Annotated in this window: 50 protein-coding genes and 3 tRNA genes; 17 read left to right on the plus strand and 36 right to left on the minus strand. The window is 38.9% G+C overall.

Annotated features, from left to right (window positions below):
• Window positions 1–51: 51 nt before the first annotated feature.
• The 3 genes from BCU84_RS05250 to BCU84_RS05260 all read left to right on the plus strand — a co-directional run bounded on the left by BCU84_RS05250 (window position 52) and on the right by BCU84_RS05260 (window position 398).
• Window positions 52–128 (plus strand) — tRNA-Met (locus BCU84_RS05250).
• A 28-nt stretch (window positions 129–156) separates the two neighbouring features.
• Window positions 157–233: transfer RNA gene (locus tag BCU84_RS05255), tRNA-Met, on the plus strand.
• 88 nt (window positions 234–321) lie between these two features.
• Window positions 322–398 (plus strand) — tRNA-Met (locus BCU84_RS05260).
• Window positions 399–830: 432 nt separating this feature from the next.
• Here the strand turns inward: BCU84_RS05260 and galU are convergent.
• From galU to BCU84_RS05345, 17 genes are all read right to left on the minus strand, one after another.
• On the minus strand, window positions 831–1,712 hold the full coding sequence (gene galU, locus BCU84_RS05265) for a UTP--glucose-1-phosphate uridylyltransferase GalU (RefSeq protein WP_102527052.1): 882 nt from the start codon (window positions 1,710–1,712) through the stop codon (window positions 831–833).
• A 91-nt stretch (window positions 1,713–1,803) separates the two neighbouring features.
• Window positions 1,804–3,153, minus strand: a complete 1,350-nt coding sequence (locus BCU84_RS05270) for an O-antigen ligase family protein (protein ID WP_102527053.1) — start codon at window positions 3,151–3,153, stop codon at window positions 1,804–1,806.
• A gap of 7 nt (window positions 3,154–3,160) precedes the next feature.
• Window positions 3,161–3,883 (minus strand): hypothetical protein, encoded by a 723-nt coding sequence (locus BCU84_RS05275; RefSeq protein ID WP_133146620.1) that lies wholly within the window; start codon window positions 3,881–3,883, stop codon window positions 3,161–3,163.
• Window positions 3,884–3,890: 7 nt separating this feature from the next.
• A complete protein-coding gene (locus BCU84_RS05280) occupies window positions 3,891–4,616 on the minus strand; it encodes a CpsB/CapC family capsule biosynthesis tyrosine phosphatase (protein ID WP_102527055.1) in 726 nt (241 codons plus the stop codon).
• Window positions 4,613–6,823 (minus strand): polysaccharide biosynthesis tyrosine autokinase, encoded by a 2,211-nt coding sequence (locus BCU84_RS05285; protein WP_102527056.1) that lies wholly within the window; start codon window positions 6,821–6,823, stop codon window positions 4,613–4,615. Before BCU84_RS05285 ends, BCU84_RS05280 begins: the two co-directional genes overlap by 4 nt.
• The gene (locus BCU84_RS05290; protein ID WP_102527057.1) at window positions 6,823–7,347 is read right to left on the minus strand and encodes a polysaccharide biosynthesis/export family protein; all 525 of its coding nucleotides are present in this window, start codon (window positions 7,345–7,347) and stop codon (window positions 6,823–6,825) included. Before BCU84_RS05290 ends, BCU84_RS05285 begins: the two co-directional genes overlap by 1 nt.
• Window positions 7,348–7,356: 9 nt before the next feature.
• Window positions 7,357–8,571, minus strand: coding sequence for an outer membrane beta-barrel protein (locus BCU84_RS05295; RefSeq protein ID WP_157936193.1), 1,215 nt, complete (start codon window positions 8,569–8,571; stop codon window positions 7,357–7,359).
• Window positions 8,572–8,584: 13 nt separating this feature from the next.
• Window positions 8,585–9,985, minus strand: a complete 1,401-nt coding sequence (locus BCU84_RS05300) for an undecaprenyl-phosphate glucose phosphotransferase (protein WP_229369894.1) — start codon at window positions 9,983–9,985, stop codon at window positions 8,585–8,587.
• A gap of 149 nt (window positions 9,986–10,134) precedes the next feature.
• The gene (locus tag BCU84_RS05305) at window positions 10,135–10,857 is read right to left on the minus strand and encodes a WecB/TagA/CpsF family glycosyltransferase (protein ID WP_157936194.1); all 723 of its coding nucleotides are present in this window, start codon (window positions 10,855–10,857) and stop codon (window positions 10,135–10,137) included.
• Window positions 10,847–12,040 (minus strand): glycosyltransferase family 2 protein, encoded by a 1,194-nt coding sequence (locus BCU84_RS05310; protein ID WP_102527060.1) that lies wholly within the window; start codon window positions 12,038–12,040, stop codon window positions 10,847–10,849. The genes BCU84_RS05305 and BCU84_RS05310 overlap by 11 nt, the downstream gene beginning before the upstream one ends.
• 3 nt (window positions 12,041–12,043) lie before the next feature.
• Window positions 12,044–13,249, minus strand: coding sequence for a glycosyltransferase family 4 protein (locus BCU84_RS05315; RefSeq protein ID WP_102527061.1), 1,206 nt, complete (start codon window positions 13,247–13,249; stop codon window positions 12,044–12,046).
• Window positions 13,246–14,211, minus strand: coding sequence for a hypothetical protein (locus BCU84_RS05320; RefSeq protein ID WP_102527062.1), 966 nt, complete (start codon window positions 14,209–14,211; stop codon window positions 13,246–13,248). Before BCU84_RS05320 ends, BCU84_RS05315 begins: the two co-directional genes overlap by 4 nt.
• Complete coding sequence (locus BCU84_RS05325) at window positions 14,195–15,433, minus strand: O-antigen ligase family protein (protein WP_102527063.1); 1,239 nt, start codon at window positions 15,431–15,433, stop codon at window positions 14,195–14,197. The genes BCU84_RS05320 and BCU84_RS05325 overlap by 17 nt, the downstream gene beginning before the upstream one ends.
• Window positions 15,426–16,268: a glycosyltransferase gene (locus BCU84_RS05330; protein ID WP_102527064.1), complete on the minus strand. Its 843-nt coding sequence runs from the start codon at window positions 16,266–16,268 to the stop codon at window positions 15,426–15,428. The genes BCU84_RS05325 and BCU84_RS05330 overlap by 8 nt, the downstream gene beginning before the upstream one ends.
• Before the next feature lie 26 nt (window positions 16,269–16,294).
• Window positions 16,295–17,371: a polysaccharide pyruvyl transferase family protein gene (locus BCU84_RS05335; RefSeq protein ID WP_102527065.1), complete on the minus strand. Its 1,077-nt coding sequence runs from the start codon at window positions 17,369–17,371 to the stop codon at window positions 16,295–16,297.
• A complete protein-coding gene (locus tag BCU84_RS05340; protein WP_102527066.1) occupies window positions 17,364–18,695 on the minus strand; it encodes a flippase in 1,332 nt (443 codons plus the stop codon). The genes BCU84_RS05335 and BCU84_RS05340 overlap by 8 nt, the downstream gene beginning before the upstream one ends.
• A gap of 60 nt (window positions 18,696–18,755) precedes the next feature.
• On the minus strand, window positions 18,756–20,138 hold the full coding sequence (locus BCU84_RS05345) for a UDP-glucose/GDP-mannose dehydrogenase family protein (RefSeq protein ID WP_102527067.1): 1,383 nt from the start codon (window positions 20,136–20,138) through the stop codon (window positions 18,756–18,758).
• A 751-nt stretch (window positions 20,139–20,889) separates the two neighbouring features.
• Here BCU84_RS05345 and BCU84_RS05350 point away from each other — a divergent pair.
• The 3 genes from BCU84_RS05350 to BCU84_RS05360 are packed head-to-tail and all read left to right on the plus strand — an operon-like array spanning window position 20,890 to window position 24,099.
• Entirely contained in the window at window positions 20,890–21,567 is a 678-nt protein-coding gene (locus BCU84_RS05350) for a transglutaminase-like cysteine peptidase (RefSeq protein WP_241906362.1), read from the plus strand.
• A gap of 13 nt (window positions 21,568–21,580) precedes the next feature.
• Window positions 21,581–23,656 carry an EAL domain-containing protein gene (locus tag BCU84_RS05355; protein ID WP_102527068.1) on the plus strand — a complete coding sequence of 692 codons (2,076 nt, stop codon included), beginning with the start codon at window positions 21,581–21,583 and terminating at the stop codon, window positions 23,654–23,656.
• Between the two features lie 2 nt (window positions 23,657–23,658).
• Window positions 23,659–24,099 (plus strand): hypothetical protein, encoded by a 441-nt coding sequence (locus BCU84_RS05360; protein WP_102527069.1) that lies wholly within the window; start codon window positions 23,659–23,661, stop codon window positions 24,097–24,099.
• Window positions 24,100–24,197: 98 nt separating this feature from the next.
• On the opposite strand, the gene megL is transcribed toward BCU84_RS05360, so the two are convergent.
• Both megL and BCU84_RS05370 read right to left on the minus strand, forming a co-directional pair.
• The gene (gene megL / locus BCU84_RS05365) at window positions 24,198–25,379 is read right to left on the minus strand and encodes a methionine gamma-lyase (protein WP_102527070.1); all 1,182 of its coding nucleotides are present in this window, start codon (window positions 25,377–25,379) and stop codon (window positions 24,198–24,200) included.
• A 156-nt stretch (window positions 25,380–25,535) separates the two neighbouring features.
• Window positions 25,536–26,021, minus strand: a complete 486-nt coding sequence (locus BCU84_RS05370; protein WP_102527071.1) for a hypothetical protein — start codon at window positions 26,019–26,021, stop codon at window positions 25,536–25,538.
• A gap of 278 nt (window positions 26,022–26,299) precedes the next feature.
• On the opposite strand from BCU84_RS05370, the gene BCU84_RS05375 reads away from it, so the two are divergent.
• Window positions 26,300–26,848, plus strand: coding sequence for a sugar O-acetyltransferase (locus BCU84_RS05375; protein WP_102527072.1), 549 nt, complete (start codon window positions 26,300–26,302; stop codon window positions 26,846–26,848).
• Between the two features lie 55 nt (window positions 26,849–26,903).
• On the opposite strand, the gene oleD is transcribed toward BCU84_RS05375, so the two are convergent.
• The 6 genes from oleD to BCU84_RS05405 all read right to left on the minus strand — a co-directional run bounded on the left by oleD (window position 26,904) and on the right by BCU84_RS05405 (window position 34,545).
• Window positions 26,904–27,944 (minus strand): 2-alkyl-3-oxoalkanoate reductase, encoded by a 1,041-nt coding sequence (gene oleD, locus BCU84_RS05380; protein WP_102527177.1) that lies wholly within the window; start codon window positions 27,942–27,944, stop codon window positions 26,904–26,906.
• A 57-nt stretch (window positions 27,945–28,001) separates the two neighbouring features.
• Window positions 28,002–29,660 (minus strand): olefin beta-lactone synthetase, encoded by a 1,659-nt coding sequence (gene oleC / locus BCU84_RS05385; protein ID WP_102527073.1) that lies wholly within the window; start codon window positions 29,658–29,660, stop codon window positions 28,002–28,004.
• Between the two features lie 171 nt (window positions 29,661–29,831).
• Window positions 29,832–30,716, minus strand: a complete 885-nt coding sequence (locus BCU84_RS05390) for an alpha/beta fold hydrolase (protein WP_102527074.1) — start codon at window positions 30,714–30,716, stop codon at window positions 29,832–29,834.
• A 49-nt stretch (window positions 30,717–30,765) separates the two neighbouring features.
• Window positions 30,766–31,815 carry a 3-oxoacyl-ACP synthase III gene (locus tag BCU84_RS05395; protein ID WP_102527075.1) on the minus strand — a complete coding sequence of 350 codons (1,050 nt, stop codon included), beginning with the start codon at window positions 31,813–31,815 and terminating at the stop codon, window positions 30,766–30,768.
• A gap of 255 nt (window positions 31,816–32,070) precedes the next feature.
• Window positions 32,071–33,357 carry a methyltransferase gene (locus BCU84_RS05400; protein WP_102527076.1) on the minus strand — a complete coding sequence of 429 codons (1,287 nt, stop codon included), beginning with the start codon at window positions 33,355–33,357 and terminating at the stop codon, window positions 32,071–32,073.
• Window positions 33,358–33,369: 12 nt separating this feature from the next.
• Entirely contained in the window at window positions 33,370–34,545 is a 1,176-nt protein-coding gene (locus BCU84_RS05405) for a chemotaxis protein (RefSeq protein ID WP_102527077.1), read from the minus strand.
• Window positions 34,546–34,777: 232 nt separating this feature from the next.
• On the opposite strand from BCU84_RS05405, the gene BCU84_RS05410 reads away from it, so the two are divergent.
• Complete coding sequence (locus BCU84_RS05410; protein ID WP_102527078.1) at window positions 34,778–35,008, plus strand: DUF1289 domain-containing protein; 231 nt, start codon at window positions 34,778–34,780, stop codon at window positions 35,006–35,008.
• Between the two features lie 152 nt (window positions 35,009–35,160).
• On the opposite strand, the gene BCU84_RS05415 is transcribed toward BCU84_RS05410, so the two are convergent.
• The 8 genes from BCU84_RS05415 to BCU84_RS05450 form a co-directional block, all read right to left on the minus strand.
• Window positions 35,161–36,696: a M20 family peptidase gene (locus tag BCU84_RS05415; protein WP_102527079.1), complete on the minus strand. Its 1,536-nt coding sequence runs from the start codon at window positions 36,694–36,696 to the stop codon at window positions 35,161–35,163.
• Window positions 36,697–37,076: 380 nt separating this feature from the next.
• Window positions 37,077–37,433, minus strand: coding sequence for a YajD family HNH nuclease (locus BCU84_RS05420; protein ID WP_102527080.1), 357 nt, complete (start codon window positions 37,431–37,433; stop codon window positions 37,077–37,079).
• Window positions 37,434–37,861: 428 nt separating this feature from the next.
• Complete coding sequence (locus BCU84_RS05425; RefSeq protein ID WP_102527081.1) at window positions 37,862–38,512, minus strand: DUF502 domain-containing protein; 651 nt, start codon at window positions 38,510–38,512, stop codon at window positions 37,862–37,864.
• A 160-nt stretch (window positions 38,513–38,672) separates the two neighbouring features.
• Window positions 38,673–39,821 (minus strand): putative sulfate/molybdate transporter, encoded by a 1,149-nt coding sequence (locus BCU84_RS05430; protein WP_102527082.1) that lies wholly within the window; start codon window positions 39,819–39,821, stop codon window positions 38,673–38,675.
• 363 nt (window positions 39,822–40,184) lie between these two features.
• Window positions 40,185–40,895, minus strand: coding sequence for a phosphate signaling complex protein PhoU (gene phoU, locus BCU84_RS05435; RefSeq protein WP_102527083.1), 711 nt, complete (start codon window positions 40,893–40,895; stop codon window positions 40,185–40,187).
• A gap of 64 nt (window positions 40,896–40,959) precedes the next feature.
• Entirely contained in the window at window positions 40,960–41,778 is an 819-nt protein-coding gene (pstB, locus tag BCU84_RS05440; protein WP_102527084.1) for a phosphate ABC transporter ATP-binding protein PstB, read from the minus strand.
• Between the two features lie 28 nt (window positions 41,779–41,806).
• Window positions 41,807–43,465, minus strand: coding sequence for a phosphate ABC transporter permease PstA (gene pstA / locus BCU84_RS05445; RefSeq protein WP_102527085.1), 1,659 nt, complete (start codon window positions 43,463–43,465; stop codon window positions 41,807–41,809).
• Window positions 43,466–43,523: 58 nt separating this feature from the next.
• On the minus strand, window positions 43,524–45,779 hold the full coding sequence (locus BCU84_RS05450) for an ABC transporter permease subunit (RefSeq protein WP_102527086.1): 2,256 nt from the start codon (window positions 45,777–45,779) through the stop codon (window positions 43,524–43,526).
• A 258-nt stretch (window positions 45,780–46,037) separates the two neighbouring features.
• Here BCU84_RS05450 and BCU84_RS05455 point away from each other — a divergent pair, with 258 nt between their 5' ends.
• Both BCU84_RS05455 and BCU84_RS05460 read left to right on the plus strand, forming a co-directional pair.
• Window positions 46,038–46,544: an ACT domain-containing protein gene (locus BCU84_RS05455; protein ID WP_102527087.1), complete on the plus strand. Its 507-nt coding sequence runs from the start codon at window positions 46,038–46,040 to the stop codon at window positions 46,542–46,544.
• Window positions 46,545–46,836: 292 nt separating this feature from the next.
• Window positions 46,837–47,655 carry a DUF2797 domain-containing protein gene (locus BCU84_RS05460; protein ID WP_102527088.1) on the plus strand — a complete coding sequence of 273 codons (819 nt, stop codon included), beginning with the start codon at window positions 46,837–46,839 and terminating at the stop codon, window positions 47,653–47,655.
• A 90-nt stretch (window positions 47,656–47,745) separates the two neighbouring features.
• On the opposite strand, the gene BCU84_RS05465 is transcribed toward BCU84_RS05460, so the two are convergent.
• Window positions 47,746–48,324 (minus strand): DUF4136 domain-containing protein, encoded by a 579-nt coding sequence (locus tag BCU84_RS05465; protein WP_102527089.1) that lies wholly within the window; start codon window positions 48,322–48,324, stop codon window positions 47,746–47,748.
• A 319-nt stretch (window positions 48,325–48,643) separates the two neighbouring features.
• Here BCU84_RS05465 and BCU84_RS05470 point away from each other — a divergent pair, with 319 nt between their 5' ends.
• The 3 genes from BCU84_RS05470 to BCU84_RS05480 all read left to right on the plus strand — a co-directional run bounded on the left by BCU84_RS05470 (window position 48,644) and on the right by BCU84_RS05480 (window position 51,180).
• The gene (locus BCU84_RS05470; RefSeq protein WP_102527090.1) at window positions 48,644–49,240 is read left to right on the plus strand and encodes a LysE family translocator; all 597 of its coding nucleotides are present in this window, start codon (window positions 48,644–48,646) and stop codon (window positions 49,238–49,240) included.
• A 51-nt stretch (window positions 49,241–49,291) separates the two neighbouring features.
• Window positions 49,292–49,843 (plus strand): DUF1415 domain-containing protein, encoded by a 552-nt coding sequence (locus tag BCU84_RS05475; protein ID WP_102527091.1) that lies wholly within the window; start codon window positions 49,292–49,294, stop codon window positions 49,841–49,843.
• A 131-nt stretch (window positions 49,844–49,974) separates the two neighbouring features.
• Window positions 49,975–51,180: a multidrug effflux MFS transporter gene (locus tag BCU84_RS05480; RefSeq protein ID WP_198589530.1), complete on the plus strand. Its 1,206-nt coding sequence runs from the start codon at window positions 49,975–49,977 to the stop codon at window positions 51,178–51,180.
• 143 nt (window positions 51,181–51,323) lie between these two features.
• Here BCU84_RS05480 and BCU84_RS05485 read toward each other — a convergent pair whose 3' ends face one another.
• On the minus strand, window positions 51,324–51,755 hold the full coding sequence (locus BCU84_RS05485) for a MarR family transcriptional regulator (RefSeq protein ID WP_102527092.1): 432 nt from the start codon (window positions 51,753–51,755) through the stop codon (window positions 51,324–51,326).
• Between the two features lie 98 nt (window positions 51,756–51,853).
• On the opposite strand from BCU84_RS05485, the gene BCU84_RS05490 reads away from it, so the two are divergent.
• The 3 genes from BCU84_RS05490 to BCU84_RS05500 are packed head-to-tail and all read left to right on the plus strand — an operon-like array spanning window position 51,854 to window position 53,605.
• Window positions 51,854–52,345, plus strand: coding sequence for a DUF2798 domain-containing protein (locus BCU84_RS05490; protein ID WP_102527093.1), 492 nt, complete (start codon window positions 51,854–51,856; stop codon window positions 52,343–52,345).
• Between the two features lie 42 nt (window positions 52,346–52,387).
• Window positions 52,388–52,699 carry a DUF3861 domain-containing protein gene (locus BCU84_RS05495; protein ID WP_102527094.1) on the plus strand — a complete coding sequence of 104 codons (312 nt, stop codon included), beginning with the start codon at window positions 52,388–52,390 and terminating at the stop codon, window positions 52,697–52,699.
• Window positions 52,700–52,750: 51 nt separating this feature from the next.
• Window positions 52,751–53,605: an SDR family oxidoreductase gene (locus BCU84_RS05500; protein WP_102527095.1), complete on the plus strand. Its 855-nt coding sequence runs from the start codon at window positions 52,751–52,753 to the stop codon at window positions 53,603–53,605.
• Between the two features lie 112 nt (window positions 53,606–53,717).
• Here BCU84_RS05500 and focA read toward each other — a convergent pair whose 3' ends face one another.
• Window positions 53,718–54,665 (minus strand): formate transporter FocA, encoded by a 948-nt coding sequence (gene focA, locus BCU84_RS05505; protein ID WP_102527096.1) that lies wholly within the window; start codon window positions 54,663–54,665, stop codon window positions 53,718–53,720.
• Window positions 54,666–55,302: 637 nt separating this feature from the next.
• Here focA and pflB point away from each other — a divergent pair.
• Entirely contained in the window at window positions 55,303–57,585 is a 2,283-nt protein-coding gene (pflB, locus tag BCU84_RS05510) for a formate C-acetyltransferase (protein WP_102527097.1), read from the plus strand.
• Window positions 57,586–57,671 lie beyond the last annotated feature (86 nt).

Raw genomic sequence — 57,671 nt, forward strand, 5'->3', positions numbered from 1 at the left:
ATCCAGCTCCCGCAACCAATAAAATAAACTAATTGAATTAATAAGTACGGACGCGGGATGGAGCAGTTTGGTAGCTCGTCGGGCTCATAACCCGAAGGTCGTTGGTTCAAATCCAGCTCCCGCAACCACTTACTTATTGAAAATTGAAAAATCGGACGCGGGATGGAGCAGTTTGGTAGCTCGTCGGGCTCATAACCCGAAGGTCGTTGGTTCAAATCCAGCTCCCGCAACCAATTTCTTATAAATGCCAATTTATAAGTTTGTAACACTCTGAAATCAGAGTTAATACATTTCAATTTGTCTCAAGATAGTTAAATCGGACGCGGGATGGAGCAGTTTGGTAGCTCGTCGGGCTCATAACCCGAAGGTCGTTGGTTCAAATCCAGCTCCCGCAACCAATTTAATATTCAAATAGTTTTCCTCTAGTATCTCAATGTAATGCTTCTCTTCTAAACATCTTCTTTGATTGATTTTTCATAAATTAAACCTTTTTCATTAATCCGTGAATAACGTTTGCACACATTTGAGTCACTGCCTTCAAGCCAAAACTTATCACTCGCGCTTACCCTCGATACTTGTATAAGTTGTGGTTTATGCCTTTTAGTGATTATTAAGCGAATACACAGGTCAGAATATCCCCTTCTTAGTAAACAGGTCTTAATCTTAGTAAACAGGTCTTAATAAACATTCTGAACACAAACATCAACTCATATACTTTTTAAATTTAAAAGCCTGCGGGTACAAAAAAGCCCTGAAAGCATATTCCAGGGCTTTTGTTGCTGTTCATGGCTACAAATAACTGCAGCGCATTCAATTAATGCTAGGTAAGTTTATTTAACCAGCTTTTTGATAATCTCTTTAAAATCTTTTCCAAGCTTCTTATTATTCAAGCCGTACTCGACAAAGGCAGCCATATAACTTAACTTGTCGCCGCAATCGTGAGATTTGCCCGTCATGTTAAACGCTTCTACAGCGTCAGATTCTATTAACATATCAATGGCATCGGTTAATTGAATCTCATCACCTGCACCAGCAGGCGTTTTGGCTAATAAATCCCAAATTTTTTCAGAGAGAACATAACGACCAACAACAGCAAGATTTGAGGGAGCTTCCTCAATTGATGGCTTCTCAACCATTTTAACAATCTTAGTTGAATCACCCGCTAAGACTTCAACACCATCACAATCAGCAATACCGTACTTATGCACTTCTTCTGTAGCGACAGGTGCGACCATGATTTGGCTTGCAAAGGTAGATTCATAACGGCTGATCATCGCGGCTAAATTTTCTGAGCTTTGATTAGCAGTATACTCATCTAGAATCACATCGGGCAGCACAACTGCAAATGGGTTATTACCGATACAAGGTTTAGCACACAACACGGCGTGACCTAAACCTTTAGCTTCTCCCTGGCGAACGTGCATAATCGTGACATCTTTAGGGCATATGCCCTGCACTTCTTTTAATAATTGACGTTTAACACGCTTCTCGAGTGTTGATTCCAACTCATAAGATTTATCAAAATGGTTTTCAATAGCATTTTTACTCGCATGTGTGACTAAAACAATCTCTTTCACACCGGCTTTAACACATTCGTCCACAATATATTGAATCAATGGCTTATCAACAAGTGGCAACATTTCTTTTGGAATTGCTTTGGTTGCTGGCAGCATTCGGGTACCTAGTCCCGCAACAGGAATAACAACTTTCATATGAGTCCTTTTATAGTCAAAGTTAAAATTAATTGTAAAAAATTTGAAAATATTATTTCAAGAAAAACTTAAATTTCTTATTACCTTTCGCTTAATCTCCGCGATGCCTTCGTGGCCGTTTTTTCAAGTCAGAAGGAAGGTTATAAGATAACCAGCACAAGGTTAAAATAGTTAAAAAAAGCAGAGTATTAGCGGGGGATTGCAAGTTGAAATCAACCATGTTGTGTATGCACATGTGAACAATAGCCATAGCACTACCAAAGGCCACGCCTTTATAGAATTTATTATTTCGTTTATGCATTGTTTTACACGCTAAATAGAGCCCGTATAAAACCCACAAGCCAAGCATTGCAGAAATAATCACTCCATACTCGATTGAGAATTGTATATATTCATTATGAGCATGATCATAAAAACCGCTGTATGGTCTAGGCTGGTAGCTAGGAAAAGTAGTATAAAAACTCCCACCTCCAGTACCCGTTAACCAGTTATCTTTAATTATTGGCATACTATCAATGACAACCAGATCACGTGTCTCAGAAGCAAAACTGGTATCTTCAATTCTTTGTTTTACCTTCTCAACGCCAAATATAGAACCGACAATAATTAAGTCCAAAATAATAATACTGATCACTAACGGTTTTAATAAAATAGGTGGTCTTCGATAGCAAAATATTGCGAAGACAGAAACCACTATTAATGCAGTAAAAAAGCCAGCATTTCCCATTCTTGAACGACTTAAAATTAAACCAATAATCATTAAAATAATGGCTAGTCGCAAAATCAACTTTCTACTAAACATTGTTGATAAGGCATTCAAGAAAGCTTGCCTGAATTCAAACGCTTGTCGTTGAGTATTCAACTCAGAAATAAGCCAACCCACTGCAATAGCAAGACATAATGCTAAGTAGTTAGCAAAATGATTTTGATAGACAAAAGTTCCTCTTGCTTTATCACCTTCAGAAAAATGAAAAACAGGTGAAACATCTAAATCTAACAAATAAACAAAAGAACCGTAGAATGCTTGAAAACATCCCGACAAAATAATGCTAAAAACAACCCAACGTAACATTCTTTCATCTTTGCAATACTCACTTAGTAACAGGACAAATATTAAATAAGTGAGCGTTTTCAATAATTGATGAGTCGTTTGATAAGCATCTACAGTGTCAATTCCTGGTATGACTCCAATAACTTGAAGTAATAAATACACCAACATAACCACAATCGGAATCAACAGAGTCTTTTGCCAATCAAAACTTAAAATTGGTTTTTCATGCTTCGCACAATAAGCAAGGTGAAAACAAGCCAAACTGAATACAGCTAATTCTAAAATCGACCAAGCCCAAATTCGATTACTCCCCAAAGGGAGCGGAGCGATGATAATTAAACTACAGAGAAAGCAAATAAAATACTTTGAAATTCGTGAAGAAGTTTCCATTTATTTATCAACCAAACCTTTTATAAAAATGGTGACATAAAGATTCTGAAACCCATTGTTGTCCGGCCTCTGAAATCTCTATAGCAGTGTATTTCATATAACTACACACAACCGATGTACGCTGATAATTTCTTGTTAATTGCTGCAGTTCTAATTTCATAGACCATTGTGACTCAACTGCAACCAAACTCGTTTCAAGTACAAGCTTTTTCTGTTCCACAGATAATTGAGGCCAAAAAAAGAATCCTACTGCAAGCACTTGCCTTAAGACCTCAGGAGTATAAGGGCCATAACGTAAGCCTTTTTCTAATAGAGGCCAAGCTGTATCGAGGTCACTATTTAAAAACGCGAGACTAGCCCCATAATCTGCATAAGCATTAGGCCACAATGGCCGTAACTTTATAGCTGTCATATAGAGCTGACTATGTTTTTTGACATCAATGTCATAGAACTGATGATAAGCCCCCCACTCCAATACTTTTGCAAATGATAATATGTAATGAGGGTTTGAGTTATCTAGCGAATAAGCATTCACAGCTGCAACTTTCGCTTGTTGAAATTGAGCTTTTGATGGCTGCTGATTGCCTTCCCACAATTTTAAATAAAATAAGGTTTTAAAATGATAGGCATTCGCTACACCTTTTTGTATAAGTAAAGGTAGAAAAGCTAACAAAACAACAATCAATGCAGCATAAATTAATCTGCGTGTTGAGGGCATTTTATGCATCATATTCCATTTATGAAAAAAGTCGCTTAGAGATTAGATTAGGAAAGTCATGTACTAACTGTTGAGCATATTCTTCATCTATAAGTTCAGCGATCACGTTTCTAGCTTCTAGAAGTTTTGGTGGTCTTCGCTTAATAGAATGACAATCTGAGCCGACAATATTATATAGCTTTTCTTTTAACCACCGTTCACTCGTCAATTGAGGTAACTCTCCAAATTGCCCTAACAATGAAGCTGCCGTTAATTGAAATAAACAGCCCCTTTGTTGAAAGACCTTTATTCTTTCTGGATATTGTTGCAGTTCTCTATTTCTTTCAGGGTGTGCAATCATCGGAATGATGTCAAAATTGAGTAACCAGTCAATCAGTTTGTCAGCACCAGCAGGTATATGGCTACTTGGTAGTTCAAGCAATAGAACCTTTTTTTCTTGATAATCTCCAATAAAAGGTAATAAACCTTGCTGGGCAAATAAAATAATTTCAGGGCAGATGCGCACTTCAGCCGCAACGCTTAATTCAATATTCATGCCTTGAGCTTTAAGCTCATCTCTTACTATATTTGCAGCGTCATTGATAATTTTCAGGTTGTTATCATATATTCCAATGTGAATATGAGGCGTGGCCACTATTCTGGTAATTCCCTGTTCAACGGACAAATTAATGAGTGCAATCGATTCTTGTAAATCTTTTGCACCATCATCAATTCCAGGAAGTACGTGGCAATGAATATCTATCACGAGGCTTTATCAACAGGTAGCTGAACTTCAACCTCGTTACTTTCATAAGGTTGATAATAACCATATTGACCATGATACTGTTGAGCGTCTTTGATATTCAGTTGATTTAGCACGACACCGAAGACTTTGCCTCGAGCCTGGTATAATTTAGCCAAGGTTAATTTAACAGCTTCTGAGCGAGTGGTAGCAGCTTTAACCACGGTGACAACTGCATCACTGTGGGGCGCTATAACAAGCGCATCACTTACTGCTTGAATCGGAGGGGTATCAACAATAATTTTAGTGTATTGCTGCTTCAGTATTGTCATGACTTCAGCAAAGTAAGGAGATGACAATAATTCTTGAGGGTTGAGCGGAATGGCTCCTGCAGCTAACACATCAACATTAGGCTTAACATCTCTCACAATGCAGGAATTAATATCATCAGCACCTGATAGCACATTTGATAACCCAGGTTGATAGTTTGGTAAACCAAACCGGCTGCCAATATTAGGCTTTCTCATATCAGCATCAATTATCAGCACTTTTTCCATACCTGAAAAAGCAAATGCTAAATTCATCGCTACTGTAGTTTTCCCTTCATTGGGAAATGAAGATGAGACTTCAATAATCCGAAGTTCTTGCCCCAACGCCATTAAAGAAAGCGATGTTCTAATCGTTCGTACTGACTCAGCATGCATCTTGGCGTTACTGTCAAAAAATGCAAAATTAACTTCATCATAACTGGCTTTCTTATCCGCTTTAGGGATATAACCTAACGCTCGCTGCGATAGTACTTTTTCAACATCGTCAGTTGTTTTGATTGTATCGTTTAACGCATCAAGCACTAAAACAACCACCATAGCAAAAATAAAACTGGCTAAGAAAGCAGCCACAACAATGAGTTTCTTGTTAGGTTTAATAGGGTTGTAAGGTGTTACAGCCCTATCGGTAAAGCGTGCAACAGGCGAGTCAAAATCACCTGTCACTTCCGTTTCTTTTTGGCGAGAAAGAAAGCTTTCAAATAATTGTTGATTAGTATTAACTTCACGAACCAAACGTTTGTATGTGGTATCAATGGTACTTAGATCCTGAAAGTCACCTTTAGAACTATTAAACTGTTGCTCTAACGCTTTTAGGTTTTGAGTCGCTGTTTGCGCTTCATCTTCGATACCCTGCACCAAACGGCCAATTTGTATGCGCAAGTTTTTTTCAACTGTGGCTAATTCTGCGTTAGCTGCAATTAATTTTGGGTGTTTAGGGCCATATACTTGCTTTAATTCAGACACTTTACGTTCGACAATACTGACTTCACGTTTGACATTTTGAATAGAAAGATGAGAAGTGACTTCTGGTAAACTTTCTAATCTGCCAATGTCATTTGCACCATACTTCTTAACAACGGCCATGAAACTGTCAGCTTGCGCTTTACGAGATCTCGCAACGGTAATCTCATCACTCAAACGCTGCAACTCTTTTGCATCTAGCGCTGTAACCCCTTCAACATCCACAAGGCCGTTTTTAATTCTAAACTGCTCTAAACGATGTTCTGATGCATCAAGATTGACACGTAGGTCTTCTAATCGTCCACCTAGCCAAATATTGGCTTTTTGAGTCATCCCAGCTTTAGCTTCTAATTGACTCAAAATGTACGCATCGCCTACAGCATTGGAGACTAAGGATGCGAGCTCTGGGTCGGGGGTTTCGTAACTAATATTAACTAACTGAGTTTTACGAATTGGTCTAATAAAAATGTTACTTGCAAAACCACTCACTCTTTGTTGATACACTTTATTGTGATCAACTGGGGCACTTTCTTCTTTTGGCAGAAAATCAAAGTTATTTTTAAATTGCTTGAATAACGATGGCTGTGGCTGAAATTGCGGATGATTCTCCAAATCTAATTCGTTAAAAACCCTTTCAGCAATGGAGCGGGATTTAAGGATTTCGAATTGAGTTAAATAATATTCCCGTTGCCCTGAATTAATGCCATACACTTCATCAATTTTAATCGCACTCGCTTGTTCAGACTCTATCAATAGCGTCGATGTGGCTGAATAAATAGGCTTCATACTCATCACCACAAACACTGTCAGTGCGGTAACAAGAATAGAAAAAGCTAGAATGCGCCACTTAAAATACAGTAACGGCTTAAAGAGTTTTTTAAAGTCAATTAACTGCTCAGGAAGAATAGGTGATGTTTTTTCGATAGGTGTTGTTGATATCATTAAAAAAATCTCTGTTCTATGGTTACCGTATCACCAGCATTGATTTTAGTTTTAATCTCCGCACTTTCAGACTGAGTTTTGGTTCCTTCACGAGAGATAAAGATTTTATCTGTTGAAGCTCTCTCTGTTAATCCTCCAGCCAATGCTACAGCTTGGTTTATTGTCATCCCAGGTTGATAAGGATACCCGCCAGGTTTTTTTACTTCGCCATGAATGTAAAATGGACGGTAATGCACAATACCTACATAAACACTAGGCTCGACAAAGTAGTCACCTTTCAATCCGGAATAAATTAAATTCTCAACTTCTTTCACTGTTAAGCCTTTAAGTGCTAACGTACCTAAAAATGGATAATTAACCGTACTACTGTTGGTCAATCTGGTTTCTAACGTCAGCTTTTCTTCACCATAAACTTTTATTACGATCGTATCGCCAGCCGATAACCTATGATTATCTTCATCATTTTCGGCAAAAGCATTAACGCTTGTAAACACAAGCGCTAATAACAACAGAACTAATTTCATAACCTTCCTTTACAAAGTCATTTCAGCATTGATGTAATACACATTTCTATCAAATTCGTATATATCACTCGATGAACGACTTTCATTAATATCAACGCCTGCTCTTAACATTAGCCAACGCGCGACTGAATATCCTATCGCGGCTTGGTACGTTGATGTTTTGTCTTCCCTAATAATGCCAGTAAAGTCGTCCTCTACTCTTTCATAACCTAGTTTAGTTGAAAAAAGCTCTGTCCAATTATGCTCCCATGAAGCCCCGTAACTTGTCTCACGTACATAGTCTCCTAAAAGGTTAGGATCTTTACTGCTCTGCCCTGTTTTTAGCGTCAATGCACTATAAGTTAATGGCCTCCACGTGATATCTACATCCCAGGTTAAACCGCTAAAGTCATCTCGAATACTATTATCAAAACTTTTCTGTTGATAACCTACTCTCACTTTACCTTCTGTAGAGGCCGTAGCTTCCCAGTCTGCTCCGAGTAAATAATTGGTCGTTACACTGTCTCGATTTTGTAATTCGATGTCTTGTGGACTCTTGTTATACTCAGTATCAATGCTTTGAATGCTTGCAACTAAGCTCGCTGTAGGGCTCACATCGTAATAAAACGAACCACCAAAAGTTACATCTGTGTAGTTTTTATATTGAGTTAGCTCTTCATATCGTTTGTATTCTTTTTCTAAGTATTTAGCGTTAATTCTTAATCTTGCTGGCGTACTTCTTGCTCCATACTCGTAATAACCGCCAATGGCATATACATCATAGGTATTGGGCTCTACCTGCAGGTTACCTGCGCCTTCGAAAATACCTGTACCCCTATCTTCATGACCCGCAATGTATGAACCAATGATATTAAACCGATTGGACTGGTTAAGTTCCACATCTGCTTTTAATCGAAATAAACCATCTAAATAGTTATCGTCACTGCTGCTGAAATATTCAGCATATTCAATACCAGCTTCGGCGGTATAAGAGCTATTGCCACTAAGAAGTTCAGCTTTAAGAGCAGGAGTTACCACTAAAATCATACTGTCTTCAGTATCAAGGTTTGCACTTGCGATATTGTCATCATATTTCACACTCGCATTTAACCCTGGGGTGAAATCGATCCCTGAATCAGTTTTAATCACGACGGCATTTTCAGTGTTCTGAGCCTGTGCAACAGGGACAAATAATGCACCAACTAACACTGCTATTATATTTTTATTGCCTATCAAGGTTCTCATTTTACTCTCCATGTTAGTAAGCATTATTTCCAGTAAAGCCTTTAAAAACTGTCTTAAAAATTATTTTAACGTCCCACCAAAGAGACCAATGACGTATGTATGCTAAGTCGTATTCGACACGTTTTTCCATTTTATCAATCGTGTCTGTTTCACCACGCCAACCATTAACCTGTGCCCAACCTGTAATGCCGGGACGAACTTTATGACGCAACATGTAATAAGCAACCAGTTGGCGATATTCTTCATTATGAGCAACCGCATGAGGCCTAGGCCCAACAACTGACATAGTGCCTAATAAAACATTAAAAAACTGAGGCAGTTCATCTAGTGAAGTTCGCCTTAGGAACCCCCCAATAGAAGTCAGACGGCTGTCATTTTTCGTCGCTTGGGTGACCTTGGCAGCATTTTCAGTCACCGTCATTGACCGGAATTTGAATACTTTAATCCTCTCACCACCAAGACCATACCTATCTTGTTTAAAGATCACAGCTCCCGGGGAAGTCAATTTAATCGCTATTGCTATCACCATTAAAACAGGTGAAATAGCAATAATCGCCAACGAACTAAATAAAATATCAAAAGTTCGTTTATAGAAGTTTTTCATCCCATGTACTGGTGATTCAAAAACACTAATCGTATCCAAGTCACCAACATGGCCTATACGCGCATGCATCAAATTTTTAAGTAAAAAGTCCGGTAAAATTAAAACATCGACTGTCGAATCGCCCAATTGATGAATAATATTTGAAATTCTTTTTTCTGCTAACATAGGCAAACAGATATAAAGCTTTTTCACTTCACCTTTTTTAGCCATTGCTACAACTTTATCAATAGAGCCATTTAGCAACTTTAAATATTCGCCATTAATTCTCTCTGGCTCTCTATCATCGTAAAAACCTACGCACTGAAGACCCAACTCAATATTTTCATTAAGTTCTTGGTATAAGTTGGTGCCAGATTGAGTCATACCGATAATGGCAACTTTCTGTAAACTATAACCATTACGTCGCATACTTCGCTTAACAATTCGAACTAATAATCTCCAACCAACAAGAAGTAACATTGATAAGCTAAACCAGCCAAACATCACCACTCTTGAGTAGTAGTCTCCTTGTTTAAATAAAAAAACAGCTGTGATTAGTATAAAAAACGAAACGACTAATACTGTGGACATCAATCCAAGGACGTAAAGAAAACTACTTAATCGCCAAGAACGGTATATTGATATCGATTCTGCTAAATATAAGTAGAAAAAGAGTTCTGCCATCAGTAGCAAAAAATACTCTCTATCAAATGCAACTTCGTGAAAAGAAAGCATGATAAAAAATGCTGCAATGAGAAAGCTAACATCTGCCAGACGAAACGCAAAAGCTAAGCCATTTCGTGCAACATGGAAGTTTGAGGGCTTATCCACAAATTACTCCTTTTAAAAAGTGAATACTGAATTGTAATAATAAATTTGCTTGATGATATTAAAAATACAGAATGGCTTAATTGGAACTTTAGTTGGATAGATATGACGCTGAATAGCCTTTAGTGCTAGACACAAATCACTACATATATTTATTTTCTTAACGCTACATTCGCAAAGAAAATTGGAATGCCTACAACATACCGAGAAAACATCCTTTTTGGCTCTTTACTTAATCGGTAAAGCCACTCTAAACCGTTATTTCGATAAAAATCTGGAGCTCGTGAATGGCGACCTGCTTGAAAATCAATGATTGCACCACCACAAATAATTAAGGTTCTTGCGGAGTTAGCATGCTTAAGGAGCTTCGCGACTCTTTCTTGCTTTGGCATCCCCATCGCTAACACAACAATATTGAACCTTTCATCACGACAGTTTTCTTTGAAATGGTCTAAATAAGCCTCATCGTCTTTGAAACCGTCTAAAGATTGATAGTCGTTGCCAAGAAAAAGCTTGTTTGCGCCTATGCTCAACCATGGCTCTACTGTGCCATAGACTATAAAGTTGATATCAGAGTGGATAAATTGCGCTTGCTTAATAATTGTAGGAATTAAGTCAGTACCATTTAAGTTCTCACCAGCTGAAATACGATTGTATTTACACGCTATTTTGATGCCTATGCCATCACGCAACACATAATCTAATTGCCTAAAAGATTCGTCAATCTCAGTGGACTTAGCGATTAGGTTATAGCCATGTTGATTCAAAAAACCCAAGCTCGTTGGCTGATTAACATTAATTAAATGATTAATGAAATCGTCGACTTTAGATTTTTCTATATACGAAACTTTTTCGAGTATTGAACTACTGTTCATATTTGTCATCTCGCTCTGTTCTTACCCATTCTTTTTGTCTTGCCGTAAAGAATTTTTTATAGATTGAAAACTTACTAAACACATACGCCAAAATGCCAAAAATATCTTTCAACTTAATGATACTTCGACCATTAAATAACCAAGAAATAGCTATGGCTCCAACTAAAACGAATAATAAGGTCAAACTAATGTAACTGGCAGTAGGCAACCCGAGGAGTAACAATATTAAGGTTAGAAAATTAGTTAGCACTACGATAAAAATCCACAGCACTGTTGGTGGGATAGCTGCATCTAATGCCAATAAAAATACATTCACTCTCCCTTTAACCAATGCTGTCAACATCATGTGAGGCAATATAGACATGGCGCTAATATGGCCATGCTCCCAGCGAGTTCGTTGAGATTCGGTGCCAGAAGAAGACTCAGGAAAATAACTATTAACCACAGCATGAGGATAGAATTTAGCTTGTTCATCAATACTAGCAAGCTTTAATCCTAGCTCCAGATCTTCAACAATACTGCCGCTAGCAAAAGACACCTTTGTGAATAATCGCCATGGAAACGCCATACCCGAACCTTGCAGATGACAACCTATTTTCATTTTTGCTAAACCGGTAGGTCTAATCTTGTTTTTAACTAACCAAGCAAATTCGGCAACACGAGTTTTAATCGATGCGCCAGTAGGAGACTTCATTAAATAAAGAGATTGAATAACTGAATTTTGAATTTGGCTTTGATTAACAAGTTTATCAAGACTTCCTTGTTCAAATTCACAATCGGCATCTAAAACCACCAAGGTTTGTGGAATATCCACTGATTTACTTAAATGTTGTACCCCATAATCAAGTGCAAACCCTTTACCTGCTTGATGAAGGTCATGCCGCTCAATCACTTCAACTGAATGAATTTGACAAATACTGACTGTATTATCGGTACAATTATCTGCAATGACGATGAATCGATCTCCCTCAATTAGCTGAGGTAAAAGCGCCAGTATAGTTTGCTCAATCACGAGCTCTTCATTATGGGCTGGCATCAATATTGAGCACGGTTGTCTATTTATGCTTTCTAACTTATTTCGACTGAATCTCTGGCCTATGAGCAGCTCTAGGCTGATCATCAATGTAGGTACACCGATGATAATCAAAACCAAAAACGAAATTATGTTATCTAGAGTAAACATCTTCTATCCTTGTCTAATGTGACAAGCTAATTTTGCCGCTTCGACATTAATATTATGCCTTGTCGCAACACTTGAATAAGCATTATGAATGAGTATAGATAAAGCAGCCTCATCTAGCTCAATGAAGTCTTTCATTGCTTTTGTCGTGGCACTTACATCGCCAGCAGGAAATAGAATCGCATTTTCATTTGTTGTCAAAAGCTCAGGTATGCCCGCTATGTAAGTCGTTAATACGGGGGTACCAATTGCCATAGCTTCCATAATCGCAACGGGCAAACCTTCAGCAAAACTAGGTAGAATCATTGCATCTGAATCAGTTAATAAACGCTTAACTTCGCCCGAACTTATCCATCCAGTTATGTCGACATGTTCATGTAAACCAAATTGACTAATGTATGACTCAACTTGAGGACGCATATCACCGTCACCGGCTAAAATCAGTTTTACATTCGGATCAACCGCCACTAAATCCTTAAATGCTTCTAGTAACAGCAATTGTCCCTTCTGTTCACATAAGCGACCGATGCACAAAAATTGTCTCGTGCTTGAAATACTAGGATCTGTTACCTGGCCCTGTAAAAACGTTTCATCCAGACCACAATGAACAATTTTAATTTTTGACCAATCGTCATAATCTGCCCAGCGAAACAGCTGCGAACGACAATAAGATGTAATTGCTGATACAAACTTTGAATTGGCAATTTTCTCATTTAAATGAAGACTAAGTGGTTTATCAAATTCTTCAGGTCCGTGAACAGTAAAGCTGTAAGGTGTATTGATAAGCAAATTGGCTAACATCACAACTTCTGTAGAATTAGTGCCAAAATGAGCATGCACATGACGACTATCAAACTGCTCCATAAAGCTGGCTAACTTGCAAGCTTCAAGAAGATAAACCAAATGATAAGGTAAACTCCGTTCTGACATTTTTGATAACTTAACGGCACTTACTATTGCACGAATGATAGAGGCAGGCTGTTTCACTAATCGCTTAACAAAAAATGGAACAAGCGATTTCACCCCATCTTTGAGTAAATATTGCGTCTTAGAACGTTCTATTTTATCTGTTTCATCAGCGATATCAGCATCCCAGCCACGAAGAGCAATGCGTTGAATCTCAAAACCTTGTTGCTCTAGCGCTATGATTTCACGTCTTATAAAAGTGTGGCTGACTTGAGGGTACTGATTAATAAAATAAGTAATTTTCACTTAGAATGACCTTTTGAAAACGATTTTTTTGAAAACTGAATAAATTTAGATCTTCTTTTCCAGCACTCAGACATGATAATCCCTGTCAATAACGCAAATAACACCACGGCAAATGCTGGTAAATTGGGGATCAATTTATCAATTAAGGACTTAGCTTGAAAATGAACTAAATAGATAAATAAGGATGACATGGCGATAATATTAATAGGCCAATGCAATACCTTTGGAATTGAAATTCTGTCGACCCAAACCGTTGTAATAGCTCCCAACATTAAAAATAATACTTTGCTATTAAAATCAAACAAAACAAACTCTAGGGCTATCAAGCATAATATAGCTGAAGTAATTACTTTCTTTTTAGTATCAGTACTAAAAGCAACTAAAGCACCTGCAAAAAATATATACATCATTAAGTGAGGAAATCTATCTAAGTAAAAGCTTGTGTCCCATATCATTCGGCACACAATGGAAAGCATGTAAAACATAACAAATCCGAACAAAAATGATTGGTAAGGCTTTTTACTAATCCAAAAATAGAAATAATTTGAAATCATAACTAAGCCAAACAAAACATATATTTGAACCAAAACCTCAATAAACCAAAATGTTAAACCATCAGCATAGTTAGGGCCAATAAAATTAGATACAAGAAAAACGCCACCAAGGTAAAATCGGCCTAAAAATGCGTAGATAAAAAATGTATAGAGTAAAACAGGAACAATTATCTTGATGATGAACCCAAAGTATATTTTTACAAAGGAAACAATATCAAAGTAAGCCTTACCAGCATTTGCCCGTTTAACTTTAGGGTAATTAAATCTAACGAAATTATAACCTGACAGAAAAATTAAATAGAAAGAACCACCAGCTAAATGAATAAACCCCAAATGACCAGAAACAATTGCAAAAATTGAAAATGCTCTTAAAACAATCGTCAAATCTATTTTAGACATTAACTGCATGTAAACTCCTATGGAGTGAACTCGCTTCCAATCTTGAAAGGTAATAAAAAGAACCCATAACTAACCAAAAGTACCAATTGTAAGATAAGTAAAAAAACATGTTATCCGAATAGCAAACGAGCATATAAGATAAAATAACACCCAACAGGATAGCCGTACCGGGCTTATCAAACTTATAGTAAGACAACATCTCTTTGATGATAGATAAGAAAATGGTTAAGAAACCTATAACACCTACAAAACCCATATCGAAAGCTATTTGAACATATGCATTATGGGCATCAAATTTGCTGGAGCCCTCTAATGGAAAAAATTCGAGGAAATAGTAAGAAAAAGTATCATAACCATGGCCGAAAAACGGCTTAGCAATAATATAGTCCCATGAAGCAATCCATACAATTTGACGCCACGCATAAGAGTTTAAAACCTCCCCATAAGCTAAGTCATCAGCAGTAACACCGCTAAAAATATCTACTACTCGTTCTTGTATCGAAGGGATGAACATAGCAACTGCACCAAGTACAAACAGGTACAGTAAATATCGCCTTTCAGAAAGGAGACCATAAAAGATAAAAACAAATAAAAGCGCTGCCCAAGCACTTCTTGTTTTTGTTATTAACAAACAGATAATACCGAAGAATAAAATGAGTTTCGCATGCTTTATAAATGACGCTTCAAACATAATAACTTTAGACTTCATCGCATAAAAGCATATTGAAATAACTAAAACTAAATAAAATGCAAAGATATTAGGATGCGAAAATGATGCAAACAATCTAAAACCATCTTTTGTATAACTTGCTGCAGGCAGCGCGAACTCTTTAAATACAAAACAAAATGGAATTACAGCTGAATAAACCACTAACTTTATTATACTTGCGAAGTCCTCTCTACTTTTTATAAAGTAAAATGATAAAGAGAAAATTGAATAATAAGTTAATACCGCAAAAAAAGATCTAGCCGAACCAAGTTTGTCAGGAGATATAACCAAAGAGATCAACCCTGTAACAATAAAGAGTGACCATACCTTGAAAAAACTGCGTGGCAATTCAAACTTTTTAATAAAACATACAATTACAAAAAAACAAACGACAAGTAAATTAAGAACGGCCCCCATTCCAATACCTGCAACTTTAGTTAACTCAAGAACAGGATCTAAAGAAGAACGTAAGAAAACGATATAAAATAGCAATGGAGAAAAAATATAAAATGAATTAACCATTCAACATTTTCCATTTTAATACTTGTGCGATTTTTCTAAACTTAAAACCTAATAGCAGAACAAAGATCTCATTAATATTAATGTCTATCTGCTTATAACGATAAAGAGCATCTGTCACACTGACCTTTTCCGAGAAGCTCATTGGATGTAATTTCTCTTGCAGCAGGGAGAAAGCACCTCTAATACGCGCACTTTTCTTTTCAGAAATTCTCACTTCTCCATGGATTTGATCGATAATATAAGAAAACTTCTGAATATTTATCAGTTCCCCATATTTTTCAGTTAGTCTAATCCATGTATCCCAGTCTTGTAATGCTGGCATTTTTTCATCAAACCCAGCAATCGCTTTAAGATATTCTGTCTTGGTAAAAACTTGATTACCTACAGCATTACTGTGTCTTAACTGATCATATGAAACGAAACTAGTTTCATTGTATTTATGCTTGCCATCACTTCTTAACTCAATAACACTATCAAATAGGCCTGCAATATTTTTATTGTCTACTTTTTCTTTATTCCAGTAGTCTAAGAAAGCTTCAATTCGCCAGTTTTCAAAGTAGTCATCATCATCGAGACCGGTGATGAACTCACCTTTCGCTAATTCAATGGCTCGGTTCCTACCGTAACAAGCACCTTTTGATTCACCCGCGTTTATTATCGCCGTTAGTTTTCCCTCGGCTTGCATGTTGCGGAGATAATCATGAGAACCATCGGTTGAACCATCATCTGCGACAATAATCTCAACATGAGCATAGGTCTGAGAAATGACTGATTCTACAGCTCTTTTTAGTAGCTCAAGACGATCTTTGGTGGTGATATAGACACTGACTAACATCAATACTCTTCCGTAAACAATGACAATTAATCAGTTTTAAAAACTGATTCTGATAAGATTTTAGTAATTTTTTGCTTCTTATCTTTAAAAATACTCTCGACACAGAGCCCACTAAAGATGCTTTCAACTAACTGTAAGTGTTCAATAATGTCAGTTGGATTTGCGATATCATATATCACATCACCCAACCCAATATCTTCAAACACACCTGTCACTTTCGTATGTCGACTCCTATCGATATACGGAATCACCATCGCACCTCTAGATAAAGCGAAAATTAACACATGTAGCCTATTTGAAATGACGAATTTAACATTCTCATATGCACTGAATATTTTGTCTGCGTCATGGTCAAAAAAAGTAATACTCGCTGTGTCTAGCTCTATTTCATTAGCAAGCAAAGACATGTAATCATCATCGAGGTTAACTTGAACTATCGGTGTTAGCTGATAAGACTGCTTGATGGTGTTTAATGCATCACAAATTGCTAGCGTGTTTTCAGCATTATTAGCATTTGATGAAACAACTCCTGAACGAAAAGAAAACCCAACGCCACACTTTTCTGTCTTGTCACCTGATGAATAATCTAAACATAGACCAAAATCTGGAAAGTACTCAAACTTATTAATCCCGACACTCTTTAAATATTGGTGACTATATTTTTCACGCACGCCAGTATAAAAATAGGCTCTACTCTTTTGCACCTCAAGTGCTAATGCAGAGTCACCATAGGGCCCTAATGAGACACCGAGACGAACATAACGGATCCCCAATAAGCTAAATAAGCGCATTTTAATGAACCTAAACCAACCACTTCTATCCGCAGCTTCATAAAAAACATGCCCAGGAACATCTAAAAAGTAAGTTTGTTTATGACTGAATATTGATTTAATCACTCTTTTATAAAAAGGTTTTTTTTCAGTTAGAACCTGTTCAATCTTGATATCTTTAATCAAGGCTTCAACGAACCATGTTGGTACACCTTTGGCTTCTATCACTACAGAAGAATTTACCGGCAATGCTTTCAATAATTCTTGGTTGATCACTAAATCACCCAAGTTCTCATATTGAGTAATCGGTCTAAAAAAAACAGTGCTATCCATGAATCCCTCTGTGAAAATTCCATCTAAATGGGTTAAGTAAATTTGATGCTATTCTAAAAAATGGTCGAGTTTTTCTCATCAGTAATACGCCAATGTATCCAGAACAAACTTGAGCAGCAAAACTTGCCCATGCAGCGCCTGTAATTCCATACTTAGGTATTAATATAAGGTTCAATAAAATATTGATACTCATTCCAATAACGACATAAACAATGGTGTACTTCTGAAGTTTTTTCATCGTGACCCAACGAGAGCGAATCATCCCTAGAACAGTAAAAATTGCCCCCCAAATCAAAATATTAAGTACAGAGCTCGATGCTTGATATTGCTCACCAAATAATAATGGGATAAACCAAAATGAAGTCAAAGTAACAAATATTGCAATCGATATAGCTAATATTATGGGTATTTGGAAATAACGATTAAATGCTGTCGCAATATCAGTTTCTTTCATCGCATTAACCACTCTTGGAAAAAAGCTCACTATAATTGCTGTGGGTAAAACAATTGCTGCATCATAGAGTTTCACTGCTACTGAGTAGTGTCCCACAGCCTCTTTACCAATCATTTGCATTAGCATGAGTTGATCTATTCTGGAATAAACCATCACAGCTAACATTGAAAATATTAAAGGCCAAGACTCCAAAAAAACACGTTTTGCAAAGCTATAATCAAAGGTGTATTTAACGGCCATTTGTGGTTTGAAGCGAAGAAACACGATTAATAATGCAATTGCGATATAAATTGAATCAAGTAATAAAGCAAAAGCAAACCAACTCAAAGGAGCATTAATTAAAATAAACGTCACTTTAGTTAAAGCAGAGAAAGTAAAAGCAAATGAATTTGCGATTGCTGAGAACTTAATTTTCTCAATAGATTGAAAGAATAAATTCACTACAATAGAGCTATTGAACATCATAGAAACTGAAATAATTGCAACTAATACAGCCATGTCAGGACTGGGGGCAATTATCCAAGCTGTCACAGTCGAAAGGCAGGCAGACAAAGCGCCACCACTCAACTTCATTATGATAGCCGAAGGTATGATTCGGTGAACATTATCTCTATCTTGGGTTAACTCTCTTACGATAACATTATCGATCCCCAAAGCTGCTATTGCAGAAAACATCATCACTAAGCTTTGGCTATAACTCAGCACCCCATAATCCTCAGGGCCAAGATAACGCGCAACATAAATAGCGACGCCTAAACCAAGAAACAACTGCAACACTTTCTCGATAAGTAACCAACCAGTATTGGCAAAATTATATTTCGATTTCTTATGTTGGTTCGACATACTTGTAGCGCTCTTCAAACTTATCATCCATGGTAAAAGTCTTAGTTAATTCTACGGTCAACATTTACTTACGCAGTTTATATTCTTCTAATTCATCTGCTTTGGTGTACGGCCAATACTGTAATACTTAATGCCTTTTTGTTGCATGCGCTGCACATTAAATAAGTTTCGACCATCGACAATGACAGCTTCATTTAAAAGTGACTTCATGTTATCGAAATCGGGTGCTTTGAAGCTTTGCCACTCAGTGCATATCACCAATAAATCAGCGCCATTCAATGCAGCTTCTTTTGTCCCCATAAGGCCTAAATCGTTGCGATTACCATATATCCGCTGCGCTTCTTCCATTGATTCTGGGTCAAACGCTTGAACCTTAGCCCCCGCTTGCCATAAAGAATCCATAAGCACTCGGCTGGGAGCTTCACGCATATCATCAGTATTAGGCTTAAATGCTAAACCCCATACCGCCACAGTTTTACCTGTTAAGCTTTTATTTTCTATAACAGCTTGATGATTCAATTCAGGAAAATAATGCTGACAAATATATTCAAAAAGTTTATTTTTTTGCGAGTAATTGACTGCTTCAACAGCTTTAAGTATTTGAGATTCATACCCTATCGCATCTGAAGTTTTCACTAATGCTTGTACGTCTTTAGGAAAACATGAACCACCATAACCACAACCAGGATAAATAAATTGAAATCCAATTCTTGAGTCAGATCCAATACCTTGTCTTACTTGCTCGATATCAGCGCCAACTTTTTCAGCAATATTAGCCATCTCATTCATGAAACTAATTTTAGTCGCTAACATACAATTTGCGGCATATTTGGTTAATTCAGCGCTTTTGACATCCATCACAATTATTTTTTCGTGATTTCTATTAAAAGGCTCGTAAAGTTCACGCATTAAATCTTCTGCATATTTAGAATGGGTTCCGATGACAATGCGATCGGGACGTTTGCAATCTGATACAGCTGAGCCTTCTTTTAAAAACTCTGGATTAGATACTACTGAGAATTTAGGTTGAGACTCACGGCTTAAAAAACGTTCATTAAGGACATTTGTTATCATCGCTTGTACTTTATCAGCCGTCCCAACTGGAACCGTTGATTTATCAATCACAATTTTACTAGAATTCATATGGGTAGCGATTGTTTCTGCCACTTTCAAAACATACTTAAGGTCAGCAGATCCGTCTTCATCAGGAGGAGTACCAACGGCAATAAACTGCAACTCTCCAAAGTTAACACCAAACTCCGCCTCCGTTGAAAACGTTAAACGCCCTTCGGCATAGTTCTTTTCTACTATAGAGCTCAAGCCAGGTTCATAGATTGGGATAATGCCCTTTTGCAAGTTATCAATTTTATTCTGGTCAACATCAATACAGCATACGTCGTGACCCGCATCCGCTAAAATTGCACCCTGCACTAACCCAACATAACCAATACCAAAAACAGTGACTTTCATCTAAAACCTCTTACACATATTCCATTAATAGCAAGAAAAGACACGCTACCGCCCCTGAATTTCAGCTTCCAGATTGCTGCACATCTCTTCCATAAATCCTAATTTCTATATACTCAATAAACTTGAAATAAACTTAACGTAAGCCGCCCGGTGCACCACAACAAAGCAATAAACACACAACATCTCTAAAACAAACACCAACTTTAGCTTGGTTTAGGTTAAAATTTAATGACAATGGCTATTTAATATTTCACTTTTAAGCCACCACTCGATATTAAACCCATGTTTTAAATAACTAAAATTTATTATGAAAATTTATTACATGTTAAAAGCAAACGATAAAACACATCAATACAAGCAATAATCAAACCAAGTTGAAATTATCTTAAACCAAACAAGTGTCAATATTATGACACTCGAACGACACACTTACAACCATTGATATAACAGGTTTTTTATTTTAAAATGTGCAAAACGTCAATAAGTAAGTCACATATTACCTATACCTCATACACTTACACGCTAAAGCGATAGATACTTGAAGGACGAGGTAAAAAAACAAAATTATTACGTTTTCATTACAAGGGTCAATTATTTTGAAATTAAATTACAGTTAGAGTAAAAATGACTTCCGATAAAGCGGCTGGTAAAGTAAACGTGATATCAACTCAAAGTCTACGCCCTAAGTTAGTTCGTTTTTTAATCATAATTGCGATCATTAATGATACCTAATCAATATCTAGCATTATTTATGAGTGTTTATATTGTTTCTAATAAGCGGAACATGATAAGCCGACTTCCAATAGCATTATTGCTGTTTAGCTTTTGCTGCTTTTCTTTTATTTCAGAAAAAACATTTAATATAGAATTTTATGAACAGCTCAAGAATCGTTACACCACTGAAAGATTGGATATTTTTTATAAATGGGAAGCGTTAATTAAGGCAGAACAACAATCCGAGATACTGTCAAAATTAAATCTTGTAAATCAGTTTTCTAATCGAAACATTAGTTTCAAATCAGATATCAAGCATTGGAAAAAACAAGATTATTGGGCAACGCCTATAGAGTCTTTAGGTACAGGAGCCGGTGATTGTGAAGATTTCGCGATTTTTAAGTACATGACTTTATTAGCACTGGGTATAGATGAATCAAAGTTAAGGTTAATGTATGTCCGTGCACTAACGATTAATGAACCTCACATGGTTCTTATTTATTCAGATACCCCCAGTTCAATGCCACTGGTATTAGACAACTTGAACACTAGAATTCTCCCAGCAAACAAACGTCGTGACTTGAAGCCAATTTATTCGTTTAACGGTCAAGGGTTATGGTTAGCGAAAGCTCAAGGGTTAGGCAATAAAGTAAAAAGCGGAGCAGGTTCCAAAGATTGGACTGCACTGATGGAAAGAATTGAGCAAGGCCAATAATAGGAGCAAAGTAGTGAGCATTAAGAAAGGGTTATCTTTAAAAACACAGCTTTATTTATTAATTGCTTGTTTAACTATTTTTACCTTTAGTGCATCTCTTTATAACAATATAACGAGTATGCAGACCTATCTCGAAGACCAACTTTCCTCACATGCACAAGACGCTGCACATAGTTTAGGCCTCTCTATTTCGCCTTATATGGATGAAGAGGAGTTAGTTATCGCAAAAACGATGACAAACGCACTATTTGATTCAGGTTATTATCAATCGATAGCATTTTATGATCTTAATGAAAAAATAATTTTTTCAAGAACTAACCCACACGGCACGCAACATATACCCAACTGGTTTATCAAGCTATTTTTATTATCACCACCAGTAATGACAAGCGAAGTCTCTAATGGCTGGGTTATAGCTGGAAAAATCAAGGTTCAATCTCACTCAGGTTCGGCCTACAACACCTTATGGAATCATAGTAAAAATATTTTATGGATAACCTGCATGCAATTATGTATCGCATTAATTGCAGGTTTCTTCATATTAAAAGCGGTTTTATATCCTTTAAAAGGAATTGAAAGACAAGCAAATGCTGTTGCAACAAAACAATTCGAAATTAATTCTGAAATTCCTTACACCACGGAATTAAGAGCTGTAGTCAATGCGCTTAATAAAATGGTCGAAAATATTCGCCAAACTTTTCAAGAACAAACACAATTGGCAGAATCGTTATCAAAACAAGTCTACTTAGATAGTCAGACTGATTTACCCAATCGCAGAGCATTGTTAAAAAGGTTTGACTCTTACATTGTCGAAGCGAATGAAACCGGTTCGGCTTTATACATGAACCTCATTTCAATGACATCATTGAAGCAAATCAATGATTCTGAAGGTTACAGCGCTGGAGACAATTATATTACAGAAGCGGCAAACCTATTTAAAAAACAAATAACGCCTTTCAATCAAATTACGATGTTCAGGGTGTCAGGCTCAGAATTTATTATTTTATCGCTAATGTCATCCAATGAAGCAGAACAACTAAACAGTTCATTAAATGAGTCAATCAGCCTTGCAAGTAATACACAATATCCTCAAGGGTTCGCTAAACATGTGTCTACGAAAGTAGACTTATCAGAGTCATTTACTTGTGCTGTTCAACGATGCGATACAGAGATTGCCACCCAGCAATATTATTTAAATACTCAAAACAATCAAATTACAGCATCTGATAGTCAAGGTCACTCAAGAATCAAATGGTTAGAAATTTTAAAGCAATTTATCGCTTATTCATCATCTAACAATACTCAACGAAATCTTGAGAATATGCACGAACTGGACAGTATTTTCGAACTAATGCTGCAACCGATTATTAATAACCAAAAAGATCTGATGTATGTTGAATCGTTTCTGCGATTTAAACTAGAAGATGAAGTTTTCTCCACTCCTGAAGTTTTCGCCATGGCAGAGCGATTACACTTATCTAGCGAGTTAGAGCAGGCTGTTGTGAGCTTTATTTTTCATAAATTATTAAAAGTTAAACAGGCTAAAATTGCCATTAACATTGGTAATAGCGCTATTCACGATGAATCATTCACCAATTGGTTATTTCAAATATACCAACAACATAAAGCACAGCTTCCTCAGTTAATTTTTGAAATTAATGAATCAGCAGCAATGGCATCTGTTGAGTCTACCAAGCAGTTTATCAGTCGAGCTAAACAAATGGGCATTGAAATAACCCTTGAACGATTTGGTGCCAACTTAAGCTCTTTTTCTTATATCAAAAACATGGATATTGACTATATCAAACTGGATGGCGGTTATATTAGAGATCTGGAAGAAGCTGACTCTCGTTTTTTTGTCCAAACCGTAACACAAATATGTCACGGTATTGGAATAAAAATAATTGCTCCCCACGTTGAAAATATAACCATTTCAACTCACTGTTTACAAATGAATATTGATGGTTTGCAAGGGAATGGGCTGTACCCTGTGAGTCATTATAATACTATCGTCTCTTCCAAAGAGGGCGAAATAGAGACTATACTTTTACTTAATAGATTTAATACTTCGACACAAATTAAGGAATAATGATGCGTAACTTAAAGCTAAGTTTATTACTTTTATCAGCAATGGTTTCCAGTAATGGAATAGCTGCAGTAACCGAAACCGAATTCGTAGCCGGTGTCACTCAAGCAAATGAACAAGGAGTATCACTTGCGGAGTATGCATTAGCACAATTTAACGCAACCCCTGAAGATGCTGGTGAAATTCTTGCTTTAGCGATACAAGCAACCGATGGCAATGAAGAAATGATAATTCAGGTTCTTGCCTCTGCGGCGGCTTCAGGTATGGACCCAGATGAAATACTGGCTATTGCGCTTGCGAATGGTGTCGACCCTTCTATCGTTGCCAAAGCGGTAGAAGAAACATTAACTGCCGGTGGTGGTTCATTTGGTTCAGCTCCAGCACCTGGTGCCATTGGTTCTGGTGGTGGTTCTGGCGGTGGTGCAGAAACCGTTTCTACCAACTAATTAACCTGAGCCTTAGTTAATATAAGCCGTGTTCAACCTAGGCCGCAGTTAACTTAAGCCAAATACACATAAGCCCGCTAATAGCGGGCTTATTTATTTCAATTACCTTTAATAAATGCTTGCTCGATATCAGCGATCAAATCTTCCACATTTTCTAGCCCCACAGAAATGCGTAATAAGTTATCAGTGATCCCAGCTTCTTCTTTGGCTTCAGGAGAGTATGCACTATGAGTCATTGATGCAGGGTGTTGCACTAATGATTCTGCATCCCCTAAGCTGACAGCTATTGTGAATAGAGATAAAGCGTTAACAAAATTAATCGCTGTCTTCATGTCACCGTTTAACTCGAATGCGATCACCCCGCCTGCACGTTTCATTTGTTTGCCAAGATACACATGTCCTTGATGTGATTTAAGCCCTGGATAAAATACTTGGCTAATTTGAGGATGATTCTCGAGAAAGTTAGCGATTATTTCAGCGCTATCACAATGTCGGGTCAATCTTACATCAAGGGTTTTTAAGCCCCTTAAAATGAGCCATGCATCGTGGGGAGACATAACACCACCAAAATCTTTCAAAATGTCGTGCTTTAGCCCATCAATATGTTCTTTACTACCACAAACAATGCCAGCAATAACATCCCCATGACCATTTAAATATTTGGTTGCGCTATGTACCACCATATCAATCCCCATGGATAATGGCTGCTGTAAAAGTGGTGTCATGAAAGTATTATCTACAATACTAACCAGTCCATTACGCGTAGCAATATCTGCGATAGCGCGTAAATCATAAACTTCTAAATGTGGGTTTACTGGTGTTTCACAAAACACCAGTTTTGTGTTTGGCTGCACTGCTGCTTCCACTGCCAATGTATCCGTAAAATCCACAAAGCTGACATCGATGCCAAATCGGGTTAATTGAGTGTTTAGTAATGCAAAGGTGCAGCCATATACAACATTTGATGCAACAAGATGATCGCCAGCTTTAAGATGTGTCATTAATGCAGCAGAAACAGCTGCCATACCAGATGCGCATGCGGCCGCGCTTTCTGCGCCTTCAAGTAAAGCCATTTTGCGTTCTAACTCATCGGTTGTCGGATTACCGAGTCGTGTATAAATATATCCAGGTTCTTCACCAGCAAAACGTGCTCCACCTTGCTGTGCATTGTCGAATACGAAAGTGGCGCTTTGATACAGTGGTGTCACTAACGCGCCAAACTGTTCTTTTTTATGCCCACCATGAATTGCTAACGTGGCTAAATCCCATTTTTTTTGCATCTTGCTCTCCCTGCCCGCTATTCATTAGAATATTATTTGTTTAAATTAGCGGTTAAGAATTTAAGATACATTGGTTGATAATTTAACCAATCCTTGGAGTTGTTTTTTCATTCAACAATATCGTAAATCATGTGTTACAGTCGCTCTCAAAGCCAATCAATCCAGTCTTTTCCAAACTTCAACCTCTGACAACACTCCAGCTTCAAAGCGCTCTGTATGCCACTCATTACCGACCAATTTATAAGAAAAGGTAAATGACTCCCCTTCTTTAACATTGAAAGAGTTTAACGATGGAAATTCGGTATAATGCTGCTGAGTCAGTTGATACTTACCTGTACCTGCAGCCCAAAACGTTTTCACGCCCGAAGAGGTTTGCATTGTGGTAAAGCTAAAATAATTCTGCGAAATCACTTTTATCGCGCTGAGGTTTAAGTCCTGATAATTGATCCACTTTCCTTTATCGTTGAGATACTTTCCAGAGCTCAGGGTCCAACTTCCAACCAATTGATTTTGGTTATTTACGCTTTCACTTTTAATGGCATCATCTGAATGCTCTTCAGCACGAATATGGGGACTGGCGACAATCATTGCCAAACTGAATATCAGTTTAATTATTAGTGTTAACCCGCGTTTAGCTGCCATTAATTTTTCCTTTCTAACTAATTCAAAGGCATCATGTTAACGTTTCGCCCGCTTAGGTATAGCCGACTTAAGTCTACTGGCATTATCCTAATGCTATAGAACTGATTAAGTGAATGGAATGACAGGCAGAAAGGATCTAAAGTTGATAATCTGCCACAATAAAATATTCGCCCTATAGCGATAGTCGATATGTTCAGAAATCATCGCTAAGCTCATAAATCATCACTAAGTTCATAAGCCATCACTGAGTTCATAAAACATTGAGAATGGAGTTCACAATGACAGAAAAAGAAAAGATGCTTGCAGGTCAGTCCTATGATGCTTGGGAACCTGAGTTACTTGAATTAAGAGCCAATGCAAAGAAGCTATGCCATCAATTTAATCAACTATGTCCATCAGAAATAGAACAGCGCACAAACGTATTAAAAGCATTGATATCACCTAAGGGAAAATGCCATATAGAAGCGAACTTCTTCTGTGATTACGGCATAAACATTGAAGTAGGCGATAATTTCTATGCAAACCACAACTTAGTCATCCTAGACGTATGTCAGGTCAAAATAGGTAACAATGTGATGTTTGGCCCCAATGTAATGTTATCTACAGCAACTCATCCTCTGGATGCCATTGCAAGGCGCATGACTGAATATGGAAAGCCGATAACGATTGGAGATGATGTGTGGTTAGGCGGCAATGTATCTATATTACCGGGTATAACCATTGGCGATAATGCCGTGATCGGCGCTGGAAGCGTCGTAACAAAAGATATTGCCGGCAATGGTGTTTTTGCCGGCAACCCTTGTAAATTTATTAAAGCGCTCACCTAAGAAAGTATTAATATTTTAGGTCAATTCGTCATTAAATCATTCTGCTCATTTTGATTTATAATGATTTTTTAAGTCGTTTCATCCCTTCATCAATATTAATTAAGGCTTGATAACCAAAATCTTGTTTCGCTGCACTAATATCAAAATAATGGCTAGTTGACAGTTGCCTTGCCACAAAACGCGTCATAATCGGTTCTTGTTGTTTGTTGAGCAAACCATAAACGGTTTCTAACACCACGCCAGCAGTATAAGCAACGCCTGCTGGCACTCGCTTTGAAACGGGGCCGATATCGACACAAGCAAGAATTTTGTTGAGCATTGAAGCCATTGTAATTGGCTCATCATTACTTAAAAAATAGGCCTTACCTGCGGCATTTGAAGCAGCATTTAAATCATTCGCGGCCAAAATGTGGGCATAAGCGGCGTTATCAACGTAAATGGTATCAACCAATTTATCCTGTTTACCGACTAGTTTAAGCTTACCCATTTGAGCTCGCGCGATGACACGTGGCACAAGATGAGGATCTTCTGGGCCCCATATCAAATGAGGTCTTAATGCTGTGGTCTTAAACTCAGTATTATTAGCGTCTAACACCATTTTTTCAGCTATGGCTTTTGAGTGACCGTAATAATTCAAATAGGATTTGGCATAAGGGGCTGATTCATCAATACCTGACTCATCTTCACCTGCAAAGGTCACACTTGGGGTGCTGGTATAAACTAAGCGTTTAATATTTAATGCCTTACAAGCGCGAATAATATTGGCAGTACCATTTACGTTTGGCTCAAAATAGCTGTCTCTGCTGCCCCAAACCCCAGCTTTTGAAGCAACATGAAATACTAAGTCGCAATCTTGCATTGCAGACAATACACTTTCATAGTCAGCTATATCCCCCTGAAACATAGTTACGCCCATGTCAGTTAACGCGGGATAATCACCGCGGGAAAAACCCACAACTTCGATTTGTGCGGCACGTAATCTTTTACAAATGGTTTTACCTAAAAAACCACCAGCACCGGTCACAAAAACCCGTTTAGCTGATGCTTTAAGCGCTGTTAACGCTTGTTGTTCTTGTACTAATAAGTCATCAAACATTAATGGGCTCTTTTGATTTTTATCTGAAGATAAAGACGGTTGATTAACAGTCACAAGTTATTCCTTCCATTGCTTTTGTGCCCAGACACTGAGCTTTTCACGGAATATTTTTGCGTTATGACGCACATCAACCGGAAAGTCAGGATGAATAAGGAAGCGATGAATTCCTGTTGTATGAGGGTATTTTTCAGCGATATCAAGCAACTCTTGATAGAGTAGTTTACTGGTTGAGCAGACAATCCCTTTATCAAGTTCAACACATAATAACGGCACAGTGGCGCCATTAACTTCAATAGCAACCAGTGCAGAGCGTTTGACTTGTTGATGAGTGTTAAACACTCGCTCACAAGGAATCGAAAAATAACGTTTATTGCTATCTACCCGATGGGCTTTACGGCCACACATCCATAAATGACCTGCATCATCAAGATAACCCACGTCACCCATTCGGTGACGAACAATATCGCCATCGGCAATTTTAGCCGAAGCTGTTGCTGCGTCTCGCTGGTAATAACTCTCACTGACCATTGGGCCTTTTACGACAATCTCACCGATTTCACCACTGTTCAGGGGTAATGATTCATCCCACTGACTGATCACATCTTCGGTAATATCGATAATGGCAATATCAACACCATCTATTGGCTTGCCAACACAAATCCCTTTACCGTTATCAGTGGACTCAGTGGTATCAAATAACGCTGAGCTCGGCATCATACTGATAGGTAAAGACTCAGTCGCGCCATAAGAGTTTAACACTTCAACGCCTTCAGATAACATCTGACTGAATCGTTTAATGGATGAAATTGTCGCTGGTGCGCCGGCTGAAATAACTCGCTTAACACTCGGTAACTTATGCTCTTTTTGCTCCCCCGCTTGACCTAATCGTTCTAGTAAAGCTGGGTTAACAAACATATTTGAGCATTGATACTTTTCAATCGCAGCAAAAAGATAATCAGGGTTAGCCGTTATCGGTTTACTGGCATCCATGGCAGGTACAATAGACGCCATACCAAGTGCTGGCCCAAATAACGAAAATAATGGGAAGGTCGCTAAATCTCGCTCGCCAGGTTTAATGCCATAATCATGCTTTAATGCCTGAATTTGCGCCTCAAACATTGCATGGCTGTACACCACACCTTTAGGCGTACCAGTGCTGCCACTGGTGAACAATATTGCCGCCATTTGACTGTTATCAAGAAGCTGTATTGGATATGGCGTATTAAGCACGGCTTTAGGCAAGCTATCAATATTTTTTGCCCCCGCCAACCAGCGCTCTAGTCCACTGCCACCAACATTCAAACAATGCTTTACAGAAGACTTACCCCAACCTAATACCCTACGGGCAATATTCGCTTTCGAAATACCAATAAAAACGTCGGGCTTGGCTTCTTCAAAGCATTGCTTTAAGTTCTTAACCCCCATTCCAGGGTCCACCAAAATCGGAATAATCCCTGCTTTAAATAGCGCAAAAGTGAGCACAAAAAAATCGATACTCGGTGTCACCATCAATACCGCTTTCATCCCCGTTTGAATCCCAGCAGCATTTAGCCGATAGGCCATATCGTCAGAGTCAGCATCTAAGGCTTTAAAGTCAATTTCTTGATATGAAAGTGAACCGGATTGAGCCGTTTGTACAGCAACAGCAAGTTCAGTGGGAATGTGTTTCGCAGCATGAGATAAATGCTGGCAGATATTGGCTGTATTTATAGTCATAAGCTCACTGTCATGAATACGATTTAAGGTTCTCTTTTATAACATTATCATTGTTAACTGATTCATTGCTTAAGTATCACTGTATTAAGAGTAATGACTTTCGAAGTTCAGCTAACGCTATAAAGTAAAAAGGCATCATTACGATGCCCTTACTTTATTCACTCTAACAAGTTAAGCCTTTGGCTGCTCAGCCATAAAGTGCTGAATAAGCCCAATCACATCTTCAGTCGCATCTTCCAGAATATAATGACCACAGTCATCAAACTCTCGCACCTGCGCATGAGGCATATGTTGACGCCACTTGTCTAAAAAGTGCTTATCAAAAACAAAATCCTGAAGTCCCCAACAAATTAAGGTCGGTACATCAGAAAACTTAGTTAAGCTGTCACTGATGTCAGACACTAACTGGTAATTACGGTCTTCAGGCTTTAATGGAATATCCTGTACAAAACGTAATGTTGAAATACGGTTTTTCCAGTTATTGAACGGCGCAACATAGGCTTCACGCACTTCTTTTGACATCGGTTTACGCTTAACACCCACATAAGAGGCAATGGATGAAAAAGCATTAAAGCCTCTTACCAAAAATGTACCTAATATCGTTTCACGGCAAACCCATAATGCCCAAGGAAAAGGCTTGGTTTCAGGTAAATGAAACGCTGCAGTATTTAAAAAGACTAAACGTTTAATTCTTTCAGGGTAACGAGCTGCGTAACCCATACCGATCATGCCACCCCAATCGTGCACGACTAGGGTAATGTTTTCTTTCACATCAAGACTATCAAGCAAGGCTTCTAGATCATCAATACGATTTTTTAAGGTGTAATCGTATTGTGGATCGTCAGGCTTATCTGATAAACCACAACCAATGTGATCAGGTACAATACACTGATGGGTTGGGCTTAATGCCGTTACTAAGTTACGGTAGTAATAACTCCAACTAGGATTACCATGAACCATAACAACTGGCTCACCTTGACCTTCGTTGACGTAATGTAATTTATTACCATTTCGGTCTAAATAATGGCTGTCAAAAGGCAACAGATTTTCTAACATGATGCTTCCTAATAATTCTTATAATACTGTTAAATAACCAGTTAGATGACTACCACTTGATGCCAAGCATCATACAGTTCAATCCACTGCCTATTCCTAGAAAACTCACTTGATCGCCGAGTTTCAAGAACCCTTGATCATGGGCAATCGCTGCGGTCACAGGTAAAGACACTGTGCCCATATTGCCGAGTGTTTCATAGGTAGGAAATTCTTTTTCATGAGAAATGTTGAGTGCATTTAAAACTTGCTTGCGATTAGATGCGCCAACCTGGTGACAAATCACTTTATCAACTTGCTCTACAACCCAATCACGTTGAGTCAAGAAGTGCTCCCAAGTATGCTTAGCTAAATCAACACCCTCTTTGAGTAGTGTAACGGCATCAGTGCGCATAAACTCACGATACAGCTTCTGGCTCGTTTCCTGAAGGCCCCATTGACATAACTCATGGTGCTCAGGAGCAGATAAATGACTCGCACCTAACAGTTGATGCTGACGGGTATTTTTAAGCGGTAAGCTGCCATCGGTTAAAATAACCGCAACAGCACCGGAGCCACCAGTTAGCGTCGCCAATGACTGAGCAAAGTTTTGCATCGTCGGCTCATTCAACATATTGTCGATAGTGACTTCAACGATATCGCGGGCAGATTCACACGAAACCACCATGCCAGCTTTGATTTGTCCTAACTCAATGCGGTTAGCAATATCTAAAATGCCTGATAGCACGCCAAGACATGCGTTACTGATATCGTAAATCGCAGTATCTTTAGAAACACCTAGTTCAGCCGCAACACGACAAGCCGTAGCAGGTTCATGTTGGTCGCGACAGACACCGGTGTAAACCACAGCACCTAAATCACTCACACTGATACCTGTTTCATCTACAGCTTTACGCGCTGCACATAATGCGCCGTCAGATAATCGATAGCCTTTTGGCCACCAACGACGTTCTTTGATACCAGTTAATGCAGCTAATTGCCCCATTGGAATACGAAACTTTTGATAAAGCGGCGCAAGACGAGATTCTAGGTCTAGGCTAGACACCACTTGGGGTGCTAACTCATAAGCCATACTATTAATAAAAACGCGGGAATATTTCATGAAACCGTATCAATCGCTCACTTTAAGGTCGCTTACAGCAACCATATTTATTGGTATTTGTTATTAACCCGCCATTTGAGCAAGAAAAACCCAAATATTCAATATAAAACCACTTTTAGTCGTAGATAAATCTACCTACGCCACAGTTTATGGCAGTTAATTTTGTGATGGCATGAGTTTGTTTAAGTCTTAAGCTAGCAATTTAAAACTATATAACAGCAAGTTAGCTAACTATTTGAACAAACAAAAAATCAATTATCGTTTTTTAGCCTGAATAAGGCTATTTCTTGGGGTAATACTGTTCGAACAAAATTCAAGCACATCCACTTGGTAGTTATGTTGTTCTAAAAAACACATTCTATCTAAAATTAACCACTGTTCTAAAACGCGCCTAAACAGATGTGCGACCAGATCAATTCTCTGTGTCAGTCTTTGTCTTTGCTTACCGATTTCTAAATAGTGTTCAATATCTGCAACCGCGGTTATATCGACCTGTTTTTGTACAGCTGCCCAATGACAGAAGTCCACAAAACGACCTGAAAGCTGACTACGTTTAATGCTTGGGATAGGTAAGTAGCATTTATTACCTGATGCGGCTCTTTGCAGGCTATCAAAGCCCAAACGCCAAGCAACTTCTTGATGCCTTAACGTTAACAGCCTTTCATTGGCGATAACGCTTTGCTGCAGAGGCAACTGCAAATCATGGCGAGAAAGCGTAAAACCCGCTTGTTTAGCCACATCAGAAAGCGGCTGATATTGCTGCGCTTCAATTAAATGATAACAACAAGGTGAAAATGAAATGGCTTGTGTAGATGACTGAACGGCCAAATCAATTAACCTCACATGTAAATCACCGCATGCATGCAGTGCAATGGCATGTTGCTCAGCCTTTAAAGGATTCTCAGATAACTTAAATACATCGGTGCAACGAAACTGCTGTTGTAATTGCCAATGTTGAGCAAACTCATGACCTTGATCGCACAAGTTTTGTTGCCATTCTAAACTGGTCACCGGCAAGTTACGGCTTTTGGCGAGATATCGCCCTAAATGTCCTTTACCTGCACACCACTCTACAATCGGTAGGCGATCATTTGGAACATGTGCTGCAAACTGAGTGATCTGTTGCCATTTACGGCCTTTAATATGGGCACTAAAATGACTCAGCTCTGTTTCAGTAAGTTGTAAGTCAATCGGCTGATGGCTCGATGTCTCGCTTTGATTAGTATTATCGATACAACTAGCCGTAATGCCTTCAGTCAACAACGCGGCAAGCTCTTGTTCACTCCATTTTAAACAAGAGTTTGACGATAAATCTTCTATTAAACTCGGCAGTAAATAATTAACTAAGTTTTGTTGCTCAAGATCTAGTGTCTCAATATCAGCGTCATCTATTTGCCATACCGTTTTTGCTAACTTCGGAAACGCTTGTTGCCAAGGCAAAACCTCGCATTCAAACGCTTTTACTTGCCACAGAGCCTTGAGTGACGATAAACATTCACTGATCTGCGCAAGCTTAAGCGTGTTAGCTGAACAAATAGACAATACTGAACCCTTTTATGCTTGTTTTTTAACAGCCATTCGTTTGCCTAACCAGACACCGAATCCTAATGGCGCAAAAAATACCGCGATTAAGAACAAAATGAAATACAAAATCAAACTTTTAAGAGTTTCAGTGATTTGCTTAAACACTTGCTCAACTGTTTTCTGGGTCAAGTCATCAATATCTTGCACTGCAGCAATCCGTTCTCTGGTGACCATTTCGACTAAAGCTTCACGCTCATTAGTCAGTAGCAGAGTTAAGGTTTCACGCTCTTTACTGAGTTGCTGTATTTTATCATCGGTTAACTCACTTAACTCTGCCAGTAAAGGGCTAAGTTCAGTGCGCATATCCGTCGCCAACATGGTCATCATCTCAGGCGTTTGCTCCATTAACGCTTGAAATTTAACAGTAGTCTCACTGATATTTTTAAGGGCTTGTTCTACATCTGCTGCATTTACATCAGCATGCAAAGCATACAGCTCCGCTTTCCAGCCTAGAATTTTAGGCATTTGCTGAGTCGTCATGGCCATTCTATCGGACATATCACTCATCACTTCAGGCATCGAACCAAAAGTGGTTATGGCTTCAAATTCAGAAATATTGCTATAAGTTAACCAATCTTGAAAAGCAGAAGAACGGCTAAAACTGATATCTTTAATTGGATTATCAGCAACATATTGTTTTACAAATGCTTGATGCTTTCTAAAACTGCTTGGATCAACAAAGCCTTTTACGGTTTTAGCAAATTTAGTCGACAGCATCTGGCTAGCTTCAATGGCGATTGATTGTTGCTGTCCAAATACATCGCTACCTGCGCCGTCAGAAAAGTATTGATTCATCTGCTCGGTAAACACCCATGTATCTACCATTGCGGCAACTGGAGATGCTTGAAAAATAGCACGCTGAAGGTTTTGCTCAGAGTAAATTTTCCACATCAAAGTATTTGATTTTATAGCAACATCGTCAGTGCCATTAGCAATCAAATCGGCACTCGCCTCTACCTGAGTATAGAAACTATAACTAAACTCTCGGCTAAACATTCTCATGTTAATTTGCTCTTTAGGAAGCGGCTCTACGCCACTCTCAAGCTTAACTTCAAGTAATGAACAACCTGTCATTAACACTAAGCTTAAACTCATCAACAACATAAAAGAGCCACGTTTTACTGCTGAACATAGCGATGATTTCATGGTATTCTCCACACCAATTCTTAGCAATTTAGTTATTCCAAGCTAACAATAATTAGTCTAATGCGTTTACATCAAACACAATAATTAGACAAGCGAGCATTAAAAGTAACTAACTGATATATAATATATTTAATTTCACACGAGACTAATTTTTATGACGTTTAGTGTCTAGTGTTATTCATAAATATATCAGCGTAATTGCGCCTTTAACTGTTAATTATAGGATGTTTATATGCACTCACCATGTGTTGCCAAGTGCGGGCTGAACGATGATGATTTTTGTATGGGGTGTTTTAGACACATCAATGAAATTGTTGGCTGGGGACAAGCCAGTGAAGAGAAAAAACAAGCGGTATGGCAACAACTACCACAGCGAAAAGAGCAAATGAAAGGTGGTAATAATAGCCAGATCATTAGCCGTGATAAGTGGATAAAAGCCCAGACGGAAATTGAACAAGCTTAAAGATAGGATAACGAACAGATTTAAATAGTGAACGGTTAGATTAATAAAAAGTTTAGCTCATTATTGTCATGTTTACCTTTTACTCATAACTAAACATTAGATATGTAAAAAGAGCATGAATCAACATTAATTGCTCATGCTCTTTTAAATGACTATTTATTTTTTAACTGTTCTAAGTTATTAAATAACGTATAGAAAAAACCAATTGAGCGACCGTATTCTTTAACTAAAATTCGCTCATTAACGCCATGAAAGCCTTTAAACTCTTCAGTATTTTCTAATTGAATCGCTGTCATAGTATATACATCAGGTGCAAAGCTTCTGGCTTGAAAATGTTTAGAATCAGATCCACCGACCACAAAAAATGGTGACACGATTAAGTCATTCCCCCAAGTTTGGCGAATGGTTTTTTCCAGCATTTTGTAACCAGGGCCACCTGCATTGGCAACATTGGTTGCAGGTGTTGACGCTGAAATATCTTTAATTTCAATGCGCTCGTCTGCTATTGCTTTTTTCACATGAGCAATAATAACTTCTGGAGTATCACCTGGCATTGGTCTGAAATTGACTATAGCTGCAGCTGTTGGTGGCAATACATTATCCTTAATCCCTGCATTAAACATAGTAACTGCAATGGTGGTGTGGATCATGGCTCGTGTCAGTTCATTCTTTGACATTAGGTCAATGAACTCTTGCTCCAACGGGGTAACTTCGCCATCTTTACCAAATGCTACAGCCGAGTATAAAGGCTGATTCGCTTTATCTAATTCAGGTCCCATGTAGCGGTACTGAGCCCGCACAGCAGGGTGAATTCGGTAAGGGAATTGGGCTTTCTCTAATTTGGTTATCGCTTCAGCGACAATACCAATATTTGACTCCTCTGGTGGCATTGATGAATGTCCACCAATACCATTAATCGACAATTCTAGACTTATGAAGCCTTTCTGGGCAATTCCAATAAGTGCGGTATTTTCTTTAATCCCAGGGAAAATACCCGGTGTAATTGGTGCCGATTCATCCATTACGAATGCAAATCTTTCAATACCACGTTTTTCTAAAACATCGGCAATGTACCTAGCACCTTCAGGCCCGCCTACTTCTTCATCTTGTCCAAATACAAAATATAACGTGCGTGATGGCTGCCAACCTTCTGTTATCTTCATTTCAGCCGCTTCTAAAATGGCATGGATCTGGTTTTTATCATCTAATGATCCCCTTCCCCAAATGTAGCCATCTTTAATGGTGCCGGCAAAAGGATCGGCTTTCCATTGATCTCTTGAATCGGCAGGTACAGGTACTACATCTTGATGAGCATAAAAAAGTGCCGGTTGTAATGTTGGGTCTGTGCCTTCCCATGTATAGAGCAAACTGTAAGGTCGAGGATCTCCTAACACTTCCTTTTTCAATTTGGCATGTACCTTAGGATAACTTTTCTCGAGGTACGCGTGATAATCGGTAAAAGCTTTGGCATCAAAATCGTTTCGATCTTGATTAGAAATGGTTTTAAAGGTGACCGCCTTTGATAAACGTTTTGCAGCGCCATCGAGGTCGACTTTGACCTCAACTTTTTCAACATTTTTCATCTGCATTGATGAAAATTCTTGTTCGCTAGCTGCGCACACTGAAACTCCGGCGCTCAAGGCGATTGCTGAAATAAGCCCAGTAAAAATTTTAGTATAACTAAACATGCATATTCCCTTATAAGTTGAGTAGTAAGTCCATATTTATCTGATCAGTTTGCGATGTCCAAATATATTGCTTTCAACAATTATCGCGATAGCCAGTGAAACCATAATGACGCACTAGACGCTACAAATATAGTCAAAATTTAACCATAAGTCTGAGATTTACTTATCAAGCGGGCTGTCGGTTAAATCCTTTTCAAATAATCACCATTAACATGGTTAAGCCACGATTATGATGCAATAACTGAGTTAATCCAATTCAACCATTTATTCGTTAATTCAATACCTTGGATGAATATGAACACAAATCAGGTTCGCAATAAAATGCAAAAAAAAAAGCCCATATAAATATGAGCTTTTTGTTTAGATATGAGCAAACAATACTACTTTTTCATCATTGCTTTTAAATCAGCAAACGGATTATATGTCGCCGCTTCTTGTTTAACTTCGGTAGTGCTGCCGTAACGGATCAACTCTTCAAAACGAGAATGTTCATTATCGTGGCAATACAAACACAATAACTCCCAATTAGAACCATCTGATGGATTGTTATCATGGTTATGATCCACATGATGCACTGTCAGCTCTGATAAATTTTTATGGGTGAACTCTCGGGTACAACGGCCACACACCCAAGGATATAGTTTTAACGCTTGCTCGCGATATCCCTTTTCACGGCTGGCTTTATACTCTCTTGCTTCCGCTAATACTTTATCTAATTTACTTTGTGTGCCCGACATCGACTTTCCAACTTTGGTTGATGAAACATTGATTGATGAAACATGGATTGATGAAACATGGATTGATGAAACAACATTGATTAGTTCTAAAACATTACCCCAAGAATAATCTCAGTTAACACTCGGGGCAATGTTTTCTATCACAAACTGAATTTAATGATGACTGACAAACAAAATGGCCAACATTTTCTTTCAAGCTGAACGAGATTGAGTTAATAAAAATAAAATGACACTTATTAGTGCGGTTTATTTTTGAAACCGGTTATTGCATATTTGACGACATTTTCTTGTTCAAAAAACACAGCCACCCACACTGGATAAAAGCCTATAGAGGCTCATTAACATTAATGACAAAGGGTAATACTTTAATCATTAATGCTATAAATTATGAATATTGTCACAAGCTGATGATGACAAAAGATAAGTGGTTATTGCGGTTTATCTGCAGGGGCATCTTGTTCAGCGTTAGCCGTTTTAATGGCTTTTTTGTCATTCACAGCCGTTATCGATTTAGCGGAAATCCCTGCTGTTAAATTAAAACGCATCGCATCTTCAAAAGACCAATCCACTTCAATTAAATCTTCACGTTTTACTAAACTAGTGACACCGGCCATTTGGTAACTTAACTGGAATAAAACCGGCACCCATTCCCCTTCAGGTAGCGCATCAGTCAATGGTTTTGGCGCTGTTTGATTCATAATAAAGCCAACGACATAGCCACCATTTGCTTGTTTAATTAATACCGTCTTTTGGTTTTTCGGTTTTCCGTCGCGTTTCATCAAACCTGCAATATCTCGGATACTGCCATATACAGATTTAAACAAAGGAAACTTCATTAACTGCTGTTCAAGCCAGCCGTAAAGCCAAGCGAATGGGCTAAAAGAAAACAGCAGACCTGAAATAAACACTAACACCGCAACTAAGATAAACCCCGCACCGACAAAAGTGTTATCAAGCTCAACAATATCCAGTAGTAAATGGCCTAATCCATCTAACGAAATGAATAGCGACCAAAATAGCCAAAGGCTTAACACCATAGGAAGTAAATTGGTCAAGCCACGGGACAGGGTATTTTTCATTTAGCTCACGGAAAAGAAGAATCAAGACGAAAATGTTAACACAGTTTGCTCATTAGTCACTTCGCATATACCCCATGACTAATTAAGCAAACATGACATTGTGATCACTGTCACGCACAGAACCTACTAAGCGGCTGAACTGCTAAGCCAATAAGCAACGTCATTTTGTCTTTGGCGTGGATAGTGATTGCCATTGGTGACGTCCTAGCTCTAATACGACACCAACTGCTAAACCTGCTGCTGTATTAATCGCAAGGCAAGCTAACGCAGTGGTAAAAATTACGAATATACAAAATGGTTTGCCATCAATGAATCGTTTAGACCAGGCTAATTGGGTGCCAGCAATTGCAAGTAAGCTACCAAGCACAGCAAGTGGGATTAACGAAAGAACAGTGGCAATCCCCTGCCCCCAAAAAATAGCTATCAGCACACAAGTGGCGCCAAATATTGCTGGTGCTAACCAGGTACGCGCACCAAAATGATACTGCACAGCTAACCCGCCAGCGCCATGGCACATTGCTGCACCGCCAAATGGCGCCATTAATAAATTGGTCCAACCCGAGCTTTTTGCAAAAGCTTGTGGGGTAAACTTATCGCTATCTTCAGGAAATTTATCTTTTGCCATTGCAGAAATCGCAATCACCGCATTAGTTAAGGTGAGTGCTAATTGCGGCAAGACCAATAGTACAGCTGCCGAGCTCCATTCATAGCTCTCTGGCCAGCTAAAATGCCAAGGCGCTGCCTGTGCGAAATTAAAACTAGGGGCACTTTGACTCAGATACTGCCAAACTATGCCAAAAAAGATAACCAAGGGCATGACAATGTATTGCATTGGCATAAATCGACTTAAAAATAATGCCGCGAAAGCAAGTAAGCCTACGCCCCAAGTTTCACTCATCATAAAGCCACCCATCCACATTAACTGAATGCCAATAGCTAATTGGATGCCAATACTAATCGCGGGTGATAGTTGCTTTGCCATCCATTGAATGATGCCACTGTATGCCAATATCAGTAATATGACGCCCATTAACATTGCCGAAGCTTGTAACATCCCAGGCGTCAGGCCTTCAGCAATGACCAGCGCACTGATGACTTTCATCGGCTGAGTTGGAATGGGCCTTCGATAATAAAATGCGGTAAAAAGCGCAAAAAAGCCAAAGCCAAGAAATATGCCTTGGGGTGAGAATTGATTCAGCGCAATCAGGCCTAATACAAGTGGAAGGAAGGTACCTAAGTCAGCGAATGCACCGCTTAACTCTCCTGAAAGTTTGTTGACGTTATTTAAGCTATGGGTCTTACATCTCATATATCTTGCCGCAGGGATTGGATATATAAAGATAGCAATTTAAATGCCAATTATTTCTGTGATCGAATTCAAAAAATATCGTGATGTTAGTGACTTACAAAAAATAGTGCGACAAAGTGACTCAATTTTAATATTCAGACAAGGTCATTTTGTCCAACTCTAACTGTATTTTATTTTGCTTTGGGTATGTGCTTATTGCTTAAGATCTCTTATTTAAGGTTTACTGCAAATGTTTATTGCTGCTGTTTAGGGTTATTGATTAGGGCTTGTGTTTAGGGCTGTTGCTTAGTGCTTTTGTTTAGGCTTAGCCAACAAAAAAGCCCCTAATTTTCATTAAGGGCTTTGAGATGCAAACCAATCAGTTTACATGTTTAAATCTTTTTCCATGTCTTCATAAGAAGTATGGCGAACATCCTTACCTTTCACGAAGAAGATAATGTACTCACAGATATTCTTACAGCGGTCACCGACACGTTCAACCGCACGAGCAGCCCAAAGTACGTCTAATACCGCTGGAATAGAGCGAGGATCTTCCATCATGTAAGTCATGAGCTGACGGATAATGCCTTCATATTCTTTGTCTAGCTTAGCATCTTCTTTGTGCAGCTCAAGTGCATTGTCAGCATCCATACGCGCTAGCGCATCAAGTGTTGCATGGAGTGTGCGCGTTGCATGACGCCCCATGTTTTCAATGCTCACAAGTAATGGCTGTTGATTATTTAAACGCTTATCTAAAGCAGCCTTTGCAATACGTACACAAGCATCGCCAATACGTTCTAGATCAGTAATGGTTTTGCCAATCGTAATAATTAAACGTAAATCACTGGCAGCAGGTTGGCGCTTAGCAATAATACGGGTACATTCTTCATCAATAGATACTTCCATGCCATTGACTCTGTGATCGCCGTCAATCACCTTTTGCGCAAGCTCTGCGTCAAGTGATGCAAGTGCATCAAGTGACTCTTCAAGCTGACGCTCAACTAAACCGCCCATAGCTAAAACACGGTTACGGATATCTTCTAATTCAGCATTAAACTGACCAGAAATATGCTTATTTAAACTTTTGTTTTCCATTACTGTATCAACCTTTATTCTTTAAAATATTGACCGAAGTCTCGGCTATTAATGCCTGTACTAGTTAGCCGTAACGACCCGTAATGTAATCTTCTGTCTTACGTTTTTTGGGCGTCGTAAAGATAGTATTGGTATCAGCGTACTCAATTAACTCGCCCATGTACATGAAGGCAGTTTGATCAGATACACGCGCAGCTTGTTGCATGTTGTGCGTAACGATAACCACTGTGTACTTTGATTTTAGCTCAGTAATTAGCTCTTCAATCGTTAATGTTGAAATTGGATCCAATGCTGATGTTGGTTCATCAAGTAACAAAACTTCTGGTTCAATAGCAATTGCACGGGCAATCACTAGACGTTGTTGCTGACCACCAGATAAACCAAATGCGTTATCATGTAAACGGTCTTTCACTTCATCCCAAATTGCCGCGCCGCGCAGTGAACGTTCAGCTGCTTCGTCAAGTTCACGACGATTACTTACACCTTGTAAACGTAGCCCGTAAACCACATTTTCATAAATTGACTTAGGAAACGGGTTAGGACGCTGGAACACCATACCAACATTACGACGAAGCGCAGCAACGTCGACTTGCTTGTCATAAATATTTTGACCGTGAAGTAAAATCTCACCACTTGTATGACAGGTTTCAACTAAGTCATTCATACGGTTAATACAACGTAATAATGTTGACTTACCACAACCACTTGGGCCAATAAATGCTGTCACTTGGTTTTTCGGGATTTTCATGCTCACATCGAATAGAGCTTGTTTATCACCATAACGTAAATCTAAGTTACGAATTTCTAGCGCAGTATCCTGTGCAGGTAGGTTAGCTAAATCGACAACTTCAGATTTAATAGCGCTTTGATCAATAGAAATCATTTTTCTTTTTTCCTCAGGATATCGCTAATTAATGTTCTAGCGAACGGAATTTTTCACGTAAGTGATTACGCACACTAATAGCTGTTAAGTTAAGTGTCACAATCACAGATACTAATAAGAATGAAGTAGCGTAAACCAGTGGTCTAGCCGCTTCTACGTTAGGACTTTGGAAGCCAACGTCGTAAATATGGAAACCTAAATGCATAAACTTACGTTCTAAATGGATAAACGGGAAGTTCATATCTATCGGTAACGTCGGTGCAAGTTTTACCACACCCACTAACATCAATGGCGCGACTTCACCCGCTGCGCGAGCTACAGCCAAAATAAGGCCTGTCATAATCGCAGGACTTGCCATTGGAATAATAATGCGCCATAAGGTTTCAAACTTTGTCGCACCTAACGCTAAACTGCCTTGACGTACTGCACTTGGGATACGGCTTAAGCCTTCCTCAGTCGATACAATCACAACTGGCAATGTCAAAATAGCTAAGGTCAGTGCAGACCAAATCACACCTGGCGAACCAAATGTCGGTGCAGGTAATGCTTCAGGATAAAATAGCTGATCTAACGAGCCACCAAGCATATAAACAAAGAAGCCTAAACCAAACACACCGTATACGATAGATGGCACACCCGCTAAGTTAATCACCGCAATACGGATCATCTTAGTAATTGGGCCTTTTTTAGCATATTCATGTAAGTAAATCGCGGCAATCACACCAAATGGCGTCACAATCACAGCCATCAGCATCACCATGAACACGGTACCAAAGATAGCTGGGAATACCCCACCTTCAGTATTCGCTTCACGTGGGTCGTGGCTAACAAAGCGACCTATTCCCACAAACCAATGAACCACTTTATCAAAGCTGTTCATGCGGTTGACATAACTCACATCTAAGACTGAATCTAACTTTAAGGTAACTTCTTCACCGCGCATATCACGGATAATGACAGAATCTCTTGCTGCTTCATCACGCAATGCAAACAAGTCTTTTTCCATCACTAAGTAGTCTTGGTTTAACTGCTCAGCTTGTGCGTCTAAATCTGCTTTTAGTTCAGGGGTTAACTTGCCATCTAACTCTAATCCACGCTCTTTTAAGCGAAGACGCTCTAGCGCATAGTTAACTGAACCAATTTCAGACTTTTGTAGTTTAAGCGCTTGCTCACCGATATCAACAGAACGTTCAATATGTTCTTCTAATGACGTTTCGATTTGCTCGCCATCAAGCGATAAACGTTGGCCATCTTCGATAACAGCAACAGGGTAACCATAAAAATTACCATTTTTAGTTCGCTCAAACATCGCTATATCTTCAGGCTTTTCACGACTAACAATGTCAGTTGCTAAAATCCAGCGGAAATCTAAGCCTACAAACTCACGGTTACCTGTTTTCACAAGGTAGCGAGTGACAAACTCACCCGGATGTTCATTAAACTTGTGACCCGCTGAGATTAAGCGTTCAGTGGGCACTTCTTCACGGTCGTAGATCTCGCCTATTAGCGTTGATTTAACTCCATTGTTATCTTCAAGTTGCCATTGATAAATGTCAGCAGGCCAGAAGTAACTTAAGCCACGCCAAGCAATCAACAACAACAAACCCAGTACTGCAATCAAACTGATACTTACTGCACCACCAGTCATCCATATCCATGGAGATCCTGATTTAACCCACTTACCCATTGCTCGAACCTCTCAAAGCGATTGGCGAAATATTAACTATTGTTTTCATCTTCATTCCTTAAAGTGAGCTGTAACGTTCACGTAGACGTTGACGTACCACTTCTGCAATGGTGTTAAAGACAAAGGTAAATACAAACAAAACGAATGCTGCAAGGAACAATACGCGGTAATGCGAACTACCAATGGCTGATTCAGGCATTTCGACAGCAATGTTCGCGGCTAAGGTACGCATACCCTCAAACACACTCCACTCAAGGATTGCTGTATTACCCGTTGCCATTAATACAATCATGGTTTCACCTACTGCTCGCCCTAACCCCATCATCACTGCAGAGAAAATACCTGGGCTTGCTGTTAATAAAACCACCCGTGTTAATGTCTGCCAGTTCGTTGCACCTAGTGCTAATGAACCATTTGATAGATGACGTGGCACTGAGAAAATCGCATCTTCAGCAATCGAGAAAATCGTTGGAATCACCGCAAAGCCCATCGCAATACCGACAACAAACGCGTTACGTTGGTCGAAAGTAATCCCTAGCTCATTAGTAATAAATTGACGGGTGTTACCATCAAAGAAGGCGATTTCAATCACTGGGCTGATTTCAAATGAGAACCAACCTACAAACAAAATCACTGGGATCAACATGATCTCTTGATATGTTTCAGGTAAGCGCTGCTTCCATTTAGCTGGTAACTTGCTCCAAGTAAATGCGCTGACCAAGATACTGGTTGGCAGTAATGTCAGTAACACTAATATTCCAGGTAAATGGTCTTCGATTAATGGGGCTAACCATAAACCCGCTAAGAAACCTAAAATTACTGTTGGCAATGCTTCCATAATTTCAATGGTAGGCTTAACAACACTACGCACTTTCGGTGCCATAAAGTAAGCCGTGTAAATCGCACCTGCGATAGCAATTGGCACAGCAAATAACATGGCATAAAAAGCCGCTTTCATGGTGCCGAATGCTAAAGGCATTAAGCTTAGTTTTGCTTCAAAATCATCAGAACCAGATGTTGACTGCCAAACGTACTGTGGCTCAGGGTAACCTTCATACCAAACTTTCTGCCACAATGCGCTCCATGACACTTCAGGATGGTCATTGTCGACAGCAAAAATATTCAGGCTGTTATTCGCTTCAACGATTAATGCATTTGAGCGAGGGCTGAAGGCCATTTCACCGGGTTGCGCAATATTGAATGTTTCAGTAAATAAGTTACGTTGACTGGTGGTATACAGTAGCGATAATTCGCCCTCGGCACTGACAACAGCAAAACTCTTACGATAAAATTCTGTGGCAATGGTTTGCACAGGCGAGTCAATTTCGAAGTCGCGAATTTTCTGGTACAAACGACCGTTGCGGCTACTTACCTGAAAATACTGGCTAATTGTGCCATCTTCATAATTAACTAATACCGAGCTCGCACCCGCTAATAAACTGACGTTAGATACCTTATTGCTGCCATCTTTTACATCAATCACTTGCAGCAAACTTGGCGTATCAGTATCGCGGATGCTGTAGATAAATATTTTACCTGACGTCGGTAAGATCAATTGGCGATGGTCTGGCGTCATTAATGCAGTGAAAGCCTCTTTTGGTGCATCTTCAATCACCGCTAAATCTGAATACCATTCAATTTCTTCGGTCATCATGTTTTCTTCGCCCTCAAGGCGATTCAATTTCCATGCACCGTCATTATCTTGATACGCAAAGCCAATACGACTATCGATATAATCAAACACCAAATTGTTCAATGGTTGACCTTCGTCGACCATTATCGGTGTTTCACCAAGTGGATAACGTAAACGAGGCGTAATTGTGCGGACGTTGTCTGGATAAGTCACACCAAAATCAACACCTACAACCAATGCTTCCCCTGAGCTTAACCCCAGTGCAAAACGTTGTTCATTCGGTTTTGCTTTAGTACTACTTACCACGGTTGCACCCGCCGGTAGAGGAGGATTAAAACTTTGGATTAGTTGTTTACTTGCAACTGAATAAAAATCAACTTGTCCATCAATTGTCACGCGATAAGCGATTTCATTCTGCTCATCACTACCGACCATTAATGTTGCTACATCCGTATTTTGATAGCTAATGGTTGAAACAGGCTCAACATCTGCACCATCAAAAATAGGTTTAATAACATACAATAAGTAAAAGAAAATCAACAACAAAGCGACAAAAACCATGGTACCACCCACAGTTACTCCGACTTCAGCTGCCTTATCCGTAAATGCTCTTCGATTCGTACGTCTGCTGACAAGCAAACTTTTCGTCTCAGAACCAGGCTGACTTACCTGACTTTCCATTCAGAACCTCTATAATTAATCGTCAGCGAAATTTCGCTATGATTGTTTAATCCGCTGTGTTACTAAATAAATAGCTGTTTTATTTACCTAAACTGACTGTTTTTCATTCCCAAGCGAATCGCTGGTTTAAAAAGTTGCAGTTTAGCGAGCTTATATGACATTTTTTGGATGCCAATTTTAATTGGCTGAATTATATGACGTAAATATGACAGTAGTGTTACAGCAGATTTATTTGTTAATAATTTGGGAGTTTCAATTATGTTGCGTTATCTCGTCACCTTGCAAGCCCCTGATAGAAAAGGACTAGTTGAGCAAATAGCAAATGTTATAAGTCGTCACAATGGTAATTGGCTTGATTCAGAAATGCGTCATATAGATGGTATCTTTGCCGCTATATTACAGTTAGAAGTTTCTGCATTAAAATGGGACGCCTTGCTAGAAGCATTAGAGTGTATTGACGGACTTAATTGCACTTATTGTAAAACAGGCCATATAGCACAGCCAATCAAACGCTTAAGCTTTAATCTAGTTGCTTATGATCGCGAAGGCTTAGTACTTGAAATATCTAATAAAATAAACGCTCTTGGTATTAACATTGAGCAATTTAGTAGCCAACAGGAAACAGCAAGCCACAGCGGTATTGCCCTCTTCAGAGCAACGATGGGCCTAGGCTTATCTGATCCTAGCCAAGAAGAGCAGTTAACAGAATCACTTTATGAACTCGGTGATGATGTTGTATTAGATAAACTGAGCAAAACTGCATAAAGCTTGCATTATCTGATGCGCAAACACGACTAATATTCTGCTCAGCCATTCATCATCAAGCTATATCACCAGCGTATTGGCCAATGCATTCGCTGGTGTTATAAGCATGATTCCAACCGCTTTACCCTCTACTCACTTCTATACAACCTCGTCTATAGACAAACTTAAAGTTTCATATAAGTGTCATAAACATCAACTGCACTTAACGGCTTATTCAATCTAAAAAACCGTTTAAATATCCCTACAAGCATCTGTTAGACTAAGCTCAAATGATAAAAACAATGAGTAAATGATGTTAGGAACGCTATCAAAAATGCGCACTCAGCTTGATGAGCAGAATGAAGTGCAATACCAACTGCCTGTGGGCGATGAAACCATTGACCTTAACCCTTTGATTGGTCAATCACTGACACTAACTCACACGGGCAATATCTTCTGTTGTAGTTGCGGTAAAAAAACCAAAAAAAGTTATTCTCAAGGCCATTGCTACGTTTGCATGTCTAAGCTTGCCAGCTGTGATTTATGCATCATGAAGCCTGAAACTTGCCACTTTGATAAGGGGACTTGCCGCGAACCTGAGTGGGCGCAAACTCACTGTTTTGTTCCTCATTATGTTTACCTATCAAATACCTCAGGGATCAAGGTTGGCATCACCCGCTACACTCAAATTCCAACGCGTTGGATTGATCAAGGCGCAACCCAGGGCTTACCTATCTTTAAAGTTTCCACTCGCCAACTCTCTGGTTTAGTGGAAGTTGAGTTAGCTAAACTGATCAACGATAAAACGAATTGGCAAGCCATGCTCAAAGGCAATAATGAGGATGTGGATCTCATCGAGATGGCGAATCAATTAATCCCAGTTATTGAAGAGCGCTTATTAGAAATTAAGCAACAGAACCCAGATTTTGTCATTGAACGTTTGGATAACTCAATTCAAGGAATTAAATTCCCAATCACTGAGTTCCCTAAAAAAGTGAAATCACATAACTTTGATAAAACACCAGAAGTCACTGGTATTTTGCAAGGAATTAAAGGCCAATACCTGATCTTTGATACTGGTGTCATTAACATTCGCAAGTTTGGTTCTTATGAAGTGGATGTTACTGTCTAGCACAAGTCAGTAGATGCTAAAAAGGCCGTTGATAACAATCAACGGCCTTTTTATTTTGTTGCATGAAACCAGATGATTTACCCGATAACATTACATAATATGATTCGGGATTGAATTAAGCATCATCGAAGTGAGTTTATCAAAACGTTGCTCTCTATCTTCAACCGGTCTATCGGTATCAGTAAAGCCTTGCGCTAGGACCTTCCACACTGGTTGAATACTATTGGGATTGAATAACGCCACCAGCACAGAGCCTTTTTCATAATCGTCATCAACGCCTTTGGTAGATAAGCCTGCCACTAATCCCGCACGTTTCATAATTTCTTTATCATTGATTTCTGACTCTAATGCCATCCCAAAGCCCAATATAAGACTTGGAGACTGATCAGCCGCCACATAATTATAACCCTTAGCATTCATTATTTTAGTAATCGATTGACGCATATGTCTGACTAACTCAGCATCATCTATCTTATTTGCACTATGGACTGTAAACATCGTTGGATGCCAACTAAAGGTTTTAGCATGTTTTGAAATCATGCCTAAATCACCTGAAGTCACCATAGTAATGCGACTTGGGACGGGATCGATTATTGTTTCATTACTTGCACAACCGCTTATTAATACGGCAGCTAAGCTTATCCATAAACACCATTGTTTATTTATCATTTATCCGTTAATCCTATAATCAGAAACTGGCAAGTACCGCACAGGCAAGCACAATCGGTATAAAGCGCGAACTCTCGCATCAAAATTAATTTAACATATGAACCCTAACCTAACCTGACTCAAATTTAATAACAACAAATCCGAATATTTAAAGTATATTTTAAACACTTGAGAACAAATATTAAAAACACTTCCAACCACTTCGCCACATTTGTAACTCAGCAAAATCGATATAAATGCACTTTTTGCTTGTTCACTATGGGATAACGGCTAAAATGCAGGCCTGATAAAAAATTTCCGATTAAGAAAAACTCAATTTATGGAACTCGTCATTACCATTGCATTATTTGCCTTTTCTGCAGGTATTACTCCTGGTCCAAACAACATAATGTTGATGACTTCAGGGGTCAATTTTGGTGTAAAAAGCAGTATTCCACACTTATTGGGCATTATTGTTGGTTTCCCGAGTATGGTACTTGCTATAGGACTTGGTCTTAGTGCTGTGTTTCAAGCTTACCCTGTCGCTCACCAAGTCATTAAAGTAGCCGGTATTATCTATTTACTGTATCTGTCTTGGTTAATTGCCAATAGCTCAAGTAATTTAGAAGGCAAGAAAACAGCCAAACCGTTTAACTTTTTTCAAGCTGCCGCGTTTCAATGGGTTAACCCAAAAGGTTGGATAATGGCCGTGGGCGCTATCGCGACATTTACTAACATTCAGCAGCCGTTGGCACCACAAATTATCACCATTGCAGTGGTGTTTTTCTTTGTCGCACTCCCTTGCGCGTCCATTTGGTTAAGTTTTGGGATTGGACTGAAAAAATTACTTAAAAATGCTCGTCAGCAACGCATCTTTAATATCAGCATGGCATTATTATTAGTGCTATCCATCATACCTATGGTGCTACCTAATTAACGCGTCGCCAAATTGTCATCAATATATCAAGAGTAACCAGCAGGAAGTCAGATGTCAGAATTAACCGAATACCACATTGAAACGGCTAACTGGGTCAGTAAAGTGATCATGAAATATAATATTTGCCCGTTTGCCCGCCGCGAAGTCGAGCGCAACAGTATTCGTTATTTTTGCAGTGAGCAGACCAAAGTCAAACAAGTGATGAAAGACTTTCTCAGCGAGTGTCAGTTTTTAGACAACAATCCAGACGTTGAAACCACATTGTTTATCATGCCTCGTGGCTTTGAAGGGTTTTACAGTTATCTTGATATCGTTGACTTAGCTAATGACAAATTATTTGAACATGAATATGAAGGGGTTTATCAACTGGCAAGCTTTCACCCTGACTACTGTTTTGAAGGCGAACCACAAGATAGTGCAGCTAATTACACTAATCGCTCACCTTATCCAACAATTCATATTATTCGCGAAGCCAGTATGGAAGCAGCACTAGCAGAATATGATGAACCCGAAACCATTCCTGAGCGCAATATTGCTTTTGCTGAGCGAAAAGGCAGTGATTTTTTTACTGCATTATTAAAACAATGTCAGGTCAATAAATAACAGACATAGGTAGCCGATATAGGTAGCTGATATAGGTAGCTGATATAGTTGCAGATATAGATAACAAGGATAAACCTAAAGAGAATGAGTCAGGGTAAGTAATCGGTGCAGTTCAACTTAAGAGTATCAAATTGAAAAATCCACAATCGATACTGGGTCAAACCGGTATGCTATTTTTTCTCGTCATTATTAGCGCATTTCCGCCATTGACTATTGACTTGTATTTACCTGCTTTGCCCACCATGGTTGAGGCGTTAAACACTAATCAATCTATGGTCAACTTAACCCTGAGTAGTTACTTTGTCACCTATGCCACGGGTCTACTTTTTTGGGGACCACTAAGTGAAAAGTTCGGTAGAAAACCCATTTTACTCATCGGTATCTGTGGTTACATTCTTGCGAGTATTGGTTGTGCGCTTTCAGCTAATATTGAACAACTTATTGGTGTAAGAGTCTTACAGGCATTTGCAGCCAGTGCTGTCACTGTGGTTGCCACTGCCATTGTAAAAGACAGTTTTACTGGTCGTGAGCGCGAGAAAATCATGGCCACCATCATGTCTTTAGTGATCATCGCCCCCATGGTTGCGCCAGTGATTGGCGCTTTTTTGCTACAAATAGCCTCATGGCGGATGATGTTCGTAGTGCTCGCCATATATGGCACATTTGCAGCAATATTAGCCCTGTGTTACCAGGAAACCTTAGAGAAAAAATATGTTGGCTCAGTGCTTCGCTCTTGGGGAAGACTGGCTGTGATAATTAAAAACCCGAGATTTGCTATTTTATTAGTGGTCTTTTCGATGACATCAATGGCATTGATGGGGTTTCTAGCAGCGGGTTCTTACATCTATATAAATGACTTTGGCCTCACTGAGCAGCAATTTAGCTATGCATTTGCCTTTAACGCTATGTGCGCCGCATTCGGGCCAATGATTTATATGCACTTGTCACGCTATATCACTGTAAAAAGAATCATTACCCTGTGCTTTATTTTACTTACTATCGCTGGTGTATTAACTCTCAGTATCGGTCATATGTCAGCATTAACTTTTGCGGTTATTGCGGCCCCTGCAACAGTGGCCATTATTACCATGAGAGTACCAGGTACTAACTTAATGCTAGAGCAACAAACTCAGGACACTGGCTCTGCAGTCGCCCTGATCCAATTCAGTAGCATGATGAGTGGTGCCTTGGGGATGGTTTTAGTCTCAATAAGCCAAGCATCTTTAATTAGCAACTTAGGCATAATCCAACTCAGTGTCGGTTTACTCGGTGCTACTTTATGGATAGTTATCAAGAACAAACCCTTCGTTACTGATAACTTAATAAATAAACATTAAACAAGTTTAGCCGATTTAGTGCTGATCACTTCATCGGTTAAATTCATCGGTTAAATTCATCGATTAATTCTTGAGTTAACTCAAGAATTAGCTCAACGTTTATATCAAGATTTATATCAAAGTTTCATTGCTAATTGTTTGGCTTAAGGATTTGATGACAAATTTTCAGCCATTTTTGCAGCTATATTTTCGAACAACGCAAGCTCCTCTTCTGTAATTCCATTTGTCATTTGCTCATGTATTTTTTTATCTATTAGAGCAATATCCTCCATTATCAACTGGCTTTTTTCAGTTAAGCGTAAACATTGGCTGCGTTTATCTTCTGGATTAGGTTCTTTGACAATTAATTCTTGCGCTATTAATCCATTCAACAGTCGAGTGACTTGAGCTTTGTCACGATTTAAAAACTGCGCAATGTCTATTGCAGTACAGGGGATTTTTTTATTAATCACCTTAAGTACCCGCACATTCATCGGCGCCATATCTAGATTAAGTTTCTCAATATTATTATGTAATTGACGCTTTAAGCCATGTACCAATTGAAACAAGCTTTCTAAGGATTTTCGATCTTGCATAAATTAGCTCCGAATAAATTAGTTGACTTTATCAACTAAATCTTTATAGTTGACATTATCAACCATAATAATGGTTTTTTCAAGGTAGGAGTTACACAATGAACAATCAAACATCCATAACGTCGACCCTCGTCGCTGAAACTAAAACCCCGGTCTCTGTAAAAGTTCTGACAGTGTTAGGCATGATGACACTAATGGGTGGCACAATAACGGGGGTCATGACCTATATTAATCTCGGATATAGCAGCAGTTTTTTCAATCAGTGGTTAAGTGCTTTTTTACTCGCGACGGTAACTGTCATGCCTGCTGGTTTTATATTGATGACAGCATTGACAAAATTTGCTGAAAAGTTTCTACCTAAATTGGATAAGAAGTTTCAAAACATACTGATAGGTATCGCCATGGCGCTGATAATGGAATCAGGTTTAGCGCTATCGACGACCATCAATAACATCGGGATGACTGACCTTAATCAATTATTTTCAACTTGGTTTAATACAGTCACTGCCGCCCTACCATTTGCAGTAGCAATGATGCTGCTCGTGTCACTCACCATAAAACCTAAGGTCGAAGCTTTATTGAAAAGCTAAACAACCGTTACCTCATTGTCATATCAACATAAGGAATTCCCCATGAGTTCAATTATCCGCAAAAATCATCAATACCGTATTACCATTGAAGAAATCAACCTACCAGCACAACAAACTGGTCAGCAATTGGATTTTGAATTACAAGATAGAGAAGACTTGTTTAATGTCGTTAAAAACTTGCAAAAAGGAAGCGGTCTCGAAACATCGCTGGCGACCAAAGTTGCTGTTTCACTGCGTTTACTCGGACCTATAATGATGGAAAATAGAAAGCATCCATTATTTGTCGATTTTATGCCGCATTTTAAAGCTTTTATGCATAACCTTAAAAGCACAGTAAAAAGCGCCATCAAATAATCAAGCCAGACGTTACCGAAACACTCAACTTATATCTTTAGGAGCCAATCTATGAACATCGCTATTACTGCAGCAAGCGGACAATTAGGCAGCGCAATTGTTAACGCACTTTTAGATATCAATCCTAAAGAAAACATCATTGCTTTAGCGCGAACTCCTGAGAATGCTAAAACGTTAGGTGTTGAAGTGCGTTCTGGAGATTACAATAACTCGGCGCAATTAGCCCAATCACTACAAACTGTAGACGTATTACTATTGGTCTCAGGGATGGATGCACCAGATAATCGAATACAGCAGCACCGTAATGTCATTCATGCTGCAAAAACAGCAGGCGTAAAAAAGATTGTGTACACCAGTGTTCAAGGTGCTGAAGAAAATACTGCTTTCTCACCTGTGATACAAAGTAACCGTCAGACAGAGCAAGACATTCGTGAAAGCGGTGTAGACTGGGTCATTGGCCGCAATGGGATCTATATTGAACCCGATATTGAATATATAGACAGCTACAAAAAATCAGGTGTGATTGCCAATTGCGCTAATAACGGAAAATGCGGTTACACCACTCGCAGCGAACTTGCCTACGCCTATGCCCGAATGCTTACCGAGAGTAAACACAATGGGCAAACATATAATCTCCATGGTGAATCAATGACTCAATACCAACTGGCTGATTATATGAATCTAGCCTTTGGCACCTCATTGATTTACACCCCAATGACGGTTGAAGAATATCAGCAAGATAGAGTGGCAGAGTTGGGTGACTTTATTGGGACTGTTATTGCGGGGATTTATCAAGGTATTCTTGAAGGTAAAGCAGATAATCCAAGTCATTTTAATCTAGCTGCAGGCAGAGCGCACATCGGCTGGGATAAATACTTTACCGACTTGAAGCAAAGTTTGGCTTAATTCAGCGTGCTATACAGAGTACTGATTGAACCAATAAAAACGCCCTGCAATTGCAGGGCGTTATAATCAATGGAAGTTTTTTATTTACGAATGTTGAATAATTTCATAAAGCTTACTTCTTTCTTGCTTCTTGCTCACCCACTAAAGAAGCATTGCTAGCCCCTTGTGAGCCAATAACGAGTTTATCTTGCTGTACTAACCAAAAACCTAAGCCAACAAATACACCGCCACCGACAATATTGCCCAAAGTAACAGGAATGAGATTATTAAATACAAAGTTTACCAAGGTTAAATCGGCATACTGCTGTGGGTTAATATTTAACCCAAGATAAAAGCTCTCAGGTGCAAAAGCGTGAATCGCGACACCTAAGGGAACCATAAACATATTAGCAATACTATGCTCAAAACCACTACTGACAAACATAGCTACCGGTAGAATCATCAAAAAAGATTTAGTTAACAGATCTTTAGTGGCAAATGTCATCCACACAGCTAAACACACGAGCATGTTGCATAAAATCCCCAAAGTGAATGCTTGTAGCCAAGTATGATGAATTTTATGTTGGGCAATATTCAAAGCGTTTACCCCCCATTGTCCACCATTGAGCTCAAACATCCGCGACATCATAATCAACAACACCATAATCAATGCGCCAACTAAGTTCCCCGCGTATACACGTGCCCAGCACTGCAACTGCGTCGACGTTTTAATTTGTTTTTGTGCCCAAGGTATAGAGGTTAATACCGTACTGGTAAATAGCTCCGCACCGCATACCACAACAAGAATAAGACCTAAACTAAACGCAATACCGCCGATGAAACGCGTCATACCCCAACCACCGGTACTGCCCGTGGTCACAGTGACATAAAATACAAATGCAATTGCAATAAAGGCACCGGCAAATATCGACAAAATAAACGACTGCCAAGGACTTTTAGCCACCTTTGCTAAACCAAACTTTTCAGCTTGTTCATAAGTTGTTGGCGCTGGCGACTTATTTGTTAACTCGGTCGTTGAATTCGCCGAACTCTGGCGCTCTTCACCGGTTAATTTCTGCATATAAACCTCAAAACTTTTAACACTAAAATAGGATTAACAAAGTAAATCGCTTGTGCTATTTACCTAAACAAACTTGCGCTACAGACTTGAACTGAATCACTGCTTTATAACGTCATTTATAAATCATACAAATAAATTGGTAATACCAAGGTTTTTCATACGAACTTGGCTAAACACTTTCATATATTTGCTAAGTTTTCGCTAATAAATGATCAGCTCATCTAAAAGATGCTATAAAACAGTATAGCAAAGCTATATAGCGATAAGAAGGCAACACAAAGCTAGCTAACAATAAGCTGCAAGAGTAGTGACTAATGAGTGATTAAAAAACTTTTTGCGCAAAAAGTGTTAGCCAGATAACATTTTTGCCCATATCTTATTCGATTTTGATTTAATTAAGTGAAGTTGCATAAAACCTATGCTAATATTCTTTAGGTAAATTGGTCTTACCAATTTACATTTGATGAATTATTCGCTTCTACAGTAACGATTTTATTGTAAAAGCTAACAGATTAGATGCCCTATCAATTATCCATTTATAGGGGTCTCAATTTTTTGATATGCCAATTGGTTGTAACAGTTATCCACTACCATCATATGGCACATCAGCAGTCAATTAACGAGAAGGTAAATTACCATGACCGATAAAACAGAATTATTTGCAAACGCTTGGCAAGGTTTTGAAGCTGGCGATTGGAAAACTGAAGTTAATGTTCGTGACTTTATTCAGAAAAACTACACACCTTATGAAGGTGATGAGTCTTTCCTAGCAGGTGCTACTCAAGCTACTGAAACACTTTGGGAAAAAGTGATGGTCGGTATCAAGCAAGAGAACAGCACTCACGCTCCTGTTGATTTCGACACTAAAATGGTTTCAACCATTACTTCTCATGATGCTGGTTACATCAACAAAGATTTAGAGACTATCGTTGGTTTACAAACTGACGCGCCGCTTAAGCGTGCAATGCTACCTAATGGTGGTATTCGTATGGTTGAAGGGTCTTGTAAAGCATACGACCGCGTATTAGACGAAGATGTTAAGTACACTTACTCTGAATTACGTAAAACCCATAACCAAGGTGTATTCGATGTTTATACCCCTGAAATTATGGCATGTCGTAAATCAGGTATCTTAACGGGTTTACCTGATGCATACGGCCGTGGTCGTATCATTGGTGATTACCGTCGTATCGCGCTTTACGGTATCGATTACCTAATGCAAGATAAATTCGCTCAGTTCTCTTCTCTGCAAGCAGGTTTTGAAGCTGGCGAAGATTTATCAAGCACTATGCAACTACGTGAAGAAATTGCTGAGCAACATCGTTCATTAGGTCAAATGAAGAAAATGGCAGCAAAATATGGCTGTGATATTTCTTTACCGGCAACGAATGCTAAAGAAGCAATTCAGTGGACTTACTTCGGTTACCTTGCTGCAGTTAAAAGCCAAAATGGCGCGGCAATGTCATTAGGCCGTACTTCATCATTCCTTGATATCTTCATCGAACGTGACATCGCTAACGGCGTTATTACGGAAGAACAAGCGCAAGAAATGGTTGACCATTTCGTGATGAAATTACGTATGGTTCGTTTCCTACGTACTCCTGAATACGATGAGTTATTCTCTGGCGACCCAATCTGGGCAACTGAATCAGTTGCAGGTATGGGTTTAGATGGCCGAACTTTAGTGACTAAGAACAGCTTCCGTTTCTTACACACTTTATACAACATGGGCCCAAGCCCTGAGCCAAACATTACTGTTTTATGGTCGAATGCTTTACCACAGGGCTTTAAAAACTTCTGTGCCAAAGTGTCTATCGATACAAGCTCAATCCAGTACGAAAACGATGACTTAATGCGTCCAGATTTCGAATCTGACGATTACGCAATCGCTTGTTGTGTCAGCCCTATGATTGTAGGTAAACACATGCAGTTCTTCGGTGCTCGCGCTAACTTAGCGAAGACCATGCTTTACGCTATCAATGGTGGCGTAGATGAAAAAATGAAGACACAAATTGCCCCCGTTGCTGACAAAATCACTTCAGAAGTATTGGAGTTTGATGATGTGATGGGTCGTTTAGACGGCTTAATGGATTGGTTAGCGACACAATATGTGACAGCACTTAACTCTATCCATTACATGCATGACAAATATTCTTATGAAGCAGCGTTAATGGCACTTCATGATCGTGATGTTCGTCGTACTATGGCATGTGGTATCGCTGGTCTGTCAATTGCTGCCGATTCATTATCTGCAATCAAATACGGTACGGTTAAGCCAATCCGTGATGAAGACGGTATTGCAATCGACTTTGATATTTCAGGTGACTACCCGAAATTTGGTAACAATGACCCACGCGTAGATGACATTGCTTGTGACTTAGTTGAGCGTTTCATGGCTAAGATCCGTAACAAGAAAATGTACCGCAATGCGATTCCAACACAGTCAATCTTAACCATCACTTCTAACGTTGTTTATGGTAAGAAAACAGGTACAACACCTGATGGTCGTCCAGCTGGTGCACCATTTGCTCCAGGTGCAAACCCAATGCATGGCCGTGACGAAAACGGTGCTATCGCTTCACTGACTTCAGTAGCGAAACTACCATTTGCTCACGCTCAAGATGGTATTTCATACACTTTCTCTATCGTGCCAAATGCGTTAGGTAAAGATGAGACTGGACGTCGTTCTAACCTTGCATCGCTAATGGATGGTTACTTCATGAGTAACGCTAACAGCGAAGGTGGTCAGCACTTGAACGTTAACGTTATGAACCGTGAAATGCTTGAAGATGCGATTGTGAACCCTGAAAAGTACCCACAATTAACCATTCGAGTCTCAGGTTACGCTGTACGTTTCAACGCGCTAACACCTGAACAGCAACAAGATGTAATTACTCGTACTTTCACTAAAGGCTTGTAATACTTCTTAAAATTGGTTGTACTAATATACCGTTATGTTCATCCATAACATTTAGTACAACCATTTTTTTTTTGCTTGTTTGGAGA

The organism is Shewanella sp. 10N.286.51.B7, assembly GCF_002873615.1.
Lineage (GTDB): Bacteria > Pseudomonadota > Gammaproteobacteria > Enterobacterales > Shewanellaceae > Shewanella > Shewanella electrodiphila.

What these genes read in the sequence shown, in the direction of transcription:
- galU (WP_102527052.1), bottom strand. Translation starts at nt 1,712, where the DNA reads ATGAAAGTTGTTATTCCTGTTGCGGGACTAGGTACCCGAATGCTGCCA.
- BCU84_RS05270 (WP_102527053.1), bottom strand. Translation starts at nt 3,153, where the DNA reads ATGGAAACTTCTTCACGAATTTCAAAGTATTTTATTTGCTTTCTCTGT.
- BCU84_RS05275 (WP_133146620.1), bottom strand. Translation starts at nt 3,883, where the DNA reads ATGATGCATAAAATGCCCTCAACACGCAGATTAATTTATGCTGCATTG.
- BCU84_RS05285 (WP_102527056.1), bottom strand. Translation starts at nt 6,823, where the DNA reads ATGATATCAACAACACCTATCGAAAAAACATCACCTATTCTTCCTGAG.
- BCU84_RS05290 (WP_102527057.1), bottom strand. Translation starts at nt 7,347, where the DNA reads ATGAAATTAGTTCTGTTGTTATTAGCGCTTGTGTTTACAAGCGTTAAT.
- BCU84_RS05295 (WP_157936193.1), bottom strand. Translation starts at nt 8,571, where the DNA reads ATGAGAACCTTGATAGGCAATAAAAATATAATAGCAGTGTTAGTTGGT.
- BCU84_RS05305 (WP_157936194.1), bottom strand. Translation starts at nt 10,857, where the DNA reads ATGAACAGTAGTTCAATACTCGAAAAAGTTTCGTATATAGAAAAATCT.
- BCU84_RS05310 (WP_102527060.1), bottom strand. Translation starts at nt 12,040, where the DNA reads ATGTTTACTCTAGATAACATAATTTCGTTTTTGGTTTTGATTATCATC.
- BCU84_RS05320 (WP_102527062.1), bottom strand. Translation starts at nt 14,211, where the DNA reads ATGCAGTTAATGTCTAAAATAGATTTGACGATTGTTTTAAGAGCATTT.
- BCU84_RS05325 (WP_102527063.1), bottom strand. Translation starts at nt 15,433, where the DNA reads ATGGTTAATTCATTTTATATTTTTTCTCCATTGCTATTTTATATCGTT.
- BCU84_RS05330 (WP_102527064.1), bottom strand. Translation starts at nt 16,268, where the DNA reads ATGTTAGTCAGTGTCTATATCACCACCAAAGATCGTCTTGAGCTACTA.
- BCU84_RS05335 (WP_102527065.1), bottom strand. Translation starts at nt 17,371, where the DNA reads ATGGATAGCACTGTTTTTTTTAGACCGATTACTCAATATGAGAACTTG.
- BCU84_RS05340 (WP_102527066.1), bottom strand. Translation starts at nt 18,695, where the DNA reads ATGATAAGTTTGAAGAGCGCTACAAGTATGTCGAACCAACATAAGAAA.
- BCU84_RS05345 (WP_102527067.1), bottom strand. Translation starts at nt 20,138, where the DNA reads ATGAAAGTCACTGTTTTTGGTATTGGTTATGTTGGGTTAGTGCAGGGT.
- BCU84_RS05350 (WP_241906362.1), top strand. Translation starts at nt 20,890, where the DNA reads ATGAGTGTTTATATTGTTTCTAATAAGCGGAACATGATAAGCCGACTT.
- BCU84_RS05360 (WP_102527069.1), top strand. Translation starts at nt 23,659, where the DNA reads ATGCGTAACTTAAAGCTAAGTTTATTACTTTTATCAGCAATGGTTTCC.
- megL (WP_102527070.1), bottom strand. Translation starts at nt 25,379, where the DNA reads ATGCAAAAAAAATGGGATTTAGCCACGTTAGCAATTCATGGTGGGCAT.
- BCU84_RS05370 (WP_102527071.1), bottom strand. Translation starts at nt 26,021, where the DNA reads ATGGCAGCTAAACGCGGGTTAACACTAATAATTAAACTGATATTCAGT.
- BCU84_RS05375 (WP_102527072.1), top strand. Translation starts at nt 26,300, where the DNA reads ATGACAGAAAAAGAAAAGATGCTTGCAGGTCAGTCCTATGATGCTTGG.
- oleD (WP_102527177.1), bottom strand. Translation starts at nt 27,944, where the DNA reads ATGTTTGATGACTTATTAGTACAAGAACAACAAGCGTTAACAGCGCTT.
- oleC (WP_102527073.1), bottom strand. Translation starts at nt 29,660, where the DNA reads ATGACTATAAATACAGCCAATATCTGCCAGCATTTATCTCATGCTGCG.
- BCU84_RS05390 (WP_102527074.1), bottom strand. Translation starts at nt 30,716, where the DNA reads ATGTTAGAAAATCTGTTGCCTTTTGACAGCCATTATTTAGACCGAAAT.
- BCU84_RS05395 (WP_102527075.1), bottom strand. Translation starts at nt 31,815, where the DNA reads ATGAAATATTCCCGCGTTTTTATTAATAGTATGGCTTATGAGTTAGCA.
- BCU84_RS05405 (WP_102527077.1), bottom strand. Translation starts at nt 34,545, where the DNA reads ATGAAATCATCGCTATGTTCAGCAGTAAAACGTGGCTCTTTTATGTTG.
- BCU84_RS05410 (WP_102527078.1), top strand. Translation starts at nt 34,778, where the DNA reads ATGCACTCACCATGTGTTGCCAAGTGCGGGCTGAACGATGATGATTTT.
- BCU84_RS05415 (WP_102527079.1), bottom strand. Translation starts at nt 36,696, where the DNA reads ATGTTTAGTTATACTAAAATTTTTACTGGGCTTATTTCAGCAATCGCC.
- BCU84_RS05420 (WP_102527080.1), bottom strand. Translation starts at nt 37,433, where the DNA reads ATGTCGGGCACACAAAGTAAATTAGATAAAGTATTAGCGGAAGCAAGA.
- BCU84_RS05425 (WP_102527081.1), bottom strand. Translation starts at nt 38,512, where the DNA reads ATGAAAAATACCCTGTCCCGTGGCTTGACCAATTTACTTCCTATGGTG.
- BCU84_RS05430 (WP_102527082.1), bottom strand. Translation starts at nt 39,821, where the DNA reads ATGAGATGTAAGACCCATAGCTTAAATAACGTCAACAAACTTTCAGGA.
- phoU (WP_102527083.1), bottom strand. Translation starts at nt 40,895, where the DNA reads ATGGAAAACAAAAGTTTAAATAAGCATATTTCTGGTCAGTTTAATGCT.
- pstB (WP_102527084.1), bottom strand. Translation starts at nt 41,778, where the DNA reads ATGATTTCTATTGATCAAAGCGCTATTAAATCTGAAGTTGTCGATTTA.
- pstA (WP_102527085.1), bottom strand. Translation starts at nt 43,465, where the DNA reads ATGGGTAAGTGGGTTAAATCAGGATCTCCATGGATATGGATGACTGGT.
- BCU84_RS05450 (WP_102527086.1), bottom strand. Translation starts at nt 45,779, where the DNA reads ATGGAAAGTCAGGTAAGTCAGCCTGGTTCTGAGACGAAAAGTTTGCTT.
- BCU84_RS05455 (WP_102527087.1), top strand. Translation starts at nt 46,038, where the DNA reads ATGTTGCGTTATCTCGTCACCTTGCAAGCCCCTGATAGAAAAGGACTA.
- BCU84_RS05460 (WP_102527088.1), top strand. Translation starts at nt 46,837, where the DNA reads ATGTTAGGAACGCTATCAAAAATGCGCACTCAGCTTGATGAGCAGAAT.
- BCU84_RS05465 (WP_102527089.1), bottom strand. Translation starts at nt 48,324, where the DNA reads ATGATAAATAAACAATGGTGTTTATGGATAAGCTTAGCTGCCGTATTA.
- BCU84_RS05470 (WP_102527090.1), top strand. Translation starts at nt 48,644, where the DNA reads ATGGAACTCGTCATTACCATTGCATTATTTGCCTTTTCTGCAGGTATT.
- BCU84_RS05475 (WP_102527091.1), top strand. Translation starts at nt 49,292, where the DNA reads ATGTCAGAATTAACCGAATACCACATTGAAACGGCTAACTGGGTCAGT.
- BCU84_RS05485 (WP_102527092.1), bottom strand. Translation starts at nt 51,755, where the DNA reads ATGCAAGATCGAAAATCCTTAGAAAGCTTGTTTCAATTGGTACATGGC.
- BCU84_RS05490 (WP_102527093.1), top strand. Translation starts at nt 51,854, where the DNA reads ATGAACAATCAAACATCCATAACGTCGACCCTCGTCGCTGAAACTAAA.
- BCU84_RS05495 (WP_102527094.1), top strand. Translation starts at nt 52,388, where the DNA reads ATGAGTTCAATTATCCGCAAAAATCATCAATACCGTATTACCATTGAA.
- BCU84_RS05500 (WP_102527095.1), top strand. Translation starts at nt 52,751, where the DNA reads ATGAACATCGCTATTACTGCAGCAAGCGGACAATTAGGCAGCGCAATT.
- focA (WP_102527096.1), bottom strand. Translation starts at nt 54,665, where the DNA reads ATGCAGAAATTAACCGGTGAAGAGCGCCAGAGTTCGGCGAATTCAACG.
- pflB (WP_102527097.1), top strand. Translation starts at nt 55,303, where the DNA reads ATGACCGATAAAACAGAATTATTTGCAAACGCTTGGCAAGGTTTTGAA.